Source organism: Phenylobacterium sp. (genome assembly GCF_030654915.1).
Lineage (GTDB): Bacteria > Pseudomonadota > Alphaproteobacteria > Caulobacterales > Caulobacteraceae > Phenylobacterium.
In genome coordinates, this window is record NZ_JAURWM010000371.1 from 1 (window position 1) to 48,165 (window position 48,165).

General features: G+C 66.4%; 40 protein-coding genes and 1 pseudogene. 19 read left to right on the forward strand and 22 right to left on the reverse strand.

What is annotated here, in order from left to right; translation table 11 throughout:
- Together Q7T84_RS19000 and Q7T84_RS19005 are read right to left on the reverse strand one after the other, a co-directional pair.
- On the reverse strand, positions 1-454 hold a 454-nt coding region (locus Q7T84_RS19000; RefSeq protein ID WP_304812092.1), incomplete at its 3' end, for a DUF2955 domain-containing protein.
- The gene (locus Q7T84_RS19005) at positions 454-1,584 is read right to left on the reverse strand and encodes an HlyD family secretion protein (RefSeq protein ID WP_304812095.1); all 1,131 of its coding nucleotides are present in this window, start codon (positions 1,582-1,584) and stop codon (positions 454-456) included. The genes Q7T84_RS19000 and Q7T84_RS19005, both read right to left, overlap by 1 nt.
- 399 nt (positions 1,585-1,983) lie before the next feature.
- Between Q7T84_RS19005 and Q7T84_RS19010 the strand changes: the two genes are divergently transcribed.
- Positions 1,984-2,850, forward strand: a complete 867-nt coding sequence (locus Q7T84_RS19010; RefSeq protein WP_304812097.1) for a hypothetical protein — start codon at positions 1,984-1,986, stop codon at positions 2,848-2,850.
- Here Q7T84_RS19010 and Q7T84_RS19015 read toward each other — a convergent pair.
- Complete coding sequence (locus Q7T84_RS19015) at positions 2,802-3,521, reverse strand: Crp/Fnr family transcriptional regulator (RefSeq protein WP_370653688.1); 720 nt, start codon at positions 3,519-3,521, stop codon at positions 2,802-2,804. The two genes, Q7T84_RS19010 and Q7T84_RS19015, sit on opposite strands and share 49 nt — an antisense overlap.
- Positions 3,522-3,612: 91 nt before the next feature.
- Here Q7T84_RS19015 and Q7T84_RS19020 point away from each other — a divergent pair, with 91 nt between their 5' ends.
- From Q7T84_RS19020 to Q7T84_RS19030, 3 genes are all read left to right on the forward strand, one after another.
- Positions 3,613-4,395 (forward strand): class II aldolase/adducin family protein, encoded by a 783-nt coding sequence (locus tag Q7T84_RS19020; RefSeq protein WP_370653689.1) that lies wholly within the window; start codon positions 3,613-3,615, stop codon positions 4,393-4,395.
- Between the two features lie 46 nt (positions 4,396-4,441).
- Complete coding sequence (locus Q7T84_RS19025) at positions 4,442-5,602, forward strand: alpha-hydroxy-acid oxidizing protein (protein WP_304812104.1); 1,161 nt, start codon at positions 4,442-4,444, stop codon at positions 5,600-5,602.
- A 130-nt stretch (positions 5,603-5,732) separates the two neighbouring features.
- A complete protein-coding gene (locus Q7T84_RS19030) occupies positions 5,733-7,541 on the forward strand; it encodes an NAD(P)/FAD-dependent oxidoreductase (RefSeq protein ID WP_304812106.1) in 1,809 nt (602 codons plus the stop codon).
- 40 nt (positions 7,542-7,581) lie between these two features.
- Here Q7T84_RS19030 and Q7T84_RS19035 read toward each other — a convergent pair whose 3' ends face one another.
- From Q7T84_RS19035 to Q7T84_RS19045, 3 genes are all read right to left on the reverse strand, one after another.
- Positions 7,582-8,460, reverse strand: a complete 879-nt coding sequence (locus tag Q7T84_RS19035) for a hypothetical protein (protein ID WP_304812108.1) — start codon at positions 8,458-8,460, stop codon at positions 7,582-7,584.
- A 161-nt stretch (positions 8,461-8,621) separates the two neighbouring features.
- Positions 8,622-9,944, reverse strand: coding sequence for a cytochrome P450 (locus tag Q7T84_RS19040; RefSeq protein WP_304812110.1), 1,323 nt, complete (start codon positions 9,942-9,944; stop codon positions 8,622-8,624).
- Between the two features lie 224 nt (positions 9,945-10,168).
- Positions 10,169-10,624, reverse strand: a complete 456-nt coding sequence (locus Q7T84_RS19045; protein WP_304812112.1) for an Rrf2 family transcriptional regulator — start codon at positions 10,622-10,624, stop codon at positions 10,169-10,171.
- A 100-nt stretch (positions 10,625-10,724) separates the two neighbouring features.
- Between Q7T84_RS19045 and Q7T84_RS19050 the strand changes: the two genes are divergently transcribed.
- Entirely contained in the window at positions 10,725-11,648 is a 924-nt protein-coding gene (locus tag Q7T84_RS19050; protein ID WP_304812115.1) for an NAD(P)/FAD-dependent oxidoreductase, read from the forward strand.
- Positions 11,645-12,313, forward strand: a complete 669-nt coding sequence (locus Q7T84_RS19055) for a class I SAM-dependent methyltransferase (protein WP_304812122.1) — start codon at positions 11,645-11,647, stop codon at positions 12,311-12,313. The genes Q7T84_RS19050 and Q7T84_RS19055 overlap by 4 nt, the downstream gene beginning before the upstream one ends.
- 220 nt (positions 12,314-12,533) lie before the next feature.
- On the opposite strand, the gene Q7T84_RS19060 is transcribed toward Q7T84_RS19055, so the two are convergent.
- Entirely contained in the window at positions 12,534-13,091 is a 558-nt protein-coding gene (locus tag Q7T84_RS19060) for a helix-turn-helix domain-containing protein (RefSeq protein WP_304812125.1), read from the reverse strand.
- 179 nt (positions 13,092-13,270) lie between these two features.
- Between Q7T84_RS19060 and Q7T84_RS19065 the strand changes: the two genes are divergently transcribed.
- Both Q7T84_RS19065 and Q7T84_RS19070 read left to right on the forward strand, forming a co-directional pair.
- Entirely contained in the window at positions 13,271-14,200 is a 930-nt protein-coding gene (locus tag Q7T84_RS19065; protein ID WP_304812129.1) for a fatty acid desaturase, read from the forward strand.
- Positions 14,201-14,266: 66 nt separating this feature from the next.
- Positions 14,267-15,247 carry an MDR family oxidoreductase gene (locus Q7T84_RS19070; protein WP_304812133.1) on the forward strand — a complete coding sequence of 327 codons (981 nt, stop codon included), beginning with the start codon at positions 14,267-14,269 and terminating at the stop codon, positions 15,245-15,247.
- Between the two features lie 25 nt (positions 15,248-15,272).
- On the opposite strand, the gene Q7T84_RS19075 is transcribed toward Q7T84_RS19070, so the two are convergent.
- Positions 15,273-16,592 carry a tetratricopeptide repeat protein gene (locus Q7T84_RS19075; protein WP_304812136.1) on the reverse strand — a complete coding sequence of 440 codons (1,320 nt, stop codon included), beginning with the start codon at positions 16,590-16,592 and terminating at the stop codon, positions 15,273-15,275.
- A gap of 95 nt (positions 16,593-16,687) precedes the next feature.
- Complete coding sequence (locus Q7T84_RS19080) at positions 16,688-18,928, reverse strand: TonB-dependent receptor (RefSeq protein ID WP_304812139.1); 2,241 nt, start codon at positions 18,926-18,928, stop codon at positions 16,688-16,690.
- 181 nt (positions 18,929-19,109) lie between these two features.
- Here Q7T84_RS19080 and Q7T84_RS19085 point away from each other — a divergent pair, with 181 nt between their 5' ends.
- Positions 19,110-20,471: a metallophosphoesterase gene (locus Q7T84_RS19085; protein WP_304812141.1), complete on the forward strand. Its 1,362-nt coding sequence runs from the start codon at positions 19,110-19,112 to the stop codon at positions 20,469-20,471.
- A 4-nt stretch (positions 20,472-20,475) separates the two neighbouring features.
- On the opposite strand, the gene Q7T84_RS19090 is transcribed toward Q7T84_RS19085, so the two are convergent.
- Together Q7T84_RS19090 and Q7T84_RS19095 are read right to left on the reverse strand one after the other, a co-directional pair.
- On the reverse strand, positions 20,476-22,740 hold the full coding sequence (locus Q7T84_RS19090) for an arylsulfatase (protein ID WP_304812143.1): 2,265 nt from the start codon (positions 22,738-22,740) through the stop codon (positions 20,476-20,478).
- Positions 22,741-22,780: 40 nt separating this feature from the next.
- Positions 22,781-23,683, reverse strand: coding sequence for a haloalkane dehalogenase (locus Q7T84_RS19095; protein ID WP_304812145.1), 903 nt, complete (start codon positions 23,681-23,683; stop codon positions 22,781-22,783).
- Positions 23,684-23,899: 216 nt separating this feature from the next.
- On the opposite strand from Q7T84_RS19095, the gene Q7T84_RS19100 reads away from it, so the two are divergent.
- Positions 23,900-24,256 (forward strand): hypothetical protein, encoded by a 357-nt coding sequence (locus Q7T84_RS19100; protein ID WP_304812147.1) that lies wholly within the window; start codon positions 23,900-23,902, stop codon positions 24,254-24,256.
- 12 nt (positions 24,257-24,268) lie between these two features.
- On the opposite strand, the gene nagE is transcribed toward Q7T84_RS19100, so the two are convergent.
- From nagE to Q7T84_RS19120, 4 genes are all read right to left on the reverse strand, one after another.
- The gene (gene nagE, locus Q7T84_RS19105; protein ID WP_304812149.1) at positions 24,269-25,954 is read right to left on the reverse strand and encodes an N-acetylglucosamine-specific PTS transporter subunit IIBC; all 1,686 of its coding nucleotides are present in this window, start codon (positions 25,952-25,954) and stop codon (positions 24,269-24,271) included.
- Position 25,955: 1 nt separating this feature from the next.
- Positions 25,956-28,463 carry a phosphoenolpyruvate--protein phosphotransferase gene (ptsP, locus tag Q7T84_RS19110; RefSeq protein WP_304812151.1) on the reverse strand — a complete coding sequence of 836 codons (2,508 nt, stop codon included), beginning with the start codon at positions 28,461-28,463 and terminating at the stop codon, positions 25,956-25,958.
- Complete coding sequence (locus Q7T84_RS19115; RefSeq protein ID WP_304812153.1) at positions 28,453-30,750, reverse strand: family 20 glycosylhydrolase; 2,298 nt, start codon at positions 30,748-30,750, stop codon at positions 28,453-28,455. The genes ptsP and Q7T84_RS19115 overlap by 11 nt, the downstream gene beginning before the upstream one ends.
- A 139-nt stretch (positions 30,751-30,889) precedes the next feature.
- Positions 30,890-33,550, reverse strand: coding sequence for a TonB-dependent receptor (locus Q7T84_RS19120; RefSeq protein WP_304812156.1), 2,661 nt, complete (start codon positions 33,548-33,550; stop codon positions 30,890-30,892).
- Between the two features lie 245 nt (positions 33,551-33,795).
- Here Q7T84_RS19120 and Q7T84_RS19125 point away from each other — a divergent pair, with 245 nt between their 5' ends.
- The 6 genes from Q7T84_RS19125 (at position 33,796) to Q7T84_RS19150 (ending at position 38,413) form a co-directional block, all read left to right on the forward strand.
- Positions 33,796-34,533 (forward strand): GntR family transcriptional regulator, encoded by a 738-nt coding sequence (locus tag Q7T84_RS19125; protein ID WP_304812159.1) that lies wholly within the window; start codon positions 33,796-33,798, stop codon positions 34,531-34,533.
- 66 nt (positions 34,534-34,599) lie between these two features.
- Positions 34,600-35,601, forward strand: coding sequence for an SIS domain-containing protein (locus tag Q7T84_RS19130; protein ID WP_304812195.1), 1,002 nt, complete (start codon positions 34,600-34,602; stop codon positions 35,599-35,601).
- Entirely contained in the window at positions 35,601-36,734 is a 1,134-nt protein-coding gene (gene nagA, locus Q7T84_RS19135; protein ID WP_304812162.1) for an N-acetylglucosamine-6-phosphate deacetylase, read from the forward strand. The genes Q7T84_RS19130 and nagA overlap by 1 nt, the downstream gene beginning before the upstream one ends.
- Before the next feature lie 46 nt (positions 36,735-36,780).
- Entirely contained in the window at positions 36,781-37,206 is a 426-nt protein-coding gene (locus Q7T84_RS19140; RefSeq protein ID WP_304812165.1) for a DUF2946 family protein, read from the forward strand.
- Between the two features lie 134 nt (positions 37,207-37,340).
- Complete coding sequence (locus Q7T84_RS19145; RefSeq protein ID WP_304812168.1) at positions 37,341-37,820, forward strand: copper chaperone PCu(A)C; 480 nt, start codon at positions 37,341-37,343, stop codon at positions 37,818-37,820.
- A complete protein-coding gene (locus tag Q7T84_RS19150; RefSeq protein ID WP_304812171.1) occupies positions 37,817-38,413 on the forward strand; it encodes an SCO family protein in 597 nt (198 codons plus the stop codon). Before Q7T84_RS19145 ends, Q7T84_RS19150 begins: the two co-directional genes overlap by 4 nt.
- Before the next feature lie 40 nt (positions 38,414-38,453).
- Here the strand turns inward: Q7T84_RS19150 and Q7T84_RS19155 are convergent, their stop codons facing one another.
- Positions 38,454-38,702, reverse strand: coding sequence for a hypothetical protein (locus Q7T84_RS19155; protein WP_304812173.1), 249 nt, complete (start codon positions 38,700-38,702; stop codon positions 38,454-38,456).
- Positions 38,703-38,909: 207 nt separating this feature from the next.
- On the opposite strand from Q7T84_RS19155, the pseudogene Q7T84_RS19160 reads away from it, so the two are divergent.
- From Q7T84_RS19160 to Q7T84_RS19170, 3 genes and pseudogenes are all read left to right on the forward strand, one after another.
- A pseudogene (locus tag Q7T84_RS19160) lies at positions 38,910-41,072 on the forward strand (TonB-dependent receptor).
- A 2-nt stretch (positions 41,073-41,074) separates the two neighbouring features.
- Positions 41,075-42,424: a PepSY domain-containing protein gene (locus tag Q7T84_RS19165; RefSeq protein ID WP_304812176.1), complete on the forward strand. Its 1,350-nt coding sequence runs from the start codon at positions 41,075-41,077 to the stop codon at positions 42,422-42,424.
- A gap of 65 nt (positions 42,425-42,489) precedes the next feature.
- Positions 42,490-43,881 (forward strand): NAD(P)/FAD-dependent oxidoreductase, encoded by a 1,392-nt coding sequence (locus Q7T84_RS19170; RefSeq protein WP_304812179.1) that lies wholly within the window; start codon positions 42,490-42,492, stop codon positions 43,879-43,881.
- Here the strand turns inward: Q7T84_RS19170 and Q7T84_RS19175 are convergent.
- The 6 genes from Q7T84_RS19175 to Q7T84_RS19200 all read right to left on the reverse strand — a co-directional run.
- The gene (locus Q7T84_RS19175; protein WP_304812182.1) at positions 43,878-44,483 is read right to left on the reverse strand and encodes a phosphoribosylglycinamide formyltransferase; all 606 of its coding nucleotides are present in this window, start codon (positions 44,481-44,483) and stop codon (positions 43,878-43,880) included. The two genes, Q7T84_RS19170 and Q7T84_RS19175, sit on opposite strands and share 4 nt — an antisense overlap.
- Positions 44,483-45,304, reverse strand: coding sequence for an MBL fold metallo-hydrolase (locus Q7T84_RS19180; protein WP_304812185.1), 822 nt, complete (start codon positions 45,302-45,304; stop codon positions 44,483-44,485). The genes Q7T84_RS19175 and Q7T84_RS19180 overlap by 1 nt, the downstream gene beginning before the upstream one ends.
- Positions 45,301-46,077, reverse strand: coding sequence for a TatD family hydrolase (locus tag Q7T84_RS19185; protein ID WP_304812187.1), 777 nt, complete (start codon positions 46,075-46,077; stop codon positions 45,301-45,303). Before Q7T84_RS19185 ends, Q7T84_RS19180 begins: the two co-directional genes overlap by 4 nt.
- Before the next feature lie 13 nt (positions 46,078-46,090).
- Positions 46,091-47,089: a DNA polymerase III subunit delta' gene (locus tag Q7T84_RS19190; RefSeq protein WP_304812189.1), complete on the reverse strand. Its 999-nt coding sequence runs from the start codon at positions 47,087-47,089 to the stop codon at positions 46,091-46,093.
- On the reverse strand, positions 47,082-47,729 hold the full coding sequence (gene tmk / locus Q7T84_RS19195) for a dTMP kinase (RefSeq protein ID WP_304812191.1): 648 nt from the start codon (positions 47,727-47,729) through the stop codon (positions 47,082-47,084). The genes Q7T84_RS19190 and tmk overlap by 8 nt, the downstream gene beginning before the upstream one ends.
- Positions 47,730-47,777: 48 nt before the next feature.
- A partial coding sequence (locus Q7T84_RS19200) for an SPOR domain-containing protein (protein WP_304812193.1) occupies positions 47,778-48,165 on the reverse strand: 388 nt, incomplete at its 5' end.

The following is a 48,165-nucleotide window of genomic DNA, read 5'->3' on the forward strand; positions in this document are numbered from 1 at the left end:
CGGCGATGCTGCTCCACAACAGGAAGTCCGAGAAGTCCCGCGCCACGTCGAGGGAGATGGTCGCGATCAGCGGCACGCAGCAGAAGGCGATCTGGACCAGTAACACCGCGATCGCCGGCGCGACTCGCCTCTGGCCATAGAAGGACCAGCAGACCACCAGACCTACGGCCGCAAGCAATACGATCGGCGCTCCCATCAGTAGGGTCGAGGCGCCTAGAGCGATGTTCGTGGATAGGAAGATGACCAACGGGATGGTCGTGCCTTGCCGGAAGTTGGGACAGGCCGGCGTCGCCGCCAGGATCTGGACGGCCAGCATTGGCGCGAGAAAGCTGAACTCCCAATCGCGGACCGCGGCGATCCCGAAGGCGAAGGTCGCCGCGAAGGCCAGGCGCAGCACCACCCGATCCGCCGCCGTGAGGCTAAAGGCGCCCCGGAGGCTGGACGCCTTTTCCATCAGGTCAGGTAGCTCAGATAGGAAACCAGACCTATCCAGAGCCGCCCGATACCGTCGGTCAGCGGATTGGTTCCGGTGTAGACCACGACATTGGCTTGAGAGCCGACCCGTATCCCCGTTGGCCGGTCATCGGGTTCGAAGCGGACGCGCACGGCGAACCTTTGAGGTTCGCGAACCCAACCGGAGTCGTTCCGGATGGTCGGCAGGCCGGTCTGGGAATCGACCTCACGGCTGTCGACCCCCCATCCGATGCTTTCGACCTTGCCGCGATAGACCCGCCCCGGCCGGATATCGAGGGCGATGCCGACTGGATCACCGACCTTGATGTGCTCAAGCCCGTTTTCCTCCATCTCGGATTCAACCCAGATGGCGCCGCCGTCGAAGAAGGTCATCACAGGCTGGCCGGCGTTGACGTACTGGCCCGTGGCGAGCTGTCGGTTGGTGATGACGCCGTTCGAGGGCGCCCGAACGATCGTGTCGGCCAGATCTCGGCGGGCCTTGCGAAGCGCGGCCTGGGCCTGGCGCAGTTGCGGATTGCTGGCGCCGAGAGGGCCCAGGTTCTGCCGAGCGCGCTCGACCTCGGCCAGGGCTTGATCCGCGCTGGCGATCGCCGTGTCGAGGGTCGCCTGGGCTAGGTCGCTTTGCGATTTGGTTTGAAACCCTCTTTTGACGAGGTCGAAGGTGCGCTTGCTCTGCTGACGGGCGTTGGCGAGGTTTGCTTGGGCTTGGGCTAGGCTGGCTTCGCTGGCCGCAAGTCCCGCCGTCGAGGCGCCGACGCTGAGACCAGCGGTCGCGAGTTGGGCTTCGGCGGCCTCCACCGCGATCTGGTAGCGTTCCCTATCGAGGGTGAAGAGAACCTGACCGGCCCTGGCCGCCTGATTGTCGGCGATGTTCACGGCGTCTACGCGGCCGCTGATATCCGGGGCCAGGCGCACGACATAGGCCTGCACCGTCGCCTGATCAGTGTAGGGGGTCAGGCGATTTGCAAACAAACTGTAGACAAATAGCCCGATGCCGAGCGCCAGGACGATGAAGGTCAGGCGGCGGATCGGGTTCGATGGCGGGCGAGACGGACCCTGGCCGTCCTGGCCCTGCGCCTGTTCCTCCAGTGGATCGGGGACGTCTCCCATGGTGTGGGTCCCCGCTAGTGTTGTTGAATGGAAGCGCGCGGGCCGGTCAGCAATATAGCAGTCGACTCGAGCGGCTGTGTCGCGGTGAGCGAAGCGATGAAGGCGCCGGCGATACTGAAGAGCAATGCATCACTCCACACCTGGGTGGCGGGCTCGATAACCTGCAGTTCTGAAGCTTGCGCCCCAATTCTTGCGGGCGTCAATCGGGGGGCGTCACTGACATCAAGCAGGGAAACTACTCAGGAGTTCTAGCTGGCGCTAGCCGACGTTTGAGGTCGGGAAACCCATCATTTGATAGGGCCATTCGATCTCCAGCGCCGGGCGTTTCGCTCCGAGCTTGCGGGTTATTACCGATGTACCGGCGTGCCGCAGCGCCGGAGCCTGACCATGGAGGCGACCATGGTCTGGAACACGTTGAACTATTGGCTGAACAACTCGCCACTCCTTCTGCTCGGGGGCGGGGTGTTGATCCTGATGACGGGCGCGGTCGGCGGGGGAATTTCGCTCCGCGCCTGGAATGATCGCCGCGACCCTTCCGGTTCGAGGAGCGGCGAGGGGGGGTTGGAAGGCTACGTCGTCTCGGCGGTTCTAGGCCTGCTGGCTCTGCTGATGGGCTTCACCTTTTCGCTCGCCGTCGACCGCTTCGAGATGCGGCGCGCGCTGGTGCTGGAGGAGGCCAATGCGATCGGCACAGCCTATCTGCGGGCTCAACTGCTCCCCGAGCCACATCGCGCACGGATCGGCCAGCTGCTGGTGAACTACACCGACAACCGGATCAACCTGGCCAAGGCGCCGCCCGACCGGATTCCGCCGCTGCTGGCCGTGAACGACCAGATGCTGACCGATCTCTGGGCGGCGACCGCCTCGGCCTTCGTGACCATCAAGGGCCTGGATTTCTCGAGCACGTTCGTGGACAGCGTGAACAATGTCATCGACCTCGACGCGGCGCGGAAGACCGCCCGCACCGCCCGCGTGCCGGCCGAGGTGTTCTTTGTGTTGTTCGTCTATCTGATCGTGACCGCCGGCGTGCTCGGATACGTCTTTGTCGGAAACCGGGGCCGGGGTGCGGCCGCCTTCATGCTGGTGCTGCTGACGCTCTCTCTCCTGCTCATTCTCGACATCGACCGGCCGAACAAGGGCGGCGTTCGTGAAGCGCAGACGCCGATGGAGCAGTTAAGGGCTTCGTTCAAGGCTCAGCCGCCAGCCGTCTTCGACCGCTATCTCATGGAGGACGCCAAGCTTGCGCCCTCGGCGGTGTCTCGTTGACCTATCGCCCGTAGCGCTTGGGGCTCGCGCACCTCGATCTTGCCGTAGGAAAGCTCGACCATCCCAGCGCGCTCCAGGCGTTTGAGCTCCTTGTTGATGGTTTGGCGGGAAACCCCGATCATCGCGGCCAGATCCTCCTGGCGCATTCGCAAGGCGTCTGGACCGGCCGCGCGCGCGGCCGCGCCGAGGATACGGGCCAAGCGCACAGACACGGGCTGGGCGATGGCCTGGGCCATGAAGGTCAGGGCCGCGCGCTGGCGGGCGCAGACCAGCACGCCGAGGTCGCGGTAGAGGATGGGGTGAGCCATGGCGATCTGTTCGAAGGCGCCCAGCGGCACATGGAGCAGACGTGTGGGTCGGACGGCCACCGCGTCGTGGGGGCGGGGACCGCCATCGACGACTGACAGCTCGCCGAACCAGGCGCCGGGCCCCAGGATCATGGCGACCGACTCCACGCCGATCGCGGGGTAGGACACCAGCCGGACCTCCCCCTCAACGACGCTCCATAGGCCATCGGGCGGATCTCCGAGCCCATAGATCCGGGACCCGGCGGGGACTGAACTTGGTCGCGCCCGCTCGAGAAGGACGGCCTGACGATCCGCGGGGAGAGTGGCGAACCACGGGATGGCGTCCGGGACGGCGTGTTGGGTGGTCGTCATTCCACAAATCATCCAGACCGACGAAGATTGTCAATTAGGCGACAATCTGGATCGCGCTCGCGTGCGATGACCCGGTCATCGGAACAGGAGATTGGCCATGACCATGATGACCGCCGTCGAGACGTGCGCCCCCACGATCCGGGAGCAGGTGTCGGAGGAGGAGTGGGCGCTGCGCGTCGATCTCGCCGCCGCCTATCGGCTGGTGGCCTACTATGGCTGGGACGACCTGATTTTCACGCACCTCTCGGCACGGGTGCCGGGACCCGAGCATCACTTCCTGATCAATCCCTATACCCACATGTTCGACGAGATCTCGGCCTCGTCGCTGGTGAAGATCGATGTCGAGGGAAACCGGGTGATGGATGTCCGCCAGCCGGTGAACAAGGCCGGCTTCGTGATCCATTCGGCGGTCCATATGGGCCGTGACGACGCCCACGCCGTGCTCCACCTGCATACGCCGCATGGTCAGGCGGTTTCGGCCATGGCCGAGGGCCTGCTGCCGCACACCCAGACCGCGATGATCGCGATGCACGACATCGCCTATCACGACTTCGAGGGCATCGCGACGGAGCTGGACGAGCGTGAGCGACTGGTCGCCGATCTCGGAACCAAGAACGCGATGATCCTACGCAACCACGGCACCCTGACTGTCGGCGAGAGCGTTCCCCAGGCCTTCCTGCGCATGTACTATTTGGAGCGCGCCTGCGAGGCTCAAGTCCTGATGCTCAGCGCTGGACGGGCGGGGCTGTATGAACCGAACCAAGGCGTGGCTGAAAAGGTCGAGAGCCAGACCGCCGCCCCAGGCATGAAGCGCCTGGCCGAGGGTCTGGCCTGGCCGGCCTTGCTGCGTAAACTCGACCGGATCGATCCCAGCTTCCGCGACTGATCGGCTCGCAAAGCCGCCCGATCTTGTTTCCTTGAAAGAGAGTTTGATGCCCGACTTCGGCTCCTATCAGAACGAAATCTACTTCAAGGGCCTGCAAGGCGTGCGGCCGAACCTGCCGGTCGATTTCAAGACCTTGGAGCAGCGGGCGTCGGCGGCCATGCCGCCGTCGGTGCTCTCCTATGTCCAGGGCGGGTGCGGCGACGAGTTCACGCAGAACCACAATGCCGAGGCCTTCAAGCGCCTGGGTCTGACGCCGCGCATGATGGTCGACTGCACCACGCGTGACCTCTCGGTCGAGCTCTTCGGCCTGAAGTTGCCCAGCCCAATCTTCATGGCTCCGATCGGGGTCATCGGGCTTTGCGCCCAGGACGGCCATGGCGACATCGCCACGGCGCGGGCGGCGGCGGCCACGGGCGTGCCGATGGTGGCCTCGACCCTGACCAACGACCCGATGGAAGATGTCGCCGCCGCGATGGGCGACACCCCGGGCTTCTTCCAGCTCTACACCCCGAAAGACAAAGACCTGGCTGAGAGCCTCGTGCGCCGAGCCGAGGCGTCGGGCTTCAAAGGCATCGTGGTGACCCTCGACACCTGGGTCACCGGCTGGCGGCCGCGCGATCTCAATGACGCCAATTTTCCGCAGCTACGCGGTCATGCCCTCGCCAACTACTTCTCCGATCCGCGCTTCCGGTCGCTGCTGAGCAAGCCGCCTGAAGAAGACGGCGCGGCCGCGGTCGGCCAATGGGGGCGGATCTTCGGCAAACCGCTCACCTGGGCCGACCTGCCTTGGCTGCGCTCCCTGACCAAGCTGCCGCTGATCCTGAAAGGCATCTGCCACCCGGACGACGCGTTGCGGGCCATCGATGGCGGGGTCGATGGCATCTACTGCTCCAACCATGGCGGGCGACAGGCCAATGGCGGGCTGGCGGCGATCGACATGCTGGCAGCCGTGGTCGAGGCCTCCGGCGATACGCCGGTGCTCTTCGATTCCGGGGTTCGGTCCGGCAGCGATGTCGTCAAGGCGCTGGCGTTGGGCGCCGCGGCGGTGGGCATCGGCCGCCCCTATGCCTATGGCATGGCGCTCGGCGGCGCGGACGGCGTGGCCCATGTGCTCAAGAGCATTCTGGCCGAGGCCGATCTGCTGATGGCCGTGGACGGCTATCCGACCATCGCCGATCTGCGGGCGGCAGGCCTGACCCGGACCTGATCGTAGGAGGCCGGCAGCGTCCATCAGGCCAGTGGCGCTGCGGCCGTCCATACTCTATCTTCGAAGTTATTGCTGCGACGAACGAGGGGCCGCCGGTTTGGTTCTCTCTATTTTGATTGAGGTCTTTTGAATGACGACGACCGAGGCTGTTAAGCCGCCGATCGACAAAAAGGCGCTGCTCGCCAAGTACATCGAGGAGCGCGACAAGCGGCTCCGCGCGGACGGCAATGAGCAGTATCTCGAAGTGAAGGGCCGTCTGGCTCACTACCTCGACGATCCCTATACGCCCTTGGTCGAGCGTGAGCCGAAGACCGACCACGTAACCTTCGCCTTCATCGGCGGAGGATTCGCCGGTCTGGTCACCGGCGCGCGGCTGGTTGAGGCCGGCGTGACCGACGTCCGCATCATCGAGAAGGGCGGCGACTTCGGCGGCACCTGGTACTGGAACCGCTATCCGGGCGCCCAGTGCGACACCGCCTCGATGATCTACATGCCGCTGCTCGAAGAGACCGGGCACATGCCGACCGAGAAGTACGCGCACGCGCCGGAGATCCTGGAGCAGTGCCAGCGGATCGGGAAGCAGTACGGCCTCTACGACAACGCGCTGTTCCACACCGAAGTCCAAGACCTGAGCTGGGACGAGGCCAATTCGCGTTGGGTAATTTCGACCAATCGCGGCGACCGGTTCACGGCCAGCTTCATAGGCCTGGGGACCGGCCCGCTGCACGTGCCCAAGCTGCCGGGCATCCCGGGGATCGAGTCCTTCAAGGGGCACTCGTTCCACACCAGCCGTTGGGACTACGGCTATACCGGCGGCGATCCCAAGGGCGCGCTGATGGAGAAGCTCGCCGACAAGCGGGTGGCGATCATCGGTACCGGCGCCACCTCGGTCCAGGCCGTGCCTCATCTGGCCAAGGCCTGCAAGGCGCTCTACGTCGTGCAACGAACCCCGTCCTCGGTGGATGTGCGCGCCAACGCGCCGATCGATCCTGAGTGGTTCGCCGGCATCGCGACACCGGGCTGGCAGCAGCGCTGGCTCGAGAACTTCACCGCCAACCAGGCGGGCGGCAATGCCGAGGTCGATTTGGTCCAGGACGGCTGGACCGATCTCTCGCGGCGGATCCGCGCCAAGATCTCGCAGCTGCCGCCGCAGGACATGACCCCGCAGAAGATGCTGGCGGCCTACGAGGACTCCGACTTTGAGAAGATGGAGGAGATCCGCGCCCGCGTGGACGCCATCGTCGAGGACGACGAGGCGGCCCAGAAGCTGAAGGCCTGGTATCGCCAGCTCTGCAAGCGGCCGTGCTTCCACGACGCCTATCTGCAGGCCTTCAATACCCCGGGCACGCAGCTGGTCGACACCGACGGGCAGGGCGTCGAGAAAATCACCGAGAAGGGGATTGTCGTGGGCGGCGTCGAGTACGAAGTCGACTGCATCATCTACGCCTCGGGCTTCGAGGTCGGCACCGAGTACAAGCGCCGTGCGGGTTTCGAACTGACCGGCCGCGACGGACTGACGCTCACGGACGCCTGGGCCGAGGGTATGCGCTCCAAGCACGGCATTCATGTTCACGGGTTCCCGAACGCCTTCTTCGTCCAGCCGACCCAGGGCGCGAACCTGATCTCCAACGTGCCGCACAACCTGACCGAAGCTGGCAGGACCATCGCCATGACGATCAAGCACGCGCTCGACGTCGGCGCCCGCCAGGTCGAGGTGACCCCGGACGCTCAGGAAGCCTGGGTCCAACTGCTGCTCAATGCGCCGGGGCGGATGATCGGCGCCCCGGACTGCACGCCCGGCTACTACAACAACGAGGGCCAAGCGCCCGGACCTGCGGCGAGTTTGAACGTCGGCTATCCAGCCGGCGCGACAGCCTACTTCAAGTATCTCGACGGCTGGCGAAACTCGGGCCAGTTCGAGGGCTTGGCGTTCCGCTGATGGCTCGCAGGGCTCGCGCCGGTGGCGCGAGCCCTGCACATTAAAGGTTCGAGGCGTCCTCGACGGACGTATCGCCATGCACCTGCTTGCGCCACATCACATAGGGCAGGGTGATGACGATGCTGGCCCCGAGGTAGAGCAGGATGGCGGCTGGGACGGCCTTTTCGGCCGGGCCGGCAAGGTGGGCGATGGCCATGGCGATCCCCGGATGGCGAGAGGCCGTGGCCAGCGCCAGGACCGACCGGTCGCCGGGCGTTGGGCCGCCGATAAGGTGACCGGCCGCGAGGCCCAGGATCACGAAGGCCGCGATGGCGACCAAGGTCCCATCTCCGATCTGGGCGAGGATGGCGGGGCCGGCCTTCACCAGGACCAGCAGCGCGGCGACGATGAGCAGCAAGGTGGCCGCGAGCGAGAGCGGCCCGGCGATGCGGGCGGCCAGTTTCGGCGCGGCTAGGCGCAGGACGATCCCCGCCAGGGTCGGGACGATGACCGTGATCAGGATCAGGGGAACTATGGGACCGGCGGGAATGCGGATCTTGGCCGGAAAGATCGCGTCGAGGATCATCCCGCCGACCGGAATGGTGATGAGCGCGAAGAGCGCCGCGGTGAACAACAAGGCCATGACATAGGCGTGGCCGCCGCCGGCCGTCACCAGCTTCCTTGGCAGGATCGGCGGCACCGGTGACAGCGACAGCGCCAGCAGGGTGATTTGGACCGCACGATGCATGGGGAAGGTGATCACGATCAGGACCGCGATAGCCGGCATCACCAAGTTCATCGAGATCACGGAGCGAAGCAGCTGCCCCGGATGGCGGAAAAAATAAGCTAGCTCCCTAGGGGCGGTGCCCAGACCAATCGTGAAGACCAGGACCGACACGCTGGACTTGAGCGCCAGGGGGACCAGTTCAGCAAGCGGCATGGCTCTTGTCCTAGCGGCGCTCTATCGCGTCATCGTAGGAGACATTGGGCCTTTAGCCGCTCCTTGTGGATCGGTGAAAACCCCAAGGCGCGGCTACGGAAACGCCAGCCGTCAGGCCAAGCTCGATGGGCTGGGCCGACCTGATCTCATTGGTGGGCTGGCTAAAGCTTTCGCGGGATAAGAACCTGCATGCTCTTGTAGCCCTTGACGAAGGTCGACGGGACCCGCTGGGGCTCTTCGAGCACCTGGATGTCGGGGAAGCGCTTGAGGATTTCTTCCCAGATGATTTTTAGCTGCAGTTCGGCCAAGCGGTTGCCCACGCAGCGGTGGACGCCAAAACCGAAGGACAGATGCTGTCGCGGCCGTTCGCGGTCGATGATGAAGTCATTTGGCCGCTCGATGACCGTGTCGTCGCGGTTGCCCGAGACGTACCACATGACGACATTGTCGCCCTTCTTGATGGTCTTGCCGCCCAGTTCGTAGTCTTGCGTCGCCACGCGCTTCATGTGGGCGAGCGGGGTCTGCCAGCGAATGGTCTCGGACACCATCGAAGGGATGAGGTCTGGATTGGCGCGCAGTTTGTCGTACTGGTCGGGGAACTTGTTGAGGGCGTAGATCGACCCGGAGATCGTGTTTCGGGTCGTGTCGTTGCCGCCGATGGTCAGCAGGATGATGTTCCCGAGGTACTCGAACTGATCCATGTCCTTGGTGGCTTCGCCGTGGGCCAGCATGGAGACCATGTCGCCGTCGATCGGATTGACCTTGCGTTCGGCCCACAGGTTCAGGAAATAGCCGGCATAGGCGCCCATCTCGGCGCGCTTTTCTTCCCAGCTGTCGACGACACCGTCGCCAGGGCGCGACATCACCGTGTCAGACCAGCGGGTCAGCTTGCGGCGATCTTCTTGCGGCATGCCAAACAGGGTGGCCAGCGTCATCGCCGTCAGTTCCATCGAAACCCGGTCGACCCAGTCGAAGGGCTCGCCGATCGGCAGGCTGTCGAGGATCGCTCCGGCGCGCTCGCGGATCAGGGGCTCCATGACCTTCAGATTGTGCGGCGAGACCGCCGGGCTGACGGTCTTGCGTTGCTCATCGTGCCTTGGCGGATCCATCGCGATGAACATGGTCGGCCCTCCGGTGGGGCCGCCGAATGGCCCGCCGGTCATCTGAGCCCCGCTGGCGACCAGCTTGGCGATCATCTCCTCGCTGGGGCCGAGGCTGATGCCACCTTCGGAGGAGAACACGCCATGATTGGTGTCGACCGCCATGATGTCGTTGTACCGGGTGATCGCCCAGTGGGGCTCGAAGTCGCTGGCGGGCGTCCAGTGGACGGGGTCCTCGGCCCGCAGGCGGTCGAAGTACGGCCACATCGCGTCTGCCTGGAAGAGCGCCGACTGCGCGACGTTAAGGGTCTCGATCGGCTGGGAATAGACCTGATCAAGCACGTCCTTGACCGCGGCGGCGTCCAGAGTGGCGCTCTCGCTCATTGCCCTATTCCTCCTTGTGGCCAAGCCTTTGGAGACTTGTTGTCACTAGATTTCGCTGCTTCAGCAGCATTCGACAAGACCTATCGTGACGTGGGCGTCACTTTTGCGATCGCGCATGTGGGCGTGTCGCTTGCGCGCGTCGGCGGCCGCCGACGTCGCAAGCATACGCCCGGAGCGATCGGGCTGAGGGGCCGCCGTTCTCCGGCAAGCCAATGTCCGCCGCCTTAGACGTCAGCCCCGCCGCTGGCCTCTGGCGGATGCGTATGGGGGAAGGCGACGTCGCGCGAGAGAGCGCCGATGGTCACCTCGCCAAAGCGCGTCAGGAGGCGTTGTTCGGCTTCGACCATCGCGTCCTTCAGGGCGGCGTTGACGGCCCGTTCAACAAGGCATCGCGGGTCGTTGTCGGCTAGGCCGATGGCGAACACCTTCGGACCGCCCAGCGCGTCATGGATGTCGCGCAAGGTCACTTCGTCGAGAGGCCGCGCCAGCGCCCATCCGCCGCCGTGCCCCTTTACGGAGGTCAGATAGCCTGCTGCCCTGAGCCCGGCCATGGTTCGCCGCACCACGACCGGGTTGGTGTCGAGCATCTGGCTGATGACCTCGGACGTTACGGGCGCGCCGATGTGATCCATGTGGATCAGAACGTGAAGCATCCGGGAGAGGCGGGTGTCGGTGGGCATGGCGCCTTCATAACTCATAATCGGTTCGTAACAAAACGAGTTGCGTGAAGCGATCGCGTCGCTATATCTCCCGCAACATTATAAGTTACGAGGATGAGCGATGGATCAGTATGAGGTCATCGTGGTCGGCGGCAGTTTCGCCGGCCTCTCAGCGGCGATGCAGCTTGCCCGGGCGCGGCGCAGGCTCCTTGTGGTGGACGCCGGCCGGCCCCGGAACCGGTTCGCGCCGACCTCCCACGGCTTTCTCGGGCAGGACGGCGTCCCGCCGGCCGACATCATGCGCGAGGGGCTGACCCAGCTGTCACGTTATCCGACCGTCGACTTCATCCACGCCGAAGCCGCGTCCGCCGGCAGGGAGGATGACGGTCTGGTTCTGGCGCTGTCGGACGGCGCTGAGGTCAGGACGCGTAAGCTCATCCTGGCCACCGGCGTGAAGGACGCGCTGCCGCTGGATTCGATGGTTCCGCGCTGGGGGGTGAGTGTCCTGCATTGCCCCTATTGCCACGGCTATGAGGTTCGGGATCGGCGGTTCGCCGTCATCGCCAACGCGCCGGGCGCCGCCCACCAAGCGGTCATCCTGCCGGACTGGGGACCCACGACCTTCTACACCCAAGGGGTGTTCGAGCCTTCAGGGGAGGAGGCTGGGCTGCTGGCCGCGCGCGGCGTTGGGATTGAACGCACGCCCGTCACTGAGCTGCTAGGGGAGGGCTCCGAGATTCGCGCCCTGCGGCTGGCCGACGGCCGCGAGGTCTCCGCCGAAGTGGTCTTCACCGCGCCGAGCACGCGCATGGCGAGCCCGCTGGCGGAGCAACTGGGTTGCGCCTTCGCCGACGGCATGACCGGCCCCTACATCGAGGTCGATTCCATGCAGCAGACGAGCGCGCCAGGCGTCTTCGCCGCCGGGGACGCCGCCACCTCGATGTACAACGCCACCCTGGCGTCCGCGGCCGGCGTCATGGCGGGCGTAGCCGCGCACCGCGCCCTGGTCCTCGATGCGGCGCATGGCGCGCTGAGGCACGCATGACCGGCTTCGACGATCCTGCCGCCGTCGCCCGCTATGCCGAAAACCCGCCGCGCCTCGTCCCAGGGTTCAGCGATCTTCAGCGGATGACACGCCTCCTGCTGGCCGAGACGGCGCCGGCCGATGGGCGCATCCTGGTGGTCGGCGCCGGCGGCGGCCTGGAACTCCGAGCGTTCGCCGAGGCGCAGCCGAGGTGGCGCTTCGTCGGGGTCGATCCTTCCGCCGAGATGCTCAAGCTGGCCCGCCGCACGCTCGGGCCATTGGCCGACAGGGCCGAACTCCATGAGGGCTATATCGCCTCGGCGCCGACCGGGCCATTTGACGGCGCGTCCTGCCTCCTGACCCTGCATTTCGTCCCGGTCGCGGAGCGGCTCGCCACACTCACGCAAATCCGGAGCCGGCTGAAGCCGGGCGCGCCGTTCGTGGCCGCGCACCACAGCATGCCCGAGGGCCCCGAGCGAGACCTGTGGCTTGATCGCTTCGCCGCCTTCGCCGCCGATAACGGCGTGGCGTTCGACAAGGCGAAGGGCGGCGCACGGGGGCTGGGCGACCAACTGCCTATCCTTACACCAGAGGCGGAAGTCGATCTGCTCCGGGCCGCCGGCTTCGTCGATCCGCAGCTGTTCTACGCCGCCTTCACCTTCCGAGGCTGGGTGGCCCGCGCCTGACCTGCCTTCGGCCTCGAGCGGCAAGTGTGGTGAACTCCAAACTCCGCGAACGCACTTCCGCTGTCTGGACGCTCATCGGCAACCCATCGTTCGCAGGCTGTGTCCCGCGCTGTCCACGCCAGCGTACCGAAAGTGGCGCGGGGGGTGCTGGGGCGCCATGGGCGAAGGAGTCGGCAACGCCGTGGACATAGGGCGCAGGAAAGAATGTTCGCATTTGCGCCTAAGGAATATTATCAGAAATAATGGATCTATCCGTTTGGGAGCCAGGTGCGTCTCGCCGATGAACGGTGAATTCAGCAAGGCGACGGGCGCGCTCGTCCGCATAGGCCTGGCTCGGCTGGCCTCGCATGTCCGGCCATGGAACCAGGCCGCCGCAGGCCGGGCACGTTCCGTCGAGTTCGAGTTCGGAGCCGCAAGTGCGGTGGAACATCCGGGTCGCCGGTTGTCCGCCCTCAGGTTTGCACCAGCGCTCGCCCCAGGCTCTCAGCGCCAGGATGACCGGCATCAGATCGACGCCTTTGGGCGTCAGGCGATATTCATGACGCGGCGGGCGTTCTGAATACGGGTGGCGCTCGATCAGGCCATCGGCTTCCAGGCGCTTCAGGCGCGCGGCGAGCATCTGGCTCGTGGCGCCCGTCTGCGCCTGCAGATCCTGAAAGCGCCGCTGCCCCATCAGCAGCTCGCGCACGATCAGGATTGACCAGCGGTCCCCGACCAGGCCGGTGGAATGAGCGATCGGACACAGGGTGTCATCGCCGGCGTCATGCTTAGGGGCCATCGGCCGATCCCATCTCCACCGTCGTCAGACATCGGCTTTCGCTGAACACTATGAAACTCATATGTTCTCTGTCCAGTCATCATGAGAAAGATGACGGGGTCGTCATTTTTGAGTCGCTTTGATTTTGGAAGTGGCTATCGTCCTTTGAAATCCTGGGAAATGGATGAGGAGGACAGGCCATGGCTGACGGCTCTCACGACCCGAAAGCGCTTCGCGCAAGGATCGGAATTTCACACGCCGACGAGCGGCGGATCGCGGTGGAGTTGTCGCCCGCGGTGGCGTGGCCGACGCTGTTTCTAGCCGTGGCGTTGCCGACGACCTTGATCGCCATCATCACGCTAGGCTTCACAGGCGCCCTGCCCCTGTGGGTCTGCACGCCGGTCCTGGCGATCGTTTCATATGCTCACTACACGTTGGTCCATGAGGCCATCCACGGGAACGTGGTCTCACGGCCGAAGGGCGCGGCCTGGATCAACACGCTTGTCGGCTGGATCGGCGCGCTGGGCATGGGCATGGGCTGGCCCGCCCTCCAGCGCACCCATGTCTTGCATCACTCCCACACCAATACCGAACGCGATCCCGACATCTCCGTGAAGGGCACCTTGGTCCAGTTGATCCGGAAATGGGTGGTGATGGTCCCCATGTCGCTCATACCGATGTTCGTGCTGCGTTTCATCAACGCGGAGCGCTACAGGCGGCTGGGGACGATCCTGAGCCCAGCCGAGATCGCCCAGGTCTCCGCGGTCGCCCTGTTCAACGTGGCGCTGCTGGTCGGGGCCGTCGCCAGCGGCCACGTGGTTGACTGGCTGTTGCTGTGGTTCCTGCCGACGCGCCTGGCCACGCTGATCCTGAACATCTTCTTCCAGTGGCTACCGCATCACCCGTTCGATCAGACCGAGCGTTATCTGAACACGCGGGTCAGCCTGTGGGCCGGCGGCACGTTCCTGCTGCTCCAGCAGAACCTGCACCTCGTGCATCACCTGTGGCCTAGCGTGCCCTTCTACAACTACGCCCGGCTGTTCCGCAGGCTCCGTCCCGTGCTGAAGGCCGAGGGCTCGCGCATCGAAGGCCTGATGGTCGGCCCAGGACGGCGGACGATCACCGACTGAGACGACCAGACGCGCGTCTTGCCACAATGTGGGACCAGCGGCCCCTAAACCGAGCGGAGAGACCCGATGTCCATTCAAGCCTTGGTCACCACCAACACAGGCTCAGCAGCGTCATCCGTTCAAGCCTTGGAGCCCGATGCGCTTGGCGAGGGCGACGTCACCGTGGCGGTGGAGTGGTCGACCATCAACTACAAGGACGGCTTGGCGCTCGCCGGCGCCGGCATCATGCAGTCCTATCCCATGGTCGGCGGCATTGATCTGGCGGGCGTGGTGGAGACCTCCGAGGATCCAGCCTTCAAGCCCGGCGACCGGGTGCTGGTCAACGGATGGGGCCTCAGCCAGACTCACAATGGCGGCTATGCGCGGAAGGCCCGGGTGCCCGGCGCCTGGCTTATCCCCACCCCCGAGGCGTTCAGCAATCGCCAGGCCATGGCCATCGGCACGGCCGGCTACACCGCCATGCTCTGCGTCCTGGCGCTGGAGCACGGCGGAATGACCCCGCAGCGGGGCGACATCCTGGTCACGGGCGCCAACGGCGGTGTGGGCTCGATCGCCATCGCCCTCCTCTCTGGTCTCGGGTACCGAGTGCTGGCCTCGACAGGTCGGGCTGAGGAAGCCGACTATCTGCGCGGGCTTGGGGCGGCGGAAATCCTCGACCGGGCCGAGCTCTCGGCGCCAGGCCGCCCGATCGGCAAGGAGCGCTGGGTCGGTGCGGTGGATTCGGTTGGCAGCCATACGCTGGCTAATGTGTTGGCCCATACCGCTTATCGCGGCGTCGTCGCCGCCTGCGGCCTGGCTCAGGGCATGGACCTCCCGGGATCGATGGCGCCCTTCATCCTCAGGAACATCACCCTGGCCGGGATCGATTCGGTCAATGCGCCGCGCCCTGTGCGGATCGAGGCTTGGACGCGCCTCGCCCGTGATCTCAACCTCGATAAGTTGACGTCCACGATCACAGAGGTGGGCCTGGCCGATGTCCCCAAGGTCGCCGCGGAGATCTTGAAGGGCCAGGTACGCGGCCGCACCGTCGTCAACCTCAACCGCTGACCTCGGCGCTGGCCGCCGGGGCGGCTCAGGTCGTGAGCTGGCTCAGCCAGCGCGTGTCGCGCGGCGAGGGCCGGCGGTGCAGGCGGCGCTCGAGGCGGGCGCGGGCCTTGGCTGCGTGGCCACCGCGCATCAGGGCGACGATGAGCGTGTCTTCGATGATTTCACGTTGGGCCCCGCTCCCGCCGATACGCACGACATCCACCGCCACCGGCTCCAAGATTTGCGCGCACGCTTGGTAATCGCCATCGGCGAAGGCGAGCGCCGCATTGCAGATCGCCGGGGTGACTGGGCCAGCGCCGGCAAAGCCGGCCTGCGCCATGCTGGTCAAAGCCTCGATGCGACGCTCGATGGCGGCGCGGTCGCCCGTGGCCGCCTCAAGAAGCGCCATGTGGACGTCGATAAAGGCCAGGCCGGGCTTGGGGAAAGCCTTGGCGGCGAAAGCCGCGACGGACTCCCATGACCCGTCCGGCAGGCTGTGGCCGTAGGCCTGCGCTCGCCACAACAGCGACGCCGAGTCGCTCACGACCGTGATCGCCAGCCCAGCCGACACCGATGGCTGGACGTGCTCGGCGTAGAGCGAGAGCGCGGCTTCGGCGTCGCCCTTCAACAGATTGACCAGGGCGCCATGCCAGGCGAGATGGCCGTGCAGGATGCCCGTGCGGTCGTAGCCGGGAAGCCAGCCGGCGATCAGCGTGTTGGCCGCCTCCCCTTCGCCGCCTTCGAACATGGCGTGGGCCAGCGCATGGACCGTGTTGGCGTCCCTCCCCTGCAGCGCGAAGGACCGCTCGAGCAGTTCCCGCCCGCGACCGACCGCGCCGTTCTCGGCGTAAGCCCAGCCGGCGTTTGTCAGGAACCAGGCGTCGTCGCGCGCGAAGTGGGCGCCGTGCCGCTCGCAGAGATCGACCCGCGCCTGATCGTGGTTCGGCATTCCGGAGAAGGCGAAGAGGCCAAAGGCGCCCAACGGCAGCGAGAAGATCAAGAGGTCGGTGGGCCAGGCGTCGATATGGGCGAGCGCGCTTTCCAACGCCTTCGCGGCTTGCCCATTGATGGCCAAGGAAAGCACTGAGACGTGGCTGCGCTCGCGTTCCCCGCCGTGCTTGGCCACGATGTCCTCAGCCGCCGCGATGGCCGCACGGGCTTCAGCCGACTGCGCGGATATGGCGTGCAGCCGGGCTCGGGCCGCATGAGCGAGTGCAAATTCGCGATCGTCGTGGATCGCGGCGTCCAACGCCTCGGCCGCCCCGGGCCAAGCCGCGAGCATCAGATCCACCCCCCGCCGATAGTGCGTCGCGGCGCTGTCGGAGATGGTCGAGAGCGGCAGTCCGCGGCTATCCTGGCGGGCCATCATGTCGTCCTGTGCTCTCGGCCGTCCCTATCAGAGACGGCCTGGTAGGCAGTTCGCCCCGGCGGAGCTGATGAAGCTCCACCGGGGCGATTAGATCAGAAGCGCTTCGTGAGCTGAACGCCATAGGTGCGGGGCTCATTGACGAAGGCGGTCAGGTTATTGAAGTCGATCGCTCCAATGACATTGGCCTCGTCGGTGATGTTGCGCACATAGGCTGCGGCTTCCAGGCCAAGGTCGGCGCTGCGCCAGCCCGCGCGCAGGCCGCCTTCGAAAGCGGTGTCCTGCTGGAACTCGACCGACTCGTACAGGAACAGGTTGAAGTTCTTCTGCATGACCCAGTCGGTCGAGGCGAAGAGCTCCGCGCCGTTGCCGAGCGAGTGGACGTAGTTCAGCGTCAGGTTGGCTGTGTATTCCGGAGCCTGCGGGAAAGGATTGCCGTCGATGTTGGCGCGGCGGGTCGTGCCGACATTGACGATCGGGTCGGTGACCGTGCAGTTCGCGCCGCAGAAGGCGACCAGCAGGTTGTTGTCCTTGATCTCCGTGTGGTTCCAGGCGAAGCCGCCCGCCAGGCTGAAGCCGGCGCCCAGATAGACGTCGCCGTCGATCTCCACGCCATAGCCCTCGCCCTTGTCGGCGTTGATCAGCTGGTTGAAGTTGCCCTCGCCGCCGATCGCGGTGAACTGCGGATCGGACACTTCATAGATATACGCCGTGGCGTTGAGGCGAGCGCGGCCTTCCCACAGACGCGACTTCAAGCCGACTTCGTAGGACATGACGGTTTCGGAGTCGGCCGTGGTCACGACGTTGGAGGTGGCGATCCGGCCCTGAATGGACGGACCGCGATAGCCCTGGGCCACGCGGGCGAACAGGTTCAGCTCGTCATTGACCTCGTACAGGGCGCTGACGTCCCAGCTCAGCTGTTCGTCGCCGACCTTCTTCGTCACATCCAGCGCCGGACCGAGCACGCGTTGGCCGCGGAAGTTGCGGCTGTCGTCGGTGTAGCGCAGGCCAGCCGTCAGCTTCAGGGCGTCGGTGACCTCGTAGTGGCCCTGGCCGAACAGCGACCAGGACTCCGAACGCTGCACGACGTCGGTGATGATGGTCGGCAGCATGCCGCCCGTGCCGTTGAAGGTGGCCGAGATCAGGTTGAAGCGCTCGTCCCAATAGAAGGCGCCGACCTGCCAGCCCAGCGGGCCGTCGCCGTTCGACGCGAGGCGCAGTTCATAGGTGTTCTGCAGCAGGTCGCTGTTGAGGGTGCCGGTCTCGGAGTTGAACGGAGTCTTGAACGGCGCGCCGGCCGGGGCCGAGGCCACGCCGCCGTCGATGTCGCCATTGCCGGAGGACTTGCCCTGGTAGGAGGCGACCACGCCGGTCAGGGTTGCCGGTCCGAAGTCGTAGGCGACCTGCAGGGCTTGCGACGTCGTGTTCTGCTTCTGGAAGTTGTTGCGACCGCCGTCGTAATAGACCTTTTCGCGGTCGAAGTTGGCGTTCAGCTCGTTGGAGCCCTTGGTCAGGACATTGGCCCGGTTCATCGTGCCCGTGCCTTCGTAGTCGCGGGCCTGCAGGGTCAGCAGGGCCGAGAGGCGGTCCGTCGGCGTCCAGGCGATATGAATGCGACCGGCGACGTCGTCGAAGTTACCCAGGTCCTTGCCGTTCGGATCGGCGAAGGGCGCGTTGTAGGCGTTGTCGACCCAGTCGTCCCGATGGTTCCACAGACCCGAAACGCGCACCTGCACGGTCTCGGTCAGCGGCATGGTCATCCCGCCCTCACCCCGGACCGAACCCAGGTTGCCATAGGCGAGCGAGGCGAAGCCACCGAACTGCTGCGACGGCTTGGCGGTGTCGATCTTGACCACGCCGGCCGGAGTGTTGCGGCCAAACAGCGTGCCCTGCGGCCCGCGCAGCACTTCCAGCTGCTGGACGTCGAACAGCGGGAAGCCCTTGAGGAAGACGTTCTCGAGCACGACGTCGTCGAGCACGACCGAGACCGGCTGCGAGGCGTTGAAGTCGAAGTCCACATTGCCGAGGCCGCGGATATAGAAACGCGGGGCATAGCGGCCGTTGGAGCTCTCGACCTGCAAGCTCGGCACCCGGGCCGACATCGACAGGATGTCGCCGCCGCCGGCGGCCACCTCGGCCATCGTCTCTTGGTTCACGGCGGTCACGGCGAATGGCACGTCGCGGATGTTCTCGCTCCGGCGCTGCGCCGTGACGACCAGGTCTTCCACGGTGTAGGCCGCGTCCGAGGGGGCCGGCGACTGCGCCAGGGCAGGCGTGGAGACGAGAAGAGCCAGGCCGCTGACCGAGCAGGCGAGCGCGCCGAGACGACGATTCATTATGTGTGATCCCCCAAGGATTAAAGTCGGGGTGGCCCTACGCTGCAGCGATTTGGATCGCCAATAGATAACGTCGTTACTTCGTGAAATTTTCGATACATGGGCACATTGGTCACGCTGCACGCACTGCGCGCGCCTCGCGCCATTGCTCCAGCGTCGAAATGGTGAAATCAGCTGGATCGTGCGTGATCCCCTCCCCCCTACTGACCGGCGGCAGTTCCTCGCGGGCATAGCCGTCGCCGCCGCCAGCCCTCTCCTGACCGGCTTCGCGTCCCCCATTGTCGGGCGGGTGCTCGCCATGTCGGATCTGCACTCGGCCTACGAGCGGACGGGGCAGTTGCTCGCCGCCCTTGAGGCCGAAGTCGCCGCGCAGCCGGTTCCCCATGTGATCGCCATCAACGGCGATGCATTCGAACACGGCAATGTCGCAGCGGTGCGCTCCGGCGGCGCCATCGACTGGGCCTTCCTCGGTGAATTGCCCAAGATCGCGCCGACGGTCTTCAACCTCGGCAACCACGACAACGACATTACGGCGGACTTGGCCGATGTCGTCGCTCGTCTGCGCGCACTGGGCCTCACAGTGGTCAGCACCATTGTCGACGCTCGGACCGGCGCGCCATACGCCGGGGCGACAGCCACCCTGCCCCTGGGCGCTCGGCGCCTGCGGGTGGTCGGGGTGGCGACGAATTCACTGAACACCTATCCAGCCGCCAGCCGCCCGACCCTGACCATTCCCGCGCCCGGCGAGTGGGCCAAGGCGAACCTTGCCCAGGCCCTGGCCGGCGCCGAGCTGTCGATGGTCATGAGTCACGCCGGCGTGGCGCCTGATCGGGACATTCTTCCCTTGCTGCCTGACGGCGCCCTGATGGTCGGCGGGCACAACCACTTGCTGTTCCAGCATCGCCAGGGCCGCAGCCTCTATGTGCACACCGGATCGTGGAGCAACGCCTACACCGCCGTACCCCTGCGAATGAATGGGCCGGGCGACGCCGTTTCGCGGCAGGTCGCGCTGGATGCGCCCGTGTCGCCGGGTCTAGCATCGCTCATCGCGACGGTTCTGACGCGGGACGTGACGGAACAGGAACGCGCGATCCTGGGCGTGTCTTCGCGTGCCCTGTCGCTGGGCGACACCGGACGCGCGGTCGCCGCGGCGATGGCCCGCGCCAGCGAAGCCGACGCGGGCTTCATCGGTCACACCACATTGGGGACCGGCCTGCCTTCAGGACCCGTATCGCGTTTCGCCTTTGACGCTGTCGTGCGCTTCGAGGGCAAGCTGATGGTGGCCGAGGTGTCCCGGGAAAGGCTCGCGGGGTTCATCGCCCGGGCGAACCAAGACCGCCCCATGCCGCTGGATCAGCGGAGCGGAGACTTCCTCTATGGAGAGACGCTCAGGCCGGCGGACGGCCGGCTCGCCCGGATCGTCACGACCGACTGGTGCGCGTCGAACCAGGCTGAGTACTTTGGCGCGACCGACCTGGCCTTCAGCGAGGTCCCCGACGTGCGGCTGAAATCGGTGGCGGCCAAGTCGCTTCTGGCGAGCTGACTCCCTACTGGCGAGACATCTCCGCTCGGGCCTGGGCGCGGACTTCGCCGCCGGTCGGAGCGCCGCCGACCTCAAAGATGACGGAGTCGATCTTGCCGGGATAGACGAACGGGGCGGAATAGCCGTCACAGACCGGCGCCAGGCTGCGGCCCAGATCCATGCCGATGCTCGACAGCATGGCCAGCATCCGAGGTAGCTTGCCCGCGGCGACCTGCTCGCCATCGACACTGAGGCCAAGGTCGGCCCCGCCGGCTTCATCGCGCTCCACGACCAACTCTATGCTGTGGGGTCCCGGCGACATCGGCTTGGCGGCGACGAGATGAGTGTGATCGTGGAAGGCGTTGTAGTCGAAGTGCAAACGCCCCTCGGATATGTAGATCACATAGCCGCTGTTGATGGTTCCCCGCGACACCAGCGCGCCGTCGCCGTTCTGCGTCGGATGATCCAGCTCGATAAGCGTGCGCCAGCTGCGCGCCACCGGCGGACAGGCGTCGGCGACGACGCGGGTGATGGGCGGTCGATAGACAAACCGTCGACGGGAGCTCGGCAGGCCTGGCCGCATCGATGAACGGAAAAGGGCCAAGGCCCCGCGGTCGTCCAGCGGCAGCACGCCATGCTCTTCAGCTTCCTGCCACCAGCGTGCGATCATGGCCTTCAGGCGCTCCGGCTCCTGCGCCGCCAGATCGTTGGTTTCAGAGAAGTCGTTGGTGAAATTGTAGAGCTCCCAGACGTCATCGTCGAAGGGGACGCCGGAGGTGTGGCGCGTGACGGCCTTCCAGCCGTCCATGTAGAGGCCGCGATGGCCGCCCATCTCGAAATATTGAGGACCCCGCTCGACCTTGGGGACGCCCGACTGGAAGGTCGACGCGAAACTGGTCCCGTGCAGCGGCGTCTGCGGCACGCCGCCGACCACGTCCGGGGTCGCCAGGCCGAGGGCGTCCAGGATGGTCGGGGTCACGTCGATAGCGTGGCAGAACTGGGCGCGCGTCTCCCCCGCGCCCTCGATCTTGCCCGGCCAGTGAATAACCAGCGGGTCACGGACCCCGCCGCCGTGGGTGTTCTGCTTGTACCAGCGAAGCGGCGTGTTCCCGACCTGCGCCCAGCCCCACGGAATGTTGGAGTGGCTGTTCGGTCCGCCGATATCGTCGAGGCGCTCGACGGCATGGTCGATGTTCTCCGGGATGCCGTTGAACCACTTCATCTCGTCCAACACCCCGGCGGCGCCGCCCTCCTGGCTGGCGCCGTTGTCCGACAGCACGACGAAGAGTGTGTTCTCCCACTTGCCCAGGCTCTGAAGCTGTTCGATCAGTCGGCCGATCTGGTGGTCGGTGTGATCCAGCATCGCGGCGAAGGCTTCTTGCAGCCGGGCGGCGAACTTCTGCTCGTTGGTCGACAGGTCATCCCAGGCCTTAACGCCCGGATTGCGCGGCGACAGCTCGGTGTCGGCCGGGATGACGCCCAGCGCCTTTTGCTTCTCGAACCAGCGGGCGCGCTCGACGTCCCAGCCCGCGTCGAAGCGGCCCTTGTACTTGTCGAGATAGGCCTGGGGGGCTTGGTGCGGGGCGTGGGTCGCGCCGAAAGCCAAGTAGAGAAAGAAGGGCCGCTCCGGCACCAGCGAGGTCAAGTCGCGGATAAAGCCGCCGGCCTGATCGGTGATGTCCTCGGAGACGTGATAGCCCTCTTCCGGCGTATAGGGCGGGTCGATGTGGTGGTTGTCATAGGTCAGTTCCGGGTGGAACTGGTCGGTTTCGCCCTGCAGGAACCCGTAGTAGCGGTCAAATCCACGCTGTAGCGGCCAGTTGGCGAACGGACCGGCGGCCGTGCATTCAGCCATCGGCGCCAAGTGCCACTTGCCGGCGGCGAAAGTGGCGTAGCCGTTCTCACGCAGAATTTCGGGCAGGGTCGCGGCGGACTTCGGAATAGCCCCGCGCATGTTCGGGTAGCCGGTGTCGAAGTTCGAGACCGAGCGCATGCCCACCGCGTGATGATTGCGCCCCGTGAGCAGGCAGGCGCGGGTCGGCGAGCAGAGCGAGGTGGTGTGGAAGCCGGTGTACTTCACGCCCTGGACGGCCAGGCGGTCGATGTTCGGCGTCTCGATGGTCGAGCCATAGCAGCCGAAGTGCGAGAAGCCGCTGTCATCCAGAACGACCATCACCACGTTCGGGGCGCCGGCCTTCATCGGCGACGGCGGCCACCAGGGCTGGGACTCCTGAACGGTACGCCCGATGACGCCTTGAAACGCATCGCTCTGGGGAAGCTCGTCGGCCATCTCGTGACTCCCTGGAAATTGGTGCGGGGCTCGCGCCCGCCTAGGCTCGTGCCTGAATCATGCCGTCGATGACGGCGACGATGTCGCCGGGGCAGTCTTCCTGCAGGAAGTGGCCGCCTTTGAGCGTGACATGGGCCTGCCCCTTGGCGCCCGGAATGCGAGTCTGGAACGGCGCCTCCCCGCCACGGGTGACCGCATCTCCGTCGCTGAAGGCGGTGATCACCGGCTTCTCAAACGCTTCGAGGATCTTCCAGGCCGCCAGGTTCTCAGCGACGGAGCCATGCTCAGGCGTCACCGGAACCAGCATCGGGAACTGCCGCGCGCCCTCCTTGTAGGTCTCATCGGGGAACGGCGCGTCGTAGGCCGCGATTTCGGCGGGCGAGAGGTCGCGCCCCGAGCCGGCGCTGACAAAGCCGCCGATTGGCATCTGCGGGACGTTCTGGCTGATATCCAGCCAAGCCTTGAACCCGGCCGTCATGCCAGATCCCGTGGGAAGGCCGGTGTTGGCGATCACCAGACCCGCGAACCGCTCTGGATACGCGGCCACGAGCCGCAAGCCGATCAGGCCACCCCAGTCCTGGCAGAAGAGCGTGATGTCCCGCAGGTCCAACCCGGCAAGCCATTGGCTCATCCAATCGACGTGACGCTCATAGGTGTAGTCGGTCCGCAGCGCCGGCTTGTCCGAGCGGCCAAAGCCGATGAGGTCCGGGGCCACCACGCGGTAGCCCTTGGCCGCCAGGGCAGCGATGATCTTGCGGTACAGATAGGACCAGGAGGGCTCGCCATGCATCAGCAGCACGACCTGTCCATCGCGCGGCCCCTCGTCCACATAGGCGATGCGCAGACTTGTACCGTCCGCGTCGGTCACTTCGCTGTAGTGAGGCCCATAGGGCCAATCTGGCAGATCGGCGAACCGTTCATCCGCTGTTCTCAGCACCTGCATGACGTCCACCCCATCGCTCGCCGCGCCTATGCACGACCATATATTGGCATCATGCGTGCCATTATGTGGCGAGGCCGTCAAGCCAGGGTGGGAGCAGCCCGATGCAAACTGGACGAACATCGGTTTGCAGATGAACCATCTTTAGCGCAGCATCTTCGTCAGACCAGAGGACCCCTCATGCGACACGTAGCCGAGGCTGCATTTGTATATTTCTGCGTGCTGTTCATCGGGTTGGGTCTTGCGAAGGTCGTACGTGACGGGTTCGAACTGCTGGGCATCGAACCGGTGTTGGGGCAACTGGTCGGCGCGTTGCTAGTCGCATTCCTTCTGTTGCCAGCGGCCGGTTTCGCCGTCCGGACATTCGACATAGCTCCCACCGTTCCCCAGCGCGTGGGCGTCGGCGTCATCGCGGTCTTGCTGATGTTCGTCGTCGGGATCGTAGAGCTTGTGTTTTTCCGCCGCTTCTTCGAGGCGGATCTGGCGCGGCCGATCGAGAATTCCTCGACCTACATCACGCTCGGCCTGCTGCTGTTCGCCGCCGTCCTGCCGGTGTTTCGTGAGCGTCATCGATAGGACTGAAGCCCCTTATGGCGTCGCCTTGAGGAGGATCTGAAGATGCCCCGCGGATGGCCTCGCCACACCGCGCGCGCCCAACTCGAACAAGGCCGGTTCATTCACGGCGGCGACGTCTTCAAGCTCAGCGCAGATGCGGCCGGCGCGCAGCTCGGCCTGTCGGATGTTCGCCGCCCCCCCCAAGGCCGCGGTCCAGCGATCAAGATCGATCTGATGGGCGATGGGCGCGGGTGCGAGCGGCGTCACAGCCAAGTTTTGACCGACCAGGGCGTCGCGGATCTCGCCAGCGACCTGATCGGCGATAGGTCCGAGCACGACCTGCAGGGCCTTGTCGGAAGGCCGGACCATGCCGCGTGAACCGAGCGCCTTGAGGGCTGGCTCGTCGACAGCCTTCTGGTCGGCGACGATCAGGCGCAGCCGCGTGGTGCAGGCGTCCACGCTGACCAGGTTGGCCGCCCCGCCGAGCGCGGTCACGAAATCCTCGCCGCGCCGGCCGCTGGGCGCCTGGGCGGTCGTCGCCGGGGCGACGTCGCCTTCCCTGCCCGGCGTCTTCAGGTCGAAGCGAGCGATGGCCCAGCGGAAGAGCCCGTAATAGAGCGCGAAATAGGCCGCCCCAACCGGCAGCAGCAGCCAGGGCCGGGTGGCCTTGTTGAAGTTCAGCAGGTAGTCGAACAGTCCCGCCGAAAAGCCGAAGCCGAGCTTTACGTCGAGCAGGCTCATCACCACGAACGACAGCCCGGTCAGCAGCGCGTGGATCGCGTAGAGCACCGGGGCGAGGAACATGAAGCTGAACTCGATCGGTTCGGTCACCCCGGTCAGGAATGTGGTCAACGCCATGGAGCCCAGCATCCCGCCGACCGCCTTGCGTCGGTGCGCCGGGGCGGCGTGATACATGGCCAGGCAGGCAGCCGGCAGGCCGAACATCATCACCGGGAAGAAGCCCACCATGAAAGCGCCGGCGCTCGGATCACCGGCGAAGAACCGGTTGAGGTCGCCGGTCGCGCCGTTGAAATCACCGACGATGAACCAGGCGATGTTGTTCAGGATGTGATGCAGGCCGGTGATGATCAGCGCCCGGTTCAGCACACCGTAGACGAAGAGGCCCAGCGCGCCCGACCCGACGATGGCGCGGCTGGCGTTGTCCATCACCATGTCGAGGGTCTCGTAGGTGAAGCCGACCAGCGCGGCGAGCCCCAGCCCGGCGAGGCCGGCGATGATCGGCACGAAACGCCGCCCGCCGAAGAACGCCAGGTATTCCGGGAGCTTTACATTCGAGAACCGGTTGTAGAACTGCCCGCCGATCACCCCTGACAGAATGCCGATCGGGACGGAGACCTTGGCGATGGCCTTCTGCTTGAAGGCCGCGGCGGCGAGGTCCACGGCGTCTCCCGCCATGCCCTTCAGGGCCTCGGGCGGAACATGCAGCAGCGTCTCGGCCCCCTTGGTGGCGATCAGGAAGCAGACCACGCCCGCCAGCCCCGCCGCGCCGTTGTTATCCTTGGCCAGTCCGACCGCGACCCCGGCCGCGAACAGCAGGCCCAGATTGGCGAAAATCGCCTCCCCCGCCGCGGCGATGAACGGAATGTCGAGGAGATCGGGCTGCCCAAGCCGCAGCAGCAGGCCCGCCGCCGGCAGGACGGCGATGGGCAGCATCAGCGCGCGGCCGAGGGACTGCAGGGCTTCGAGGGGCGAGGCCATCTCAGGCGTCTCCGGTGAGGAAGGTGTTGGAGAGCGCACGGACGGCGTCGGCCGAGGGCTGGGCCAGCGCCTGGACCGCTAGTCCGCGGCAAGCCTCGGGCGACAGAGTCCGGATCATGGCCTTGGCCTCCGGGATCGCGGCCGAGGGCATCGAAAGCTCGCTGACGCCGAGGCCCAGCAGGATCGGCACCGCGGCCAGATCGCCCGCGAGCCCGCCGCAGACCCCGGTCCAGAGCGCGTGCTTGGCCGCCCCGTCTGTCGTCTGGGCGATCAGGCGCAGGACGCCGGGATGCAGGGCGTCGATATCGCCGGCGAGGTCGGGGTTTCCCCGGTCCATGGCCAGGGTGTACTGAGTCAGGTCGTTGGTGCCGATCGATAGGAAGTCGGCTTCAGCCGCCAGCAGGTCGGCGATCATCGCCGCGGCCGGGGTCTCGATCATCACGCCAAGATCGGTACGCCCGGCCCGCCCCAACTCCTTACGCGCCTCGTCGAGCACCAGGCGCACGGCCCGCAGTTCGCTCAGACCGATCACCATCGGCGCCATGATCTTGGCGTGAGGCGCGCCGCGCAGGATGGCGCGCAGCTGTGTCTTCAACACATGGGGCCGGCGCAGTAGCACGCGGACACCCCGTAGCCCCAGGGCTGGGTTCTCCTCCGGCGCGATGGGCAGATAGGAGGCGGTCTTGTCGCCGCCGACATCGAGCAGCCTGATGATCAGCGGCCGTCCGCCGAGCCCGCGCGCGACGGCGGCGTAGTCTTCGGCCTGCTCGTCCTCGGTGGGGGCGCTCTCGCGTTCCAGGAACAGGAACTCGGTGCGCAACAGGCCGCAGCCCTCGGCCCCGGCGTGGACAGCGGCGTCGGCGTCGGCCTGGGAGCCCAGATTGGCGAACACCTTGATGCGTGTCCCGTCCGCCATTCGGCACTCTTCACGGGCGGCGGCGCGCGCGGCGATGCGGCGTTCGGCGCGAGTCGCCAGGGCGGTCTGCGCGGCTGCCAGCGCCCTGGCGTCAGGGGCGAGGTGCAGCAGCCCTGCGTCGGCGTCGAGGATCAGGCTGGTTCCTGCCCGAACCTGCGCCACGCCGGGACCGGCCGCCACCACGGCCGGTATCCCCATCGAGGCCGCAAGGATCGCCACATGCGAGGTCGGGCCGCCGCCGGCGGTGCAGATCCCGGCGAGCCGGCTGGGGTCGAGCCCCATCAACTGGGAGGGCAGCAGTTCCTCGGCCAGCAGGATGGCGTCCAGCGGCAGTTCGGGGCCGCGATCTTCCTGGCCGTTGATCGCCAGCAGGACGCGGCGTTCAAGGTCGAGCAGGTCGTCCACCCGCTCGGCGATCCGCCGGTCGCCCAGCCCGCGCAGCGCCTCGACATAGGCGCCGATGGCCGCGCGCCACGCATAGGCCGCGCTCTTGCCCTCGCCGATCAAGCGATGGGCCTGATCGGCCAGTTCGGGGTCCTCAAGGAAAGCCGCGTGGGCGCCGAGGATAGCCTTGCGGGCCGGGCTGCCGCTGGCTAGGGCCTCCCCGGCGATCCGAGCGCGGACAGCGTCCAAGGCTGAATTGAGCGCCGCCATTTCCGGCTGGGCGCCCTGGCCAAGTTCGGGGACAACGATCTCGTCCACGAATAGCCGAACGGCCTTGCCGACCGCCAGGCCGGGCGAAGCCATGACGCCGCGCAGCACCGCGACGCCCGGCCGAGCGGATTGGGATGGCTTCGCCGGCCCCGGAGCGGCGGGCTCGATGATCGGCGCGCCCTCCCCCATCCCGCCTTCGATCAATTCGGCCACCGCCTCCAGGGCCGCGGCGGCGTCGAGGCCGCTGGCCACCAGACTGGCCGCGTCGCCGTGGCGCAGACCAAGCGACATCACCCCGATTGGGCTCTTGGCGTTGGCCCGCCGGTTGAGCGCCACCACGGCGATCTCGGCCTGGAAGCGCTTGGCCGTATCCGCCAGCCGCGCGGCGGGCCGGGCGTGCAGGCCGTGGATCAGGGGAATGATGATGGCGCGGCTGAGCTCGGGTCCCGTGGCGACCGCGTCGGCGACGATCTTGCCGCCGCACGACAGGGTAAGCAGCGGCTCGCCGACCTTGACGCTGGCGCCGGTCAGCCGGCTGGCGATGACGCGCCCGCCCGCTCCGGTGATGACGATCGGCGTGATCAGGCTTTTGGCGTGGCGGGCCAGGAGATCGAGATCGAATGAGATCAGCGGGGCGCCGGCGCTCACCGCCTGGCCATCAGCGACATGGGCCGTGAAGCCCTCGCCCTTCAAGGCGACGGTCTCCAATCCGATGTGCATCAGGATCTCGACACCGCCGGCCGCGCGCAGGCTGACCGCGTGCTTGGAGGCATGGACCGACACGATGACGCCGTCACAGGGCGCGTGCAGGGTTGAACCCGTGGGATCGACCGCCAGGCCGTCGCCCAACATGGCCTGCGCGAAGACCGGATCGGGGACCTCCGACAGCGGGGCCGCCCAGCCGTCCAGCGGCGAGAGCAGCACGAGGTCACCCGCCATGACGGTCTCCGGCGATCAGGGTGACCCGGTCGACAGCCCACATGGGATCGACGCCCTTCTGGGTGAAGGTGAAGCAGAGGTCCCTGACGCCTGTCGCGCCGGCGATCTGCCCGGTCAACACCGTGACGCCTTGCGACGTAACAGCAGGCCCCAGCGGCAGGGTCGCGACCGCGGTCCCCGCGCATGAACCCTGGCGCACTTCCAGTTCTCCGTCCGGCGTCGCCGGCGGCCGGAACTTGATCTTGTCGACGTCCTTGCCGATCTGGAAGTTGAACGGCAATTGGCCGACCGCGACTTCGATCTGGCTGACGCCCGACAGGTCCGCGTCCTCATAGACCCAGCAGGGGTTCATGATGTCGATCAGGAACCGCGCGCGCGCGCCGCGCACCGGCGCGTCGTCCTCGATATTGAGCACCAGGTCCTCGCGGCAGGTCTTGAGGTCCTGGCTGGCTCTTGTGCGGATCGAGCGGGCGTCGATCTTGATGTCGGAGACCGGGGCCAAGGCCTGTCCCTTGCGGAACGCCTGGGCGCGGATGGTGACGCCTAGCGGCGCGGTCAGCGGCGCCTGATAGAGCGCCGAGCCCGTGGTCGGGGCCGAGCCGTCCAAGGTGTAGCGGATCTCGCCGATATCCTCGGCGCCGAGCAGGCGGACCATCGCCCCTGGCCCAACTGGGCTGGCCAGTGCGCGAACCCGCAGGGCGGTCTCATCCACAGGCTGGCCAAGGGCGCGGGACCGCTCCAACTCTACCGGCAGTCGGTCGGCGAAGTCCTTCCAGTCCTTGCGCGCGGCCGGCGACCAGGCGGTCTCAGCCAGCGCCATCGCGCGTGGGAACGCCATGAGCGCCACGCGGTCTTCGGTGCGCATGTGTTCGGTCCAGAGATTGGCCTGGACCCCGAGCACGTGATGACGCTCGTCGGGGTTCAAGGCCAACGGCATCGGCTCGTAATTGTAGACCTCCCGCAGTCCAACCACCTGCCCCCGGCCTGGCAGACCGTCCGGCGCCGCCGTCTGGCGATGGTTGAGATAGAGCGTCGGCGCTGGGCTGAGGATGGTGTCGTGGCCCAGCTTGGCGGCGATGATCGCGCCGTCGATCCCGCGCCAGGACATCACCGTCGCGCTCTGCGCGACCCCGCCTTCGAGGATCTCGTCCCAGCCGATCAGGCGGCGGCCGTGGCCGTTGAGGGTCTGTTCGACGCGAGAGATGAACCAGCCCTGCAGAGCCGTCTCGCTGGCGATGTGCAGTACCTTCATCCGCGCCTGGACCGCGGGATTGGCCTTCCACTGCTCCTTGACCGCCTCGTCGCCGCCGACATGGATGTAGCGGCTGGGGAACAACTCGATGACTTCGCTCAGGACATCGTCGAGGAAGGCGAAGGTCTTCTCATCGACATTATAGAGATACGGGAAGACGCCCCAATCACCGGAGGTCGCCGCGGGCGGCGCGGCCGACCCCAGCTCTGGATAGGCGACGATGGGCGCGTGGGCGTGGCCCGGCATCTCGATCTCGGGGACGATGGTGACGTGCCGCGCGGCCGCATAGGCCACGATCTCGCGGACCTGATCCTGGGTGTAGAAGCCACCGATCACGTGGGGGTGTCCGGTCTTCGGGTCGATGTCGGCCGCCGCTGCGGGACCGGCCGGGACGCGCCAGGCGCCGATCTGCGTCAGCCTTGGGTACTTCTTGATTTCCAGTCGCCAGCCCTGATCGTCGACCAGGTGCCAGTGCAGGGTGTTCAGCTTGGCCATCGCCATTCGGTCGATGAAGTCCTTCACGAACTCAACGCTCTGGAAGTGGCGGGCGCTGTCCAGCATCAGCCCGCGCCAGGCGAAGCGCGGCGCGTCTTCGATCCGGCGGCCAGCGATCTCGACCGCGCCCTTGCCCGCCGTCTCGGTGGCCAGTTGCCAGACGCTCGTCGCCCCATAGAAGAGTCCGGCCCCGCCCGCCGAGGTGACGACGATGCGATCGGTCGCGACGTCCAGGTCATAGGCCTCGCCCGCCGGCGCGCCGCGCTGGAACGCGATGGCCCCGGCCTGAGGTGCGCCTTGGCGAACCGTGAGCTTAAGGCCGCGCGAGCGGTTGAACAGTTCGGCCAGGCGTTGGGCGCTGGCTTGGGCCTCGGCGTCCCCGACTGGGTAGAGGATCGGGGTCTGCGAGTGAATCTGGAAGGCGCCGTCCCGCGGGGTTTCGGCGGCGGGCGCGGGGATGATCTTGGCCGGCGCCGCCAGGGACGCGCCGGCGAAACCCGCCAAACTCGAGGCCAGGGCGATCAGCAGTGGCAGACGCATGGTCGGACCTGTCATCCACGAAAAAGGGAAAGCGAAACGGTGCACCGCTCCGCTTTCGAGTCGCAGGGGATTAGACTGAAGAACGTCGGTCTTCGCGAGGGGGAGAGCACGGCCGGTTCGCCAGCCGCGCCTCCGGGCCTCAGAAGGTCAGGTTCACCGTCGCCATGTACCGGCGACCGGTCCGGTACACACCGCGCGGCAGGGCCGGCGTGTTGGCGTAGGCGTAGTACTCGGAGTCCGTCAGGTTCATGCCCGCCAGCGTCAGGGCGACGTTCTTCGTGAAGTTGTAGGTGCCGGTCAGGTCCAGGGAGTTGACGGCGCGGACGAACATCTCGTCGCCGCGGTCGACGCCGGTGAAGTACTTCGAGCGCCAGGTGTAGGTAGCCCGCAGCTGGACCGGCCCCTGCTCATAGAACGGGCTGATGTTCACCTGGTGCTTGGAATTGTAGGGCAGCGGCGCGCCGTCTTGCCCCTGTCCGTCGGCGTAGGTGTAGTTGGCCAACAGGCCCAGGCCATAGGCGTAGTTCTGCTGATAGGCGAACGACACGCCCTTGATATCGGCCGAGCCGGCGTTGTGCGGGCGGCTGATCTGATAGGTGGTCACCCGGCCCTGGGACTGGTTGAAGAACTGCTCCGGTCCTGTCTGCTGCAGGATGTAGTTGCTGATATCCTTGTAGAAGAACTCAGCGGCCAGGATCGCCTGCGGCTGGAAGTACCATTCGGCCGAGAAGTTGAAGTTGGCCGACTTGTAGGGATCCAGGTCCGGGTTGCCGCCTGAGCCGATCAGGATCCCATCCGACAGTTGGAAGAAATTGGTCATGTCGGCGTAGTTCGGCCGTGCGATCACCTGGGCGGCGGCGAAGCGCAGGACCAGGTCTTCACGGGCGGTGTAGGCGAGGTTCACGCTCGGCAGGAAGTTGTCATACGACTTGGACGCGGTCTTCCAGGTCCAGTCGGTGGGCGCGGCGCAAGGCGAGCCGGGATTGCAGACATAGCCCGCGCTATCGACACCGGTGTGGACGTAGCGGACGCCGAAGTTCCCCCGCAACTCCCCTGCCTCGATATTGGCCTGGGCGTAGGCGGCGTTGATGTCTTCCTGGATCTCCCAGTTGCCGGCGGTGAATTCCGGCGCGGCGAAGATCGAGGGGGTCGGCATGGCCTGGCCGGGCGCCAGCCACTTGCCGCTCTCGACATACTGGACCATCGAGTCGCCATCGAGACGGAAGCGGTTCCGCATCTGGTCGTTCGAGTCGAAGCCGCGCAGGTAGTTCCCCGGCACGGTCGAGGGGCTGAACAGGCCAGCCGAGGCGGCGACGCCGGTGATGGCGATGCCCGCGTATTGCTGTGTGGTTTCGTGGCGGCGGAACTTGTAGCCGACCTGGACGCGTTTGATCACGCCGTCGAGATCCATGCCGAAGTCGGCCTGGGCGTACTTTTCTTCATCCGTGGTGGGCTTGCTGACGATATTGCCGCTCCAACCCGGATCGGTGGCGAAGGCGGCCGGATTGCCCTGGACGTTGGTCGTATAGGTCAGCTGGCCGGGGTTGTGCGGCGCGGCGGTTATGTCGACCGAGTAGTCGGCCCAGTTCAGGAACTCGAGGAATACCTGGCGCTTGGTGCCGCCGTCGGCCTTGGACAGACCGATATTGCCCGACAGGTCCCAGCCGTCACCCTTCCACTTGCCGCGGAAGTCATAGGTGTCGGAGTTCATCTCGGCCTCGCGGGCCTGCACGTCGAGCACGCTTAGCGCGTTTTTGAAGCTCGCCCGGGTGACGATGCCGTTGGTGACGCTCAGGTCGGTCAAGGACCCCAGGCTGTTCCATGTGTTGCCCTGGAAGGCGTACATCGACTGATTGAGATTGTCGTAGCTGGCGTCGATCTTCAGCCAGTTGAACTCGAGTTCGAGTTGCTCCATCGGCCGGAACTGCAGCGAGGCCGTATAGGTCAGCCGCTCGCGTTCCTGTTCAAAATACGAGGTGCCGTAGGCGTTCGGGCTGCGGGCCCCCAAGTTCGCCGTCAGCGTGGCGGCGCAGTCGCCCAGGCAGCCGTTGTTGCGAGAATCGATGGGGTTATCGGCGTTGCCGCCAGCCCACTGGTTCGCCGCCATGGTTCCGTAGGTCTCAACCCCGTCGCGGCGAAGCTGGTCGGTGGCCTTCTGCACGGACACCGCGACGCCGATCGTCTCGGCCTCGTTCTTCCAACTCGCCATCGCGGCGCCCTGGAAGTCACCCTTCTTGGAGCGGTCGTTGTAGAGATAGCCAACCGAGCCGGCGATGGTTGGGGACTCAAGCTCGAACGGGCGACGAGTATGGACGATCACCGTCCCCCCGATGCTGCCTTCGTCGATCCGTGCCTCGGGCGTCTTATAGATGTCCACCCGACCGACGATCTGCGGCGCGAGCAGGGCGTAGTTGAAGGTCCGGCCAGGGCTGTCGAGGATGAACCAGTCAGCGGAAGCTACAGTCTGGCCGTTGAGCAGGGTGCGGTTCAGCGCCGGGTCGGTGCCCAGGATGCTGACCTTCTCCCCTTGGCCGAATTGGCGGTCGACCGTGACGCCCGGAACCATGGTCAGGGCTTCGGCGACATTGCTGTTTGGGAACTTGCCTACGTCCTCGGCGGTGACCGAGTCGACGATGGCGTCGGCGGCTCGCTTGGTTTCCAGTGACTGCTGCAAGGACGCCCGGATGCCGGTGACAACCAGCTCGTCGACCTGAGCCTCTTGCGCGGACGCCCCGCAGGCCCAGGTGAGCCCGAGCAGGCTGACGGATGCGATCAGGATAGATTTATGACGTGTTTTCACTCGGCTTCTCCCCAAAGTCCGGGCCTCCACCCGGAGCCGACGCGAGCCCAATGTGATACCAATTCTTCGCAAATCACTGCGACAAACCGGGGTTCACCGACCCTGCGACGCCGAACTGTGCGTAGTTTCACAAAATTGACAAGCCCAAAAAGAGACCAATTGCGCTACTGGAACATATTGGTATCTAAATGGTCCCAAGATACATCGACGCTCGAAGTATCGGCGTTCGACCTGGAGAGACGCCCTTGACCTTTTCCGACCGTATCGGCCGGCTCGACGCACAGGACCACGCGCCTCTTTACCGCCAGCTCCAGAAGGTGCTGCGGGACGCCATCGCCAATCAGGTGCTTGGTCCGGACGACGCCCTGCCCGCCGAGCGCGAGTTCGCCGATGACCTGGGAGTCTCGCGTATCACCGTGCGCAAGGCGCTGGATGGATTGGTCAGCGAGGGCCTGCTGATTCGCCGCCAAGGCGCGGGCACCTTCGTCGCCGCCCGGGTCGAAAAGAACTTCTCCAAGCTCTCCTCCTTCACTGAAGACATGATCTCGCGCGGCCGGGTTCCGCACTCGACCTGGCTGTCGCGGACCGAGGGCCAGGTCACCCCCGAGGAATCACTGACTCTGGGGCTGTCGCCGGGCGCGCCGGTCTATCGCTTCAGCCGGATTCGCTACGCCGACGGCTCGCCGATGGCGCTGGAGTATTCGACCCTGGCGGCCTTCTGCATGCCTAGCTCGGACTTCGTCGAAACCTCGCTCTACGAGGCGCTGGAGAAGACCGGTCATCGGCCGGTGCGCGCCCTGCAGCGGCTGCGAGCCGTGCTGTTCACCCCCGAGCAAGCCGACCTTCTGGGCGTGGCGTCCCGCGATCCTGGCCTGCTCATCGAGCGCCGGGGGTTCCTGAAAGATGGTCGGGTGGTCGAGGTCACCCAGTCCTATTATCGCGGCGACGCCTATGACTTCGTCGCTGAGCTGAACGCCATTTGACGTGAACACCCCGTGCTCCGGAGAACGCGCTTGCCCCTGACGCCCCCTGCCCCGGAAGCCACGCTGATGTTCCGCGAGGCGGCCGAGGCCCCCGCCGTTGTCGCCCGTCTCCTGGCCGCCAACGCGCCGTTGGTCCAGGCGTTGGGCGCGGAGCTGCGGGCCAATCCACCCCGGGCCGTCGTCACCTGCGCCCGCGGCTCGTCCGATCACGCCGCGACCTACGCCAAGTACCTGATCGAGACCCTGACCGGCGTGGTCACCTCGTCGGCCGCCCTGTCTGTCAGCTCGGTCTACGCGGCCGAACCCAAGCTGCAGGGCGTGCTCTATCTGGCGATCTCCCAGTCGGGAAAGAGCCCCGACCTGCTCGCCGCCGTCGAGGCCGCCAAGCAGGCCGGCGCCCTGGTCGTCGCCCTGGTCAATGACGAGGCCTCGCCCCTGGCGGCGCTCGCCGATCACGTCCTGCCGCTGCACGCCGGGCCCGAACTCAGCGTCGCGGCCACCAAATCCTACATCGCCGCCCTGACCGGCATCGCCCAGCTGGTCGCTGCCTGGAGTCAGGACGCGGGGTTGGAAAAGGCCCTGGAGGAGTTGCCCGCCACCCTGCGCGAGGCCTGGCCGCTCGACTGGAGCCCGGTCGCCGAGCGCCTGACAGCCGCGACCAATCTCTATGTCCTGGGCCGCGGCGTCGGTTTCGGGATCGCCCAGGAAGCGGCGCTGAAGTTCAAGGAAACCTGCGGCCTGCATGCCGAGGCGTTCAGCGCCGCCGAGGTGCTGCACGGTCCGATGGCCCTGGTGCGGAAAGGCTTTCCGGTGCTGATCTTCGCTCAGGACGACCAAAGTCAGGCCAGCGTCCTCGACCTGGCGCAAGAGCTGTCGGCCCGCGGCGTCGATGTCATGCTGGCTGGAGAGCATGGCCCTGGCGCCTTGCCCACCGTGCGCGCGCATCCCAATCTCGAGCCGATCGCGCGTATTCAGAGCTTCTACCGGATGGCCAACACCCTCTCGATCCTGCGCGGGCACGACCCGGACAAGCCGCCCCACCTGAACAAGGTGACCGAGACGATCTGATGGCTGTAGCTCTCGTCAATGGCCAGGTGCTGACCGGCGGCCGCTTTGAAACCGTGAGCGTCCTCATCGAGGGCGAGCGCATTGTCGCGGTCGGCGGCGACGCACAGGCGGCGCAGGCCAGCACGCGTATCGATCTGAACGGCGGCTTCCTGTTGCCTGGTTTCCTGGACACCCAGGTCAACGGCGGCGGCGGCCTGCTGTTCAATGACGCGCCGAGCGTCGAGACCATCGCCACCATCGGCGCTGCGCACCGGCGCTACGGCGTCACCGGCTTCCTGCCCACCTTGATCAGCGATGACCTGGCCAAGGTCGCCTGCGCGATCGAGGCCGTGGATCAGGCCATCGAGGCCGGCGTGCCCGGCGTGCTGGGCATTCACATCGAGGGGCCGTTCCTCAGCGAGCGTCGCAAGGGCGTCCACGACGCCTCCAAGTTCCGCACCCTCGACGAGGCATCCCTCAAGCTGCTGACCTCGGCGCGCCATGGCAAGACGCTGGTCACCCTGGCGCCCGAGACCACCACGCCCCAGATGATCGGGCGCCTGGCCGCGTCCGGTGTGACCGTCGCTGCGGGCCACACCAACGCCACCTATGAGCGGCTGATGGAGGCGCTGGGCGCGGGCGTGACCGGGTTCACCCACCTCTTCAACGCCATGTCGCCCCTGGCCAATCGCGAGCCGGGCGCCGTGGGCGCGGCGCTCGACCATCAGGACAGCTGGTGCGGGGTGATCATCGACGGCCGCCACATCCACCCGGCCGCCCTGCGCATCGCCTTCCGGGCCAAGCGCCACGACCGCTTCATGCTGGTCACCGACGCCATGCCCAGCGTCGGGATGGTCGACAAGAGCTTCACGATCCAGGGCCGCCCGATCCATGTGGTGAACGGGGTCTGCGTCGATGAGAACGGCACGCTCGCCGGCTCCGATCTCGACATGGCCAGCGCCGTGCGCAACGCCGTCCAATTGACCGGCCTCGACCTGGCCGACGCCGCCGCCATGGCCTCGACCAATCCGGCCGCCTTCCTGGGACTTCAAGGCGACCTGGGACAGATCACGCCAGGCTACCGGGCAAACCTCACATTGCTCGACGCCGAGCTGAAGGCCGCACGCACCTGGATCGATGGGCGCGAGGCCTGAGCGGAAAGGGCTCCACAAACCGCGAAGCCTGGCCTAAAGCAACCGCGTGACCCGGGCTCTTGATCAGCGCAGAGGAACGCCGCGCAGCATCTTCATGGTGCTGGCCGCGCTGGCGCTCGCGATCAAGGTGATGATCCCAGCCGGGTTCATGACCGCCCCGCCGTCCGCCGACGAACTCCCGTTCACCCTGGTTCTCTGCACGGCTCAAGGCGCGGTCATGGTCCAATCGGACGACCTCGCAGCCCCGATCCACGACGATCAGGGCTCGGGCGAGAGCGCGGCGCACGACAGCCCTTGCGCCTTCGCGGGGCACGGCGCCGGCGCCCCGCCGCCCAACCTGCTGGACGCCCGCGCCGTCGAGTTCGTCGCCTATCGCGCCCCGGCCGCCGTTCAGGTCATCCACCGGGCGCCGGGCCGAGGCCTGGCCGCGCCCCCGCTCCCCGCACGCGGCCCACCTACCCTGCTGACCTGACGCGCTCGCCGTTCGGCTGAGCGCGCTTTTGCACGTCTGTCGCTGTCCAGCGATCCAAGGCCGTGCGCTTCCTGTTCCCCAAACCAAACCCTCGTCGCCGCGCGTCGGCGGCCGCCTCCAGCCAGGAGTCTCCCATGAAAGCTCTCTTCGCCCTCATTCCGCTCGTCCTCGTCGCGGCCTGCGATCGTGCGCCGCAACCCGCGCCTACGGTGACCATCACCGACGCCTGGTGTCGCGCGGCTCCCGCCGGCGCCCCGACCGGCGGCTGCTACGTCACCCTGACCGCCAGCGCCGACGACAAGCTGCTCACCGTCGAGACGGCCGCCGCCGACCGGGCCGAGATCCACAGCATGGACATGACCGACGGCGTGATGCGGATGCGCAAGCTCGACGGGCTCGACCTCCCGGCCGGCAAGGCCGTCATGCTCTCGCCGGGCGCCGAGCACCTGATGATCATCGCCCCCAAGGCGACCCTGGCCGAGGGCGGCGTGGTTCCGCTTACCTTCAAGTTCGGCAAGGCGCCGGCCCAAAGCGTGGAAGCCCCGGTCCGCGCCGCCGCCGCCGCCGCCGGAATGGACCACGGGATGGATCACAGCATGGCGCACGGCCAATGAGGGCGCGCCTTGCCTTCCTGATCGGCTGCTTTGTCCTGGCCGTGGCGCTGTTCGGCGCCGTCACCTTCCTGCAGCTTCGGCAAGCGCCTAGCCCAAGCGTCGCGGCGGTCGATATCGGCGGGCCGTTCCAACTCGTCGATACAGCCGGCCGTTCGGTCACCGAAAAGACCCTGCTCGGCAAGCCGACGGCGGTCTTCTTCGGCTTCACCTACTGCCCGGAGGTCTGTCCAACCACGCTGACGGAGATCAGCGCCGCCTTGAACGCGCTCGGCCGTGACGCCGACAAGCTCAATGTCGTCCTGGTCTCGGTCGATCCCGAACGCGACACCCCCGAGCAGATGAAGCTCTACCTTTCGAACTTCGACGCTCGGATCCAGGGCTTCACCGGCACGCCGGAAGCCGTGGCCCAGGCCGCGAAGGCCTACCGCGTCTTCTACAAGAAGGTCGCTGTGGACGGCGGCGACTACACCGTCGACCATTCCTCGGCGATCTACCTGTTCGACAAGAAGGGACGCTTCGTCGAGCCTATCGCCTATGGCGCCCCGCATGAGCGCGTGGTCGCTCAGTTGAAGAAGCTCGTGACCCAGAGCTGAGGCGGTGGCGAAGGGGGCGAATCTCATGACCTGGGCGCGATCACATCGCGGCGTCGTCCTGACGCTGGCGCTGCTGGCGCTCGCGTTCAAGATCGCTATTCCGCCCGGTTACATGGTCGCAGCAGCGACCAACTCGCTGCCCTTCGCCATCGTCATTTGCACCGCTCAGGGCGCGGTCGTCGTCGATCCCGGCGGTTCCCATGAAGACAGCGAAGCCTCGAATCACGACGCACCCTGCGTCTTCGCGGGGCACGGCCTCGGCGCCGAACCTCCAGAGCGCAGCAGCCATCTCGTCCGCCCCACGCTCGCCTACCACCCGATAGCGCCTACTCCGTCCTGCGAGGCGACACCTGGGCGAGGGCTTTGCGCCCCGCCGCCTCCCGCGCGTGGACCTCCCCTGTCGATCTGATCGCCGCGCCTTAAGCGCGACCGCCTTCGCCAGATCATCGACATCGCGGCCGCCGGCTTCATTCGGCCGCCGCAGGACCATGTGCTTATGAAATCGCTTCTCTTGACCGCGACGGCGCTGACTGCGCTGTCGCCCGCCCTTGCCTACGCCGACGTCGCCACCAGCATTGATGAGTTCATCGTCACTGGCCGTCCAGCCGCCCTGGCGCTTGACCACGCCGCCCCCGCCGCCAGCCGGCTTGGCCTCACCAACCGCGAGGTCCCGGCGACCCTGGATGTCATCACCCAGCAACGGATGCAGGCCGAGGGGCTTCGAACCTCCATCGAAGCCCTCAACGCGGCGCCCGGCGTCAACGGGGGAACCCTGCCCGGCTCGGTCGGCGTGACCTCGATGCGGGGCTTCACCAGCACGGCCATCGCCTATCTGTTCGACGGGGTCAGGGTGACCGGCTCGAACAGCGCGATCCGCAACTTCGACACCTTCAACTTCGACCGAGTCGAGATCCTGAAAGGCCCCGCCTCGGTCCTCTACGGGGAAGGCGCCCTGGCAGGGGCGATCAACCTGGTCCCCAAGCGCGCCCGCATCGGAGAGAGCAGCGGAGAAGGCCTAGTCAGCCTCGGCGCCTTCGACACCCTACGGGCCGGTCTGGGGGGCAATCTGGCGCTTGGCGACACAGCCGCCCTGCGTGCCGACGCCAGCTTCAGCCGATCTTCCGGTTGGGTGGATGACACCGACTCGCTGGCTGGCGCGGTGACGGCCTCGTTGCTCTTGAAGCCGACAGACCGCCTCACCCTGACACTATCGGGCGACTACAACCACGACGACTATTCCACCGCCTATTTCGGCTCCACCCTGGTCCCGGCGGCGGTCGCACGCGATCCCTCGGGCCTGGTCCGGAACGCTCAGGGCCTGGTGCTCGATAAGGCTACGATCCGTCGGAACTACAATGTCGAGGACGGCGAGATGACCTCGACCGCCTGGCAACTGCGCGCCCGCGCCGACTACCGGCTCTCCGACCATTGGATGCTGTCCAATGAACTGGCCGGGTACACCGCCGACCGGCTCTGGAAAAATTCCGAGGACGTGACGTTCGACGCCGCCACCGGCCGGCTCAACCGCAGCACCACCCTGATCGCTCACGATCACGACTATTGGACTGGGCGCGCCTACGCGGCCTTCGACGGCCCGCTCGCCGGCCGGCGCAACCGCTTCACCCTGGGCGCGGAGTACAGCGACACGCACTTCGTCACCCGCCGCCGCTTTGGCATGACCACGCCGGTCGATCGCTTCGATCCGGTTCGTGGACGCTTTCCAGAGATCACGGCGGCGAACTTCCCTGGCGCGGGCAACCGCGTCGATTGGGTCAGCGACGCCACCGTGGCGGCGCTGTTCGCCGAGAACGCCTTCAACCTCACGACCAAATGGCTGCTGGTGGGCGGCGTCCGCTACGACCACGTCGAGCTTGAACGCCAGACCCTCGACCTGAACACCGGCGCGGCGGCCAGGTTCAGCCAGGACTACGACCCGCTCTCCTGGCGGATAGGCACGGTCTACGATCTGGCGTCCAAGACCCAGGTCTACGCTCAGTTCAGCCATGCGGTGACGCCGGTCAGCAGCTTCCTGTTCCTGAACGCCGCCAACGCCAAGTTCGACCTGAGCGCCGGCGAAGCCGTCGAGGTTGGGATCAAGACCAGCTTCTGGTAGGACCGGATCGACCTCACAGCGGCGGCCTATCACATCGTCCAGGACGATATCCTGACCCGCGATCCAGCCAATCCAGCACTCACCATTCAAGGGGGCAGCCAATCATCACGCGGCGTCGAGCTGTCGATGTCCGCGGCGCTCACCGATCAACTGCGGGTCGACGCTGGCGCGGCCCTGCTGGAGAGCCGCTTCGACACCCTGATCGAGGCCGGCGGCGTCGACCGCTCCGGTAATCGCCCGCCCAATGTGCCTGAGCAGATGTTCGATCTCAGCGCCTACTACAGCCTGCGGGCGGCGCCGCTGACCTTCGGCGCCACGGTGCGCCATGACGGCGACTTCTACACCAGCAACGCCAACACCTATCGGGTCGCGGCTCGCACCACCCTCGACGCCCAGGTCAGCTGGCGCGCGCCATTCGGCAGGCTGACCCTGCGCGGCCGAAATCTCTTCAATACGCTCTACGCCGACTGGTCGGGCTATGGCGCGACCCAGGTCTATCTGGGCGCGCCGCGCAGCTTTGACCTCACCCTGACGCGAAGCTTCTGATCATGAGGCCCCATCTCTACCAAACCATCTGGCGCTGGCATTTCTACGCCGGGCTGCTGGTGGCGCCGTTCATGCTGATCCTGGCCGTGACGGGCGCGATCTATCTCTTCAACGACGAGATCAACGACGCCCTGCACCCACAGCAACGCCTCGTCGCTCACGCAGAGCAGCGGCCGGTCAGCCAGATGATCGCCGCCGCACTCACCGACTACCCTGGCGGTTCGGCCACCCGCGTCGATCTGCCGGCGCCAGGCCGCAGCGTCCAGGTCTTCGTGACCCCCGCCGCGGGCGACCCGGTTCGGGTCTATGTCGATCCCGGCACGGCCCGGGTGCTGGGGTCCTATGTCTACACTCACACCATCGTCGGCTTCGCCGATGTCGCCCACGGCTCGCTGATGTTGGGCAAGTTCGGCGACGGCGTTGTCGAGCTGGTGGCCTGTTGGGGGCTGATCCTTGTGGCGACGGGAATCTATCTCTGGTGGCCCCGGGGCGGCCTGCGGGTCCAAGGCGTGTTGATCCCTCGCCTGAAGGAGACGGGTCGCACCCTCTGGCGTGATCTGCACGCCGTGACCGGCGTCTGGACAGCGCTGCTGATCGCCTTCCTGATCGTCACCGGCCTGCCCTGGGCCAATGTCTGGGGCGGCCTGCTGAAGCGCGGAACCGACACGGTGGGGATCGGCTATCCGACCAGCCATCGATTGCACGGGACAACGCCGACCACGACCGTCAAGCAAGCCCTTGGCCAGGCGCCCTGGACGCTGGAAGACACCCCGATGCCGGCCTCCGATCCGCATGCCGACCATCATGGTGGTCATGCCGGCATGACCATGGATGCAAACTCTCCCTCCATCGGAGTCGATCGGGCCGTCGCCATCTTCGAGGGAAAAGGAGTCCAGGGGCCCTATCGCCTGTTTCTGCCGTCGGCCCCGGCAGGCGCCTTCACCGCCTACACCTATCCCGATCGGCCGCAGGGCCAGCGGACCGTCCACCTCGACCAGTATTCTGGACGAGTGCTCGATGACGTCGGCTTCGCCAACTATGGCTGGGCGGCGAAAGGGGTGGAGCTCGGAGTTCAGCTGCACATGGGCAACTATTTCGGCCGGGCCAATCAGATCGTCATGCTGATCGCCTGTCTCGGCGTCATCATGCTGTCGCTCACCGGTCCGATCATGTGGTGGCGACGCCGTCCAAAGGGCGGACTCGCCGCGCCGCGCGAACTTAGTCCGTTGAAGCTCCGGACCGTCGCCCTGATCACCCTGGCTCTAGGAGCTCTTTTCCCGCTTGCTGGCGTTTCCCTGCTTCTGGTGTTGATCATCGATCAGCTTCGCCCTAGCCGACAGGACAACGCCTAGTCGGTTTGACCGCGTGCGGCGGCCTGATAGGCTTTTCTGAACAACGATAAGTTTGGGAGGCCCTGGTGGCCGAGACGCGTCTACCCAAGGCCTGCATCATCGGGGCGGGATGCTCGGGATTCACGACCGCCAAGCGGTTGAAGGATTTCGGCATCCCCTATGATTGCTTCGAGATCTCCGACGAGGTCGGCGGCAACTGGTACTACAAGAACCCTAACGGGATGTCGGCCTGCTACGAGAGCCTGCACATCGACACCTCGAAATGGCGCCTGGCTTTCGAGGACTTCCCCGTCCCCGCCGACTGGCCAGACTTCCCGCACCACGCCCAGTTGCATCAGTACTTCAAGGACTATGTCGATCACTTCGACCTGAGGGAGACGATCACCTTCAGGACCGCGGTCGACAAGGCGCGGCGCAACGCCGACGGCCTCTGGGAGGTGACCCTCTCGACCGGAGAAACCCGGCTCTATGACGCGCTGTTCGTCTGCAACGGTCACCACTGGAGCCCGCGCATCCCGAACTATACCGGCGAATTTGACGGCGCCGCCTTCCACAGCCACGCCTATTCCGACCCGTTCGACCCCGTCGATATGCGCGGCAAGAACATCGTGGTGGTCGGCATGGGCAATTCGGCGATGGATATCGCCTCCGAGCTCGCCCAACGGCCCATCGCCAAGAACCTGTGGGTGTCGGCGCGGCGCGGGGTCTGGGTGCTGCCGAAATACATGAACGGCAAGCCGGCCGACAAATCGGCGATGCCGTCCTGGATGCCCAAGAAGCTCGGCCTGGCCATGGCCCGGAAGGTCATCAAGAAGGCTATCGGCGCCATGGAGGACTACGGCCTGCCCAAGCCCGACCATGAGCCGCTTGAAGCCCACCCCTCGGTCAGTGGCGAGTTCCTGACCCGCGCGGGTTGCGGCGATATCAAGTTCAAGCCTCAGATCGAGGCGCTGGACGGCGATCAGGTCCGCTTCGCCGATGGCACGGTCGAGGACGTCGATGTGATCATCTTCGCCACCGGCTACGATATGCGCTTCCCGTTCTTCGACGATCCGGGCCTGGTCCCGGACGGCGATCACCGGCTGCCGCTGTTCAAGCGGATGATGAAGCCGGGCGTGCCGAACCTCTTCTATATGGGCCTAGCCCAGCCGCTGCCGACCCTGGTCAATTTCGCTGAGCAACAGGCCAAACTGGCGGCCGCCTATCTGGCCGGGCTCTACCTGCCGCCCTCAATCGCAGACATGAACCAGGTGATCGCCAAGGACGAGGCCACGCACCTTGGCCAGTATTACCGCTCCAAGCGCCACACCATCCAGGTCGACTTCAACACCTACGTCGCCGACCTACACAAGGAGGTCGCCAAGGGCGCGAAGCGCGCGAACGCGGCCGGAAACCGTCTGTCGGTGCCGGGGCGGGTCGCCGAACACGTCGCCCAGAGCCCGGTCAGCGCCAGCTAGTCTGGCAGCGCCAGCTCGCCGTCGGCGATGCGCCGCAGGGTCTCCACGAAGAAGCTCGGCTCAAGGGCGGTGACACGGGCTTCCAGGCTCTCGGCCGTTTCGCCCGGCGCCAAGGGCACCGAGCGCCGGGCGATCACCGGACCATGGTCATACATCTCGTCCACGGCGTGGATAGTGACGCCGCTCTCGGCCACGCCGGCGGCGATCACCGCCTCGTGGACCCGGCGGCCATACATGCCCTCGCCGCCAAAGGCCGGCAGCGCGCCCGGATGGATGTTGATCACCCGGTTTCGGTAGCGCCCAAGCGTCTTGGGGCCAAGCCGGCGCAAATAGCCTGAAGCGACGATCAGATCGACGCCAGCCGCTTCCATCGCCGCGCAGAGCCGGGCGTCGGCCGCCTCCGGATCAGACTGGGTCGGAATGACCAGGGTCGGCACACCACGCGACGCCGCGAATTCCAGGGCTCCGGCGTTCTTGTTGTTACTGACTACCAATCGCGGCTCGGCGGCCAGCTCTCCTGCTTGGATGGCCTCGATCATCGCCCGCATGCTGGAGCCATTGCGAGAAGCCAAAAAGCCAAGCTTAAGCGGCGAGGAACTCATCAGAAATCGCCGCCCAGTTGATGTTCGAACCGTAGCCCGTCGAAAGCCGGTTCAACCCCGGTCGGCAGCCGGGCCGCGAGATCGTCGAAGTCGAGGTCGATGTGCATATTGGTCAGGATCGCCCGGCGGGGCTTGACCCGCGCTATCCACTCCAGTGCCAGATCGACATGGGCGTGGGTCGGATGGGGCTTCCAGCGCAGGGCGTCCAAGATCCAGACGTCGAGATCCGCCAGGGCTTCGAAGGCGGCCTCATCCAGCCCCACCACATCGCTGGAATAGGCAACATTTCCAAAGCGATATCCGATAGATCTCACACCGCCATGATCCTGATCAAAGGTGCTCACCGGGATCACCCCCGACGGTCCCTCAACCGACCAAGACGCCCCATGCGGCGGCACGATCTGGATATCCCCGATCGCCGGATAGCCGCCCTCGCCCACAAAGATGTAGCCGAACCGCCGCCGCATCGACTCCGCGGTCGACTCGTCCATGTGGCAATTAATTCTAGCGCGCTGGCGGATAGCAAAGGCGCGGATATCGTCTATCCCGTGGGTCTGGTCCGCATGGTCGTGCGTCAACAGCACGGCATCCATGCGCCGAGCGCCAGCGTCCGAGGTCTGCGACACGAGATCGGGGGAAGTATCGACAATCAAAGTGGTTTCGCTCTCGGCGCTCACGCCCTTTCGGCGGACCAACAGCGAGCAACGGCGACGGCGGTTCTTCGGATTGGCCGGGTTGCAGTCGCCCCAATCGCCGTCCGCGCGCGGCACCCCGCCCGACGACCCGCAGCCCAGAATGGTGAACTCCAGCACCCCGCTCATGGCCGCGGAATCTTGTCGAACAGGGCGAAGAAGGCGTCCTCGGTCTTCTGTTCGGCCTCCTGCGCCGACCAGCCGCGAATTTCGGCCAGCTTAGCGAGTACGGCGGGCAGATAGGCGGGCTCGTTGCGCCGCCCGCGGTGCGGGATGGGCGCTAGATAGGGGCAGTCCGTCTCCACGATGATCCGGTCGGCGGGCATGCCACGCACCACGGCGCGGACGTCCTCGGCCGCCTTGAAGGTGGCGATGCCGGACACCGAGAACCAGGCGCCCAGCGCCGCGGCCCGCGCCGCCAATTCGGGGCCGGACGTGTAGCAATGCATCAGCATCTTGAACGGCCCCCGGGCGTGCTCTTCCTCCAGGATATCGCCCATCAACGCGTCGGCCTCACGGGTGTGAACCACCAGCGGCAAGCCGGTTTCCCGCGCCGCGGCGACATGAGCCCGGAACACCTTGGCTTGGATGTCACGCGGGCTCAGATCGTAATGGAAATCCAGCCCGGTCTCACCGATCCCGACCACGCGCGGATCGGCCGCCAACGCCACCAGCTCGGCGACCGAGAGGTCGGGATTCTCTTTGGCCTCATGCGGATGGGTGCCGACTGTGCACCATATGTCGGGATGATCGGCCAGGGCGCGAACGGCTGTGAAGTGCGAGACCTTGTCGCTGATATTGACCATCAGGGCGATGCCGGCGGCGCGGGCGCGGGCGATCACCTCGTCCCGATCATCATCGAATTGGTGCGCGTGCAGGTTGACGTGACTGTCGATCAGCATGGAACGAGGAAACTCAGGCGCGCGCGGCGGCGCGCAGTTCAGAAAGCGCGGTGAAGAAGGCGTCGGTCCGGTCCAGGTTGACGGCCTCGACCTCGCGCGGCAGGCGCTGCAGCGTCTCCCACGCCGCAGCCCAGCGATCAAGACCGCCATAGCCCTCGCCAGCCAACCGGGTGACGTGGCTGTGGACCCGCTCAGCCAGTCGCTCGAACAGCAGATTGAACTGGGCCTGGCCCTCCCCGCCCCGGAACCGGTCCGTCAACGCCAGCGCCGCGGCCTCGTTGACCTGCGGGAGGCTCATCAGGATTTCCTTGGCCGCGTCGTCCACCGCCACCGCGCCCGCCAGAGCCAAGGCCAGGGCGCGCCCGGGCGCGCCATTGGCCATCCGCGCCAGTCGGATCGAGTCCTCGGCGTTTGCCGAGGTCCGCGACTGGACAAAGCTCGTCACATCGCTTTCCGCCAAGCCGCCAAACGCCAGCCGGCGGCACCGCGATCGGATCGTGGGCAGCAAACGGCCCGGCGAGTGGGAGATCAGCAGCAGGATGCCACGCTCCGGCGGCTCCTCCAGGGTTTTCAGCACCGCATTGGCCGAATTGACGTTCAGATCGTCAGCGGCGTCGATGATCGCCACCCGGTGAGGTGAACTGGCGGGCGACTTGGAAAAGAAATCCGAGAGCTTGCGTGCTTCGTCGACCGGGATGGCTTTGCGGACCTTGCCGTCCTCGCCGATCCGCTCCAGCACCATGATGTCGGGATGCGAGCGGGCGATAATCTGGCGGCTGACCGGATGGCCGGGCGAGGCGCCCAGGACGCCGTAGGAGCGCTCCGGCGGCGCGCCCAGCAACCGGCGAGCGGCGCGATAGGCGAAGGTCGCCTTGCCCACGCCCTCGGGTCCGGTCAGCAGCCAGGCGTGGTGCAGACGCCCACGGCTGCGGGCTTCCTCAAAGGCGATCTCGGCGGCCTCATGACCTTTCAGGTCGAAGACCTCGCGTGGATGGGTGGGCTGCTCAGCCATGGACGACCAGCCTGTCGCTGACTGTGGTCCAGACCTGGCCCTCGACCTCGTCCATCGAGCCCGAGGCGTCGATCAGGGCGCAGCGATTGGGTTCGGCCTTGGCGATGGCCAGGAAGGCTGCGCGCAACCGCTCGTGGAACGCCACGCCCTTGGATTCGAACCGGGTCTCGGCATGGCCCTCGGAGTTGGCGAAGCTCTCTGCCCGCGCCAGGCCAATCCCTACCGGGAGGTCGAACACCAGGGTAAGGTCGGGCCGCACCTCATCCAAGACGTGAGCCTCGAGCGCCGAGATCAAAGCAGGTTCCACTCCCCCTGCCCCGCCTTGATAGGCCCGAGTAGAGTCGGCGAACCGGTCGCAGATCACCCATGCTCCGCGCGCCAGGGCCGGTTGGATGGTCCGCTCGATATGGTCGCGCCGCGCGCCGTACATCAGCAGGGTCTCGGTCACCGGGCTCCAGCGGTCAGCCTCGCCTTTCAAGACAAGATTTCGGATCGCCTCGGCGCCCGGCGAGCCGCCCGGTTCGCGGGTCTGGACGACATCGAGGCCCTCGTTTTGCAGGCGCGCAACTAGGCGCCGGACCTGGGTTGATTTCCCAGCTCCCTCTCCGCCTTCAAAGGTGATGAACCGCCCGCGCGTCACGCGGCCAAAATGGCCCGTTCGCTCGGTTTGTCCAGCCGCGATACGCCTCTACAGCCCCGGCCGCACGACTCGAGCCTCTGCGAAGCCTGAAGCGGCGACCCGATCACGTAAGGCCCAGGCCTCGGCTTCGTCGGGCGTGCCCTGCACCATCACGCGGTACAATGTCACGCCATCCGCTCGTTGGAACGGCTCGACCGTCGCGGTCACGCCGCCGCCGAGTTGGTTGACCACTCGCTGGGCGTTCGCCGGATCGGAAAAGGCGCCTGCCTGGACGCGATAGGCCAGGCCCGTCCCGGCGCTGGGAGTTGCGACGAGTGTGGAAGTCCCGAGCGGCGGAAGCGAGGAAGAACCGACGACGGGCGGCAAGGGCGCCGTCCCGGGCGACGGATTCAATCCGACATAGGGCGTCGGGCCGCTCGGCATCTGATCGGTCGAC

Coding starts and splice junctions, on each gene's coding strand:
- Q7T84_RS19020 (WP_370653689.1), top strand. CDS start 3,613: ATGATGACCGCCGTCGAGACGTGCGCCCCCACGATCCGGGAGCAGGTG.
- Q7T84_RS19015 (WP_370653688.1), bottom strand. CDS start 3,521: ATGATTTGTGGAATGACGACCACCCAACACGCCGTCCCGGACGCCATC.
- Q7T84_RS19035 (WP_304812108.1), bottom strand. CDS start 8,460: ATGCCGCTTGCTGAACTGGTCCCCCTGGCGCTCAAGTCCAGCGTGTCG.
- Q7T84_RS19145 (WP_304812168.1), top strand. CDS start 37,341: ATGAAAGCTCTCTTCGCCCTCATTCCGCTCGTCCTCGTCGCGGCCTGC.
- Q7T84_RS19190 (WP_304812189.1), bottom strand. CDS start 47,089: ATGGCTGAGCAGCCCACCCATCCACGCGAGGTCTTCGACCTGAAAGGT.
- Q7T84_RS19075 (WP_304812136.1), bottom strand. CDS start 16,592: ATGGCCCGCCAGGATAGCCGCGGACTGCCGCTCTCGACCATCTCCGAC.
- Q7T84_RS19070 (WP_304812133.1), top strand. CDS start 14,267: ATGTCCATTCAAGCCTTGGTCACCACCAACACAGGCTCAGCAGCGTCA.
- ptsP (WP_304812151.1), bottom strand. CDS start 28,463: ATGGCGGGTGACCTCGTGCTGCTCTCGCCGCTGGACGGCTGGGCGGCC.
- Q7T84_RS19050 (WP_304812115.1), top strand. CDS start 10,725: ATGGATCAGTATGAGGTCATCGTGGTCGGCGGCAGTTTCGCCGGCCTC.
- Q7T84_RS19180 (WP_304812185.1), bottom strand. CDS start 45,304: ATGAGCGGGGTGCTGGAGTTCACCATTCTGGGCTGCGGGTCGTCGGGC.
- nagA (WP_304812162.1), top strand. CDS start 35,601: ATGGCTGTAGCTCTCGTCAATGGCCAGGTGCTGACCGGCGGCCGCTTT.
- Q7T84_RS19095 (WP_304812145.1), bottom strand. CDS start 23,683: ATGCAGGTGCTGAGAACAGCGGATGAACGGTTCGCCGATCTGCCAGAT.
- nagE (WP_304812149.1), bottom strand. CDS start 25,954: ATGGCCTCGCCCCTCGAAGCCCTGCAGTCCCTCGGCCGCGCGCTGATG.
- Q7T84_RS19055 (WP_304812122.1), top strand. CDS start 11,645: ATGACCGGCTTCGACGATCCTGCCGCCGTCGCCCGCTATGCCGAAAAC.
- Q7T84_RS19150 (WP_304812171.1), top strand. CDS start 37,817: ATGAGGGCGCGCCTTGCCTTCCTGATCGGCTGCTTTGTCCTGGCCGTG.
- Q7T84_RS19115 (WP_304812153.1), bottom strand. CDS start 30,750: ATGCGTCTGCCACTGCTGATCGCCCTGGCCTCGAGTTTGGCGGGTTTC.
- Q7T84_RS19060 (WP_304812125.1), bottom strand. CDS start 13,091: ATGGCCCCTAAGCATGACGCCGGCGATGACACCCTGTGTCCGATCGCT.
- Q7T84_RS19045 (WP_304812112.1), bottom strand. CDS start 10,624: ATGCCCACCGACACCCGCCTCTCCCGGATGCTTCACGTTCTGATCCAC.
- Q7T84_RS19080 (WP_304812139.1), bottom strand. CDS start 18,928: ATGAATCGTCGTCTCGGCGCGCTCGCCTGCTCGGTCAGCGGCCTGGCT.
- Q7T84_RS19155 (WP_304812173.1), bottom strand. CDS start 38,702: ATGGCTGCTGCGCTCTGGAGGTTCGGCGCCGAGGCCGTGCCCCGCGAA.
- Q7T84_RS19090 (WP_304812143.1), bottom strand. CDS start 22,740: ATGGCCGACGAGCTTCCCCAGAGCGATGCGTTTCAAGGCGTCATCGGG.
- Q7T84_RS19030 (WP_304812106.1), top strand. CDS start 5,733: ATGACGACGACCGAGGCTGTTAAGCCGCCGATCGACAAAAAGGCGCTG.
- Q7T84_RS19175 (WP_304812182.1), bottom strand. CDS start 44,483: ATGAGTTCCTCGCCGCTTAAGCTTGGCTTTTTGGCTTCTCGCAATGGC.
- Q7T84_RS19005 (WP_304812095.1), bottom strand. CDS start 1,584: ATGGGAGACGTCCCCGATCCACTGGAGGAACAGGCGCAGGGCCAGGAC.
- Q7T84_RS19130 (WP_304812195.1), top strand. CDS start 34,600: ATGTTCCGCGAGGCGGCCGAGGCCCCCGCCGTTGTCGCCCGTCTCCTG.
- Q7T84_RS19040 (WP_304812110.1), bottom strand. CDS start 9,944: ATGAGCGAGAGCGCCACTCTGGACGCCGCCGCGGTCAAGGACGTGCTT.
- Q7T84_RS19185 (WP_304812187.1), bottom strand. CDS start 46,077: ATGCTGATCGACAGTCACGTCAACCTGCACGCGCACCAATTCGATGAT.
- Q7T84_RS19010 (WP_304812097.1), top strand. CDS start 1,984: ATGGTCTGGAACACGTTGAACTATTGGCTGAACAACTCGCCACTCCTT.
- Q7T84_RS19025 (WP_304812104.1), top strand. CDS start 4,442: ATGCCCGACTTCGGCTCCTATCAGAACGAAATCTACTTCAAGGGCCTG.
- Q7T84_RS19065 (WP_304812129.1), top strand. CDS start 13,271: ATGGCTGACGGCTCTCACGACCCGAAAGCGCTTCGCGCAAGGATCGGA.
- Q7T84_RS19165 (WP_304812176.1), top strand. CDS start 41,075: ATGAGGCCCCATCTCTACCAAACCATCTGGCGCTGGCATTTCTACGCC.